We start from the raw sequence: 57,208 nt of genomic DNA on the forward strand, positions 1-57,208 counted from the left end.
GACTGGCGCCCGTCGCCCAGGGTCGGCAGGTTCAATATGCCGCGCCGGATCAGCGCGTCCGGCGGCTGCATGTTGACCACCTCGGCCGAACCCGGCCAGCCGATCGGACCTGCGCCACGAATGACCAGCATGCAGCCTTCGTCGATATCGAGCGCCGGGTCGTTGATGCGGGCGTGGTAGTCGCCCGAGCCGTCAAACACCACGGCGCGGCATTCGAACACGTTTTCATGGCCCGGCCGGCTCAGGTAGCGCGCGCGGAAGTCGGCCGAAATCACGCTGGTCTTCATGATCGCAAAGTCGAACAGGTTGCCCTTCAGGACAAAGAAGCCGGCCTTGGTTCTCAAAGGCGCGTGGTACGGGAAAATGACTTCGCGATCGACGCTGGCGCGCCCTTGCAGGTTGACCGCCATGGTGGCGCCGCTCACGGTCAGGCGGTCGGCGCGCAGTTTGCCGGCCTGTTGCAGCTCCCACATCACGGCGGGCACCCCGCCGGCGCGGTGGAAGCGCTCGCCGAGGAACTTGCCGGCCGGCTGCATGTTGAGCAGCAGCGGCACGTCGTGGCCATATTCCATCCAGGCGCTCGACTCGATGTCGATGCCGGCGTGGCGCGCCATGGCCATAATGTGCGGCTGGGCGTTGGTGGAGCCGCCAATGGCGGCGTTGACCACGATCGCGTCCAGAAAAGCGTCTTTTGTGAGGATGTGCGACGGCCGCACATCCTGGCGCGCCAGTTCGACGATGCGCCGGCCGGTTTCGTACGCCATCTGCCCGCGTTCGCGGTACGGCGCTGGAATGGCCGAGCAGCCGGTGAGCGACATGCCGAGCGCTTCGGCCAGCGCGTTCATGGTCGAGGCCGTGCCCATGGTGTTGCAGTGCCCGGCGGACGGGGCCGACGCCGCCGCGATTTGCAGGAATTTTTCGTTGTCGATGTCGCCGGCGGCAAGGCGACGGCGGCCGTGCCAGATGGCGGTGCCGGACCCGGCCAGTTCGCCCTCGAACCAGCCGTCGAGCATCGGCCCGCCGGAGAGCACGATGGCGGGAATGTCGACCGTCGAGGCGGCCATGATCTGGGCCGGCGTGGTCTTGTCGCAGCCGGTGGTGAGCACGACGGCGTCGATCGGGTAGCCGTGCAGGATTTCGACCAGGCCCAGGTAGGCCAGGTTGCGGTCGATGGAGGCGGTCGGACGGCGGCAGTTTTCAAAAATCGGGTGCAGCGGAAATTCCATGGCAATGCCGCCGGCGTCGCGGATGCCGTCGCGCACGCGCTTGGCCAGTTCCAGGTGGATGCGGTTGCAGGGGCTGATATCGCTGCCGCTCTGGACGATGCCGATGATCGGCCGGCCGGCGCGCAGTTCGTCGGCGGTAATGCCGTAGTTCATGAAGCGCTCAAGGTAGAGCGCGGTCATGTCGATATGGTCGGGATTGTCGAACCAGTCCTGCGAGCGGTAGCGGCGTGGCGGCGTTGGATGGGTGCTCAAGCGGTGTCCTGTAGCGAAAAAGTGTGCTGGGGCAGGCCCGGCGTGTCGGTGCGGAAGGTGAACAGCGCGCCGGCCAGCGGTTCGCGCGCGCGTTCTTCATCGCTCAAGCCTTTCCAGGCGGTGGTCGCAAAAACGGTGCGCAGGTCGGGGCCGCCGAAGGCCAGTTTGGTGATGTTCGAGACCGGGAAGGCGACGGTGCCGGTCAGTTCGCCAGCCGGGTTGTAGCGGTCGATGCGCTCGCCGCGGAACATGGCGAGCCAAATGTTGCCGTGCGCGTCCACGGCCATGCCGTCCGGGTGGCCGGGGGCGGCGCTGGCGATGAACGGGCGCTTGTGCGTGGCGGTGCCGTCGGGCAGCAGGTCGAAGGCGTAGATTTGCTTGCCGAGCGTGTCGGTGTGGTACAGCGTTGTGCCGTCCGGGCTCATGGCCGGGCCGTTGGTGATGATGTAGCCGCTGTCGACGGTGGTGAGACGGCCGCCGGGGTGCAGGCGGTAGAGGGAGCCGGTGGGCGCGGCTTCGCCCACGTCCATCGAGCCGAACCAGAGCGAGCCGTCGGCGCCGACGAAGCCGTCGTTGAAGCGGTTCCCGGGCTGGTCGGACTCCACCGGGCGCAGGAGGGAAAATGCGCCGTTTTCGGGGTTGAACCTGTGCAGGCCATCATCGAGGCCGACGATAAAGCCAGCCCCGTCGTTCCCGCTACCCCCGTCGGCCGCCGGCACGATAAACCCCGGCCTCCCCGGTGCATCCCACGACTGCCGCTGCGTGCCATCCGGCGCGCACCGGTGTACCCGCCGCCCGCGAATATCGACAAAATACACCGCATCGCTGGCCGCGTGCCACAGCGGCCCTTCGCCCAGCTCCGCCCCCACCGGCCACAAGCAAACAGGCTGCGCCATGCTCATGCTCCGTACCAGCCGGCGTCGACAAAATACTCGCGCCCGGTGCAGCGCGCCGCATTATCCGACGCCAGAAACAGCGCCAGCGCCGCCACATCCTGCACTTCCACCCGCTCGCGCAGGCATTGCCCTGCCAAAATCTTGACCTCTTCTTCCGGCGTGTGCCACAGCTGCTCCTGGCGCGGCGTGCGCACCGCCCCCGGAATGATGCAGTTGACCCGAATCCGATCGACGCCCAGATCGCGCGCCAGCCCGCGCGTCATGCCCTCGATGGCGGCCTTCGCCGTCATGTACAGGCTCAGGTTCGGCAAGGCCAGGTGCCAGGAAATCGACCCCATGTTCAGGATCACACCTTCGCCCTTGACCCGCATGCCCTCGGCCGCCGCCTGGGCGCAAAAGAACTGGTGGCGCAGGTTGACCGCCATGCGCTGGTCCCAGTAGGCCGGCGTGACGTCGGCGATGCCATGGCGGTCGTCGTTGGCGGCGTTATTAATCAGTATGTCGACCGTCGAGCCGATGCGCGCAAAGACGGCGGCCAGCGCATCCAGGTCGGTCAGGTCGCACGGCAGGAACACCGGCGCATGCGCGCAACCGGCCAGCGCGGCGGCCAGCGCCAGCGACGCTTCTTCGGCGATGTCGACAAAAAATACGCGCGCGCCCTGGCGTGCGAAGGCACTGACCATCTCGGCGCCGATACCGCTGCCGCCGCCGGTCACCAGCACGACTTTACCGGCCAGATCGGGATAGATCGCGTAAGCTAACTGTCGTGGCGTGCTCATTGGGTCATTCTCAGCAGGCCGCGACGGGCCAGGTTGTCGAACAGGGCGCGCACGCCGAAGGTCCACGGCGCGACTTGATCGCTGCGCTGGACTTCATTGACCAGCGTGCCGAGGGATGGCGTCGAGATGCTGACCCGGTCGCCCAGGTGATGGGTAAAACCGCCGCCGGCCGCATCGCGGTCCTTGATGGGAGAGAACATGGTTCCCAGAAACAGCATGAAGCCATCCGGATATTGATGGTGCTTGCCCCACACCTGGCCGACCAGCTCGAGCGGATCGCGGCTGATTTCGCGCATCCGGCTTGCGCCCGCCAGGCGGAAATCGTCGTCCGCGCCTTCGATCAGCATGCTGACCTCGGCGTTACGGATGGTGTCGATCGTAAAGTGCTGGTCGAACAGGCGGATGAACGGCCCGATCGCGCAGGAGGCGTTGTTGTCCTTGGCTTTACCGAGCAGCAAGGCGCTGCGGCCTTCGATATCGCGCAGGTTGACGTCGTTGCCCAGGCTGGCGCCGCGCACTTCGCCTCGACTGTTGACGGCAAGCACGATCTCCGGCTCGGGGTTGTTCCATTTGGAATCAGGATGCAGGCCGACATCGGCCCCGAAACCCACCGCCGACATCGGCTGCGACTTGGAAAACACTTCCGCGTCCGGGCCGATGCCCACTTCCATATAGGGCGACCAGAGGCCGCGCGCGATCAGGTCTAGCTTGAGTTTATCGGCCGCCGGCGAACCGGGCTCGATGGCCGAGAGGTCGTCGCCGATGCATTCCTGCATCGCGCCGCGCAGTTCGCCGGCCCGGGCCGGGTCGCCCTTGGCCTGTTCTTCGATCACCCGTTCGAGCAGGCTGACGGCAAACGTCACGCCGCAGGCCTTGATCGCTTGCAGGTCGTTGGGGGCCAGCAGGCGCGTGCCCTCGGTTTTTGCGTTGGCCAGCAGCTCGTCCAGCGTGCCCAGCGAATCGCCGGGGGCGTTGCGCGCGATCTCCGGGGCGTCGGCGCGTTCGAGCAGCTCGGCCATGGTGGCGGCGTGCGCGCTGATGTCGATGACGTGGCCGTCGCGCACCACCACCACCGAGGGACCGGCGCCGGCGCGCCAGGCGCGGCCGACCAGCAAGGCCCGTTCTGCATCGACCGGCAACATCGATATGTCTGAATCTGTCATGTCGCTCTTCCCGATTGGACTCGATGCCGGCCGGGGAGCTCCCCTTGCCAAGCATCACGGGATAGATGGTGCACTTAGCGTCAGGTTTTTTCTATTGTGAAATCCACCAAGGGCGATCATGATTATCAGCAGCGCCTGTGCGCCGCTGCGGTGGCGGGTAGCGCCGTCCATGCCTTGCCTAACGCGCAAGGCGCGCCAGTTCGATGGCGTCCAGCTCCCCAAACACTTGCTGCAAGGGGCGCGTTTCGGGCAATACATAGACAACGCCGTTGGTATTCCTGAATGCCGGCGTCACAATATTGTTAAAGAACGCCACCGGCACGTTGATACATCCAAACGACACGCGGTTATCCAGCGAACTCGGCGTGGCCAGGCGTTCCGCGCGGCGCTCTTTCGGATTGCCGGTGATGACCGGGTGCAGGGAAATGGCGGCGGCGTAGTCCACCCAGAGAATATCCTTGCCATGAATATTACGATCGAGCGCCGCAACGAAGCGCCCGGCCGGCGTCGTGCGCTCTTCGGGCAGCATGGACGACAACGGGCGTTCGCCGATGCCGGGGACAGAATCGTCACCGACCGCCGCACCGAGCAACACCGCCGCCGCCCCGCGCAATTCGCCGCCAGAATGAAAAACGAAGGCCCTGGCGTTCTTTTTATCCACAATCATGAATGGCAAATTGCGGTTGTTACCCGAATCAAGGACCCAGTCCGCCATTTGCAACACATCCAACGACGCACGCTCCCCCTTGAAGTCCGCACGTTTTGGTTGATCGACAATGCCAGCCGCGCGCGCCGGATGGACATTGAGGACAAAGCCCAACGCGAACAGGCACAGCCCGCCCGCGATGAGTGAGGCGATTGCATTGCGTTTGTCCGGCAGCGAGGCGCCACATGCCCCGTGCCCGCTGCGCGTTGCGTTGATTGTCATCATGGTTATCGACTTTCCTAGTTGCGGTCTTGTTTTTGCGGTCGATTGAGCGGAACGTCAATCTCTGGCAGTGGCTGCTCGACCGGCGGCGCGACGACAATGGCCGGGGACGGCTGTACCGGCGTCCGGATCGCGAACACTGGCGCCATGCTGTCCGGGGAGGGACGCATGGTGATGGGCGAGCTTGTTGCACCAAGCGGGATGGAGTGCAGTCGTGGCGCGACCACCGACCGGGCGAAAACAGCAGCCTGCGCCACGACGACGAGCGCCGGAACAGTCACTTCCGGCGGCGCAATGACGACCGGCGGCACCACGACAATCGGCGGCACGACGGGTGATGGTGCAACGACCACGGGCGGTATAACAACCGGCACAACGACGGGTGGCGTGACGACCGGAGGCTGAACAACTGGCGGCGCCACGACCGGTGGGGGCACCACGACCGGCGGCGGCACCACGACCGGCGGCGGCACCACGACCGGTGGCGGCACCACGACCGCTGATATATTGGCGGCGGTGCTTACCACCACCGCGCCGCAGCAGGACTGCGGCAGGGCGAAGCTGCTGGCACTGGCGCCACCAAGACTGTAGCCGGCCAGGGTGACTGCCTTGTTGACCCCGACCTCTGCCGTGTCGAACGTGGCGGTGCTGCCTGGACCGGCGACCAGGATCACGCCGTCGGGGGTGCCCTTGAGCCCCGCCACAGTGGTGGCAGTGCTACCGTCGTAGGTCTTGTCGGCGCCGGCGGCAAACACCAGCATTTGCTGGGTCAGCGTGGCGTCGGACAGGGTAAACATGCCCTGATAGTCGGTCGGCGCGGTGTACGAGACCGGGTTGTATTTGATGGTCACTGGCGCATTCGGCCCGGTCACCGCGGAGGGCAAGGTCAGTGGCGCAAAGATTACCGTGCCGGCACCGCTGCCATTGACCCCGGCACTCAATACCAGGCCGGACGCAAGGCCCAGGCTCTGGCCCGCGATGCTGCTGCCCCTGGTCAGCGTAATCGGCGTGGCAATGTTGACGTTATTCCCGGCGCACATCGTGATGTTACCGTCGGTGGTGCTCATGGACGCCACGCTGCTCACAGTGAGGTCGCGCCCCGCCCCCAGCAAGACGCTGCCGTTGACGGTCGTGATGGCGGCATTGACATTGATATCGCGTCCGCAACACGCAACAACATTCCCGTTCGTGGCTGTGATGGCCCGATTGATGTGAATGTCGCGCACCGCGTTCAAGGTCAGCGTGGTCGGACTGGTGCTGGCCACCCAGCTGACTGCCTCGTTGACGTTGATGTCGCCGTTGCCCGCAGTATTCGTATTCAGCTTGCTCAAGGGTGGGGAGCCGGCGACGACGGTATCGGGACCGGCGGCCGTGGTAATGGTGACGCTATTGGTCACCAGCAGGGCCGACAGCGTAGAACCGGAAATATTGTCGGTGGCGCCACTGCCGATCGTGAAATCTTCCGGGTCGATCAGCCAGGTGCCGGCTTGGCCCCGCCCGGCCGGCGCGGCTGTGGTCACCCTGGCGTCCGGCGCAACCGACACCCTGGCGGCGGAGGTTTCGATGAAACCGCCGTCGCCGCCGTCCGGGGCGCTCGCGTCCAGGGTGCCGCCGACGCTCATCGTGCCCGATTGCATATCGCCCATCAGCTTGATGACGCCGCCGTGGTTTTCCACCCGCTGGGCGCGGATCACGCCGGTGTTATTGACGGCGGTATGGAGCAGCTTCCCCGCCGCCTGCGTGGTGAGCAGCACGGCGCCGCCGTTCGCCTGGATCAGGCCGCCGTTTTGCACCAGCGCGTCCACCGCCCCCTGGTTGATGGTCACGCCGAGCAGCCTGTCGCCCAATACGTCGAGCGTCATGCCATTGCCGGCGCCGAGGGCAACCATGCCGCCGCTGGCCGAGATGCGCCCATCGTTGCCCACGCTGGCGCCAAGCAGGGCGACGTAGCCGCCCTCGGCCGCGCTCAGTGCTCCGTCGTTGTGCACGGCGCCATTGCCACTACCGGAAAACCTGTAGTCGCCGGCCATGAAATCGGCATCGGTGATATTGCGGCTCGACGCCACCAGCGAGCCCACGTTCACCGAGGCGCCCTTGCCGAACATGATGCCGTTCGGGTTGACCAAGAATACCTTGCCATTGGCGTTCAAGTTACCAAGAATGCTCGACGCATTCGAACCGGTGACCCGGTTGAGCGCAACCGAGCTGCTGTCCGGCTGCACGAAGCGCACCGTGTCGCCGGCGCCGATATTGAAACTTTGCCAGTTGATCGCCACGTTTGGAGTCGACTGATGGATCGTCAAGCCGGTCGCGCCGGCGCCGCTGCCGATAACGGCGCCGCCGGCGCTGACAACGCCGCCTGCCGGCAGTTGCGCGAATGCGCTCGTGGCAAACGACATTGCCAGCGCCAGCACCGTCATGGCGCCGCTGGCGGTGCAGTGTAAGGCGGCGTCAGCGGGTCCGCTTGCCCGCGTCGCTGTGCCTTTCCCTGCGCCCCTGGCATTTTCGGACACGGCGACAAAGGTCCCGGCCTGGTCGCTCCAGATCGATCGGTAAATGGCGTTCATGGTGATTCCTTTTGCATTAAACGAGAGGATCAGGGCGTATTCGGTCACGCCCGTACTTAAAAATAGCGCACTGCCTGCATCCAGAACCGGCCCGATCTGTCGGGTGCGGAGTTCGCCTTTTCGTTGCCCAGCTTGCCCGCGTAGTAGGCCGTGACCAGGCAATTGCCGCGCTGGGACAAGACAATGCCAAAACCGGCGCCGTTCAAGGTCCGTCTGTTCGGGCCCAAGGTCCACGGCTCCTTGTCGCGCGTCACCGTACCGCTGTCGGCAAAGGCGACCAGTTGCGTTTGCCAGCGCGCTGAGGGCGTCAATGCCGGCAGTTGCATGCGTGCTTCCACGCTCAGCACATGCCCCTGGTCTCCGTACGCCTCGCCTTCCGGATAGGCGCGGACCGCGTTGATGCCGCCCAGTTCCATTTTTTCCGAAACGTCGAGGTTATTGGCGGAAAATTGCCCGTGGATGGAGGCCGACAACGAGAGCGCGTCGGTCACGCGCTGTACGCGCTCGGCGCTGTAACCGAGTTTGTTGTAGCCGCCGTTGCTGCGCGCTGTTGCCGCATCGATCGCCAACATTCCAGGGGTAACGATATCGAGCTCGCCCGCGGACAGAGCGAGCGCATAGCTGTTGGCGCCGCCGCCGCCGAAGCTGTCGCGCGAATCGCCGTACAGACTGGCGATGAACACCCTGGTGTCCTTGTCGCTGGCCGCGCCGGTCAGGCCGACCCGATCGTGGAAGCGCTTGTCCTCGTAGGCCAGCTGGGCATAGTGGCTGCTGTTGCGCGTACGTAGCAGCGGGTAGCTGGCAAAAGCGCTTGCGATGCCGGCGCTCCCGCGGGCGCGCAAGGGGGCAAACTCCTCGCCCAGCTCGTAACGCAGCTTGCTGTACGCGGCCCCTGCCCTTATTTTGCCAAATTGCATCCGATAGGAAGCGCGCGCATAGTTCAGGCCATCGCCCGAGCTCAGTACCCGCAGGCCGAGGATGTCGCCCATGCCCAGCAGTCCATTGACATTGACCGTGGCGCCGACCCGGTACCGGCCGGTATAGCGGTTGCCTGCGTTGTCGGCGTCGATGCTGCCCGAGACGAGCTGGTCAGGCGCGACCTCGACGATCAGGTCGGACGTGCCGGGCGACGCACCCGGCGCCAAGGTTGAGGCGATGTTCACGCCCGGGAGATCGGACAGCAACAGGAGACGGCTCTCGAGCGGCGCCGTGGCGACCACCGCGCCGCTGTCGAGCCCGGCCAGATGGCTGTGGATCAGATTGTCCGACAGCTTGCTTGTGTTGCGTACCTGGATCTGGCCATACCGGCCTTCCAGGACCGCCATGGTCACGATCCCGTTGGTGATGTCCTGCGCCGGCAGGAACGCCTGGGCCAGCAGATAGCCATCGCGGTGGTAGTGCGCGGTGATCGTCGCCGCCATGCGCAGCAGCTCCGGCATGGACAGTTCGCTGCCGGGCCGGAAGCCCGTCAGGGCCAGCAGCCGCGCCTCCGGATAGACGCGCACGCCGCTCAGGCGCAGGCTGTTGACGACGATTTTCAGCGTCTCCGGCGCGGGCGCGCCAGCCTTCTGGCCCGCTTCGATGCGCACCACCGGCGCGTCTTTCGGGACCGCCGGGGGCGGTGGAATTTGCTGCATCTGGCTGCCGGCAGTAGGTATCTGCGCCGAGGCGACTCCTTGGACCAATCCCATGAGCGCCAATGGCAATAATTTTTTGTAAAACATCATCGTCTCCCTTTGAAAACCGATAGCGTGCCTGCCTCTCCCAATCGACTTTCGCCCATGCAAAATAACTTATCCGTGCGGAAACGTACGGAGGCAAACCCCGATCGAAAGACTGTGTGGCCGGAGCGGCAACTGTGTTGTTTCCGGAGCTAATGCGCTGACATGACGGACGGCAGGCAGGTGGGGGGTGCTGCCCGGACCCCGGCTGTGCGGGTGTTGCATATCGATCAGAAAAGGCGTGCGGCGTTTGACAGATGTTTCCTACGAGCATAGTCTTTGTGAGTACCAGCGCCGGCGCGCAGGAACACGCTCGCCATGTCCCGCGTGTTGGGGACGAACACACCAGCAGGGGACCTCGGAAAACCGTAGCGCGCGGCGTAAGTTCCGTTCGAAACGCGCAGTCCGGGAAGCGCAACCGTGCAAAGGTTCGGTCAGCATCGTGGGGCAAAAATTGCGCTGCGCAGTAGCTTGTTCGAAGTCCCCAGCAGTCAATCCACTCCAGAGGCCCGCCTTGAATGACTATTTCCGCTCCAGCCAATCGCGCTTCACCCTCTTGTTTTCCGCCATTTTCGTCGCCTTGCTGGTCATCACGCTGACAGCCATCGCGCTGTTCATCACGCCGGAACTGAAACGCGCCGAAGGCCAACTGATCGGTAACGATGTCAACAACATTGCCATCAAGATCAGCGAGCAGCTCAAGCAGGTCGAAGCGCAGCAGCGTGCCATCACGCAGACGGTGGCCTTGATGGACAGCGCGGCGATCGACACCCTGCTGCCCGGCCTGGTCGATCAGTATGGCGACTTGAACGTATTCGGCGGTGGCATCTGGCCGGTCCCCAAAAAGCGCGATCCGGAAAAGGAAAAATTCAGCACGTTTTACGCGCGCGACGCGGCCGGCAAGCTGCAGGTCAACACCCACTGGAATTCGCCGGAGTCGCTCAAGTATTTCGAGCAGCCGTGGTGGCAGGGCGGCGCCAAGGCGCCCAAAGGCCAGTGCGCCTGGGCCAAGGCCTACAAGGACGACGCCAGCCCGCAGCCGCGCACCAACTGCGCCATGGCCATCTACAAGGGCGATGAGCTGTTCGGCGTCTCGACGGTGGACGTCACGCTGGGCTTTTTCAACCGCCTGGTGGCGGACATGGAAGCGGCCGTGCACGGCCAGATCCTGATCCTGGAACACGACGGCAAGGTGGTCAGCAACAGCAGCTATATCAAGAGCGAGATCGTGCTCAAGAACATCAGCGACCTGGCCGCCACCTCGCCGCTGGCGGCGCAGCTGGTGAAGGTGCTGCCGCAACTGGGCGACAAAGCCGCGCTCGAATCGTCCTACCGCAGCGACGGCACCGACCACACCCTGTTCGTGGCCACCATTCCGGGCAGCCCGTGGCTGCTGGCCACCGGCCTGCCGAATCATCTGCTGAGCCAGCAGAGCAACCGCATCCTGCACACGCTGGGCGTGGTGCAGATTCCGATCGCCATCGCCATGCTGGTGTTGATCGTCCTGGGCATCCGCATGATCATGCGCCGCCTGGCCGTTTTGAAGGACAACATCGACGCCCTCTCGGCCGGCGACGCCGACCTGACGCGCCGCCTGCCGCCCGGCGGCGGCATGGAGTTCGACGCCGTCTCGAGCAGCGTCAACAGCTTTATCGCGCGCCTGCAAAGCATGCTCCAGCAAATCGGCATGAGCACCCAGTCGATCGCACTGGCCTCGCGCGAGATCGCGGCCGGCAACCAGGACCTGTCCGCGCGCACCGAAGCGCAGGCCAGTTCGCTGGAGCAAACCGCCGCCTCGATGGAGGAGCTCACCAGCACCGTCAAGAACAACGAGGACAACGCCAGCCAGGCCAACCGGCTCGCGCGCGAGGCGTCCACCGTGGCCGCGCAGGGCGGCACCATTGTCTCGAGCGTGGTGACGACCATGGGCGCGATCGAACAGTCGTCGCGCAAGATTGTCGACATCATCAGCGTGATCGACGGGATCGCCTTCCAGACCAACATTCTGGCGCTGAACGCGGCCGTCGAGGCGGCGCGCGCCGGCGAGCAGGGACGCGGCTTCGCCGTGGTCGCCGCCGAGGTGCGCAACCTGGCGCAACGCTCGGCTGCGGCCGCCAAGGAAATCAACGCCCTGATCGGCGAGTCGGTGGCCGGGGTCGACAAGGGCGCCGCGCTGGTGGCCGAAGCCGGCGCCACGATGCAGCAGATTGTGGCCAGCACCGACAAGGTGGCCAGCATCATCGGCGCCATCATGGGCGCCAGCGCCGAGCAAAACTTGGGCATCGGCCAGGTCAACCAGGCGATCGCGGAACTGGACGACACCACCCAGCAAAACGCCGCCCTGGTCGAGCAAGCGGCGGCGGCGGCGTTGTCGCTGCAGCAGCAAGCGGCCAACCTGGAACAGATCGTCGGCGGATTCAAGGTGTAAGGCGGGGGCGCGGCGCAGGCAAGTAGTCCTGACGCATCCGGACACGCCCTGCGTCATCGACCGGCGCCTGCGCGCAAGGTTCTAGCCCAAGAGTCGGCGCGACAACGCGGTCAATGCATGACGGAGGAAAGTAGCTATACTAGCTAAAACGAGGTTTGAGAGGCGTATTGTAAACACCTACACTGCAAAAGAGGCAAAGAACCGGCTCGGAGAAGGCGAGGACCGCCCGGAGCGCAACGACCATGAGGTCCTCGATATCGTAAAACACAAACTCTCATGCGAAGTTCTGGTGCGTTTTACCGTGGAAGAAATTAAGAAAAAATCGGTCAGCAACATTGAACGGTGGCGCTCTCAGGGAACATTCGGCCAAGCGTATTCTGATTGGCTGGCAATACTCCTGGACCCAGATGATGACAAGTTGATTTCTGCCATGGTCGGCAGTAGCGATCGAAGCAACCAATTGCGCCAATCGCTCCCCTATGTGGGCATGCTGGACCCGAAAATTGTCAGGAAGGTCAATGAAGAAGTCCGAGGTTGAGCACGTTCTGCGTGTTGCAAGCGAACTTTGCGACGATACTGAATTTATCATCATCGGCAGTCAGTCCTTACACGGCCGTTATCCTGACATAGCCGACTCCATTTTGCCTTGACCCGCATGACCTCGTGGTGGCAAAGCTCGCCGCTGGGCGTGAGAAAGATGCTGTATTCATTCGGGAGTTGTCGGTCGTGACCGTCATGTCGTATGGCCTACGAAAGGCCTTTCCGGGCAAAGCGTTACGGTCGGTCAGATTGCGGAAATCGATAGCGCTGGTTTTGTGACGACGAACAAAAAACCGGGTGGGGAACGGTAGGCCTGCCAGCCGCTGGACTGCCTGCCGACCTGGCAACGGCGTCACCAGGTCGTCGCGTTCGAGGCCGCACAGCGTCAAGATCAACATCCTGTGCGATACGCCGCCGATCAGGCGCAGGATCACATTGAACCGCATCGGCCCCGTCCACAAGGCGCCGACCGCCGTGACGGTCTATTTGTCACCGATGCGGTCGAGCACCTCTCCGATCAGCGCAATGTCACTGGCGGGCGGCTGCGGCGACGAAATCGCCCACCTGATTCACGCATCGGTCAGCGCGCAACAGCCCTCGTGACAGAACCGGGATCGGTAGCGGCCGGGTTGCAGGTTCGCGTACCGTGTCTCAGGCCCGCTTGCGCCGGCTCACCACGCCCAGCACGGCCAGCCCCAGGCCGAACAGCGCCATGCCGCCCGGCTCGGGCACGGCGCTTGCGTCTACATGCAAACCCTGGTCCAGCCCCAGGCCGGCCGCGTCGTACCACTGGCCGCCCTGTTCCAGCGCATAGCCGGCCAAGGGACGGGCGGCCGCGCCGGGCAAGCTGGCCTGGCTGGCGCTGTCCCAGGTCGCGGTAAACACGATCCAGTAGCTGCCCTCGCCGACCGCCCAGTCCAGGCCGGCCAGCCCGCGCCAGCCGGCCTCGCCCACGCCGGTGGCAAAGCTGGCCGAACGCAGCGCGTTGCCCGGAATGAAGCCGCCCTCGCCGTCGGCGCTGTTACTGAACAGGCTGATACCAACCTCGCCCGCATCGGTGCCGAAATAGCCTTCGATGCTATTAATCGTCGTTGCGGCGGACAGCGCAAAGCGGCCCGCATAGCTGTGGCCGCTGTTAAAGGCCCAGCCCGCGCCGATGGCGTTCGACGGCGTGCCGGTGTCGACCACCAGCGCCGCCTGCGCCAGCGCGGGCGCGCAGCCCAGTGTGAAAAGTAAGACAACAGTAAAGCGCAATCGTTCGAACAACATGCTTGTCTCCAGATAGATGCGTGGTGTGATTACTTGAGCTTGCCGGCGCCGGCTTGCGCAGGCACGGCGGCCAAGGTCGAGGTGGCCGTTTGCAGCGCGTACAGGTACGGCGGCGTCCACAGCTTGGCCGCATCGGGCCGCGCCATGCCGCACTGGCCATCGACGGCATTGGTACCGGCGCGGTCGCTGGTGAAGATGTGGCCCGACGAGCGAAAGCCGATGAAGCTCTTGCCCTTGATCGCCTTGCCGCAGAACTCGGAGAGTTTCAGGCCGGTGATGTTGTAGTAGTTATTTTCGATCAGCATGTTGGAACGGTAACGCGCATCGGTGCCGCTTTCGAACTTGACGTCGGTGTCTTTGGTGATCACGTTGCCGGTGACCAGATTGTTGAACATGTGCACCAGCCCGTAACGGTTCAGCGGCAGGCGCGCCGCCACCGAACTCCACCAGTTACCCGCGAAGGTCACGCGCAGGCGGCCCTCGTCGCTCCAGGCGCGCCCGCCGTCGCCATTGCCGACCAGCGTGGTTTTGTGGTGATTGGCGAAATAGCTGTTGGCGATGGTCACGTAATCGCTGCCGCGCACCACATCCAGCGCGCCATCGTGGCGCGTCTTGTAGGCGCCGGTGGCGAGCGACTCGGGAGTGTCGCCATCGCTGATGCTCAGGTGATCGAGAAAGATGTTTTGCCCGCGCGAGACGGTGACGCCGTCGGCGTAGGCATTGTCCTCGTCCTCGGGATTGACGTCCCACGGCGTGTCGATGACCAGGTTGCGCACGATGACGTTGCGGGTCCAGGTCGGATAGTCTTCGCCATCCTTGCCATCCTTGATCCACTTCTTGAAGTCGGCTTCCGGATCGCCCCCTTGCGCCAGCGCCAGCTCGCCGCCGATCAGCAGCGAGGTGCCGGTGATGCGCGCCGGCCGTCCCTGGGCGTCGTTGATGCCCACCAGGGTCGTGTTCGACGGCAAGCTGATCGAGCCGCCGTATTTCTGGTCGGCGTAGCTGGTGTACTCGCGGAACACCGTGTTGTTCTCGCTCCAGCGCAAGTCGATGTGGCCGACCACGCGGATGATTTTCGGTTCGTTGCCGGCTTCCTTGATGGCGGCGACCAGTTGCTGGCCGTTGAACACGGTATAGACGCGATCAAGCCGCGCCGCGCCGCCGCCGCTCAGGACCACCTTGCCCTTGCGCGACCAGGTATGCCAGCCGGTCGCCGGCGCCGCCTGGCGCTCGAAGGTGAGCACGCCACCGGTCGGATCGACGCGGGCGAACTGCCACGCCGGCAGCTTGGGCGCGGCCAGGTAGTTGGCCGGGTCGTGCAAGCCCTTCACCAGCACCGGGGCGGAATAGTTGCGCACGCCGTACAGGGCCGTTTGCAGGGGCGTGCTGGCGCCGACGAAGGTGCTGGCGTCGAGCGCGGCGGCGTGGGCGGTGGAAGCGAACGCCAGCATGATGCTGGCGGCAAGGAAGGACGTTTTCATGGTTGTCTCCAATGAAGAAAATAGAAAGAGGCGCGCGTTCTTTTGGCGAACGCTTTGCGCCGCGCATGACGATCCCTGTCCACGTGCCGGGTCCTTGCCTGCGGCAATGCCAGATCGGCCTGACGATGCGACGCAGGGCGATCGGGTCCGACAACGTGAATTAGGGAAATACAATCAGCATCCGACAGCGATGTCTGAGACAGATACCTCGCGTACCTGTCGCCATTGCGAGGACGGTGGGGAACCGGGTCGCGCAGGTCGGGATCGGCGCCGGCGACCCGAAGCGGGGTCGTCACGGCAGCGATGAAATCATACTACGCTTGATATTCAGATTAAACAATAAGCAAGTTGTACGACGAGGCACGTGCCTCGTCCGGCCACCGCGAGGTGGCTCATGTTCGCCGCGCTATTCCCTGATTTGCAAGTAAGTCTGCGGATAATTCGCCTTCAATTCGCTGTCCCTGGTGCTCCACACCTCATTGAGCGAAAACGCGGTGTTTTGCCAGAACGCGTCGCCGCGCGGCACGGTGCTGTTGGCGACGTTGGCAATCTCGTTGTCGCTGCGCGTCTTGAACGAGGCGCTGCCGAAATTCGATGCTTCCAGCGCCAGCCGGTACTGCCGGTTGGCTTGATAGCGCACGCTTTCGTCGCTGTTCCAGTCCACCACCGCGCTGTAATGGCTGATGATATCCGGCGCATACAACTCGCCCCAGTTGCCGAGGAACTCGACGCGGCGCTTGTCGTCGGCGTTAGCGAAGCGGAAAGCGTGGGTGAGGGCGCCGTCCTTGTGATAGACGACCATCGGGTGGCCGTTCTGGGTCAGTACCTGGCCGATTGCGCGGGTGGTGTATTTTCCGTGGGCGCTGGTGGAAACGTGCGAGATGAAATCTGGCTGCTCGTTCACTTTGCCGGTCCAGACGATCACCGTTTCCACGTCGTGCCTGTGGCCGCCAAGGAAGCTCAGGCCGATGGCCTGGTCCTTTTCGAAATACAGCTCGTAAAAGTGCGCGCAACGTTCGATCTTGTCGGCGCCTTCGACGCTGGACTTGCAGATTTGCCGGTGAACGGTATTGGCGTAGACGGTCCAGTCGGCGTCGCGGCACGCGCCGTACACGCTGCCAGTGGCGTTCTTGCCGGGATTCTGGCGCAGGTTCTCGTTGCGGTGAAACGGCGTGGCCGGATAGCAGCCGTCCGAATCGAAGTCGAAGGTCGGATGAAAATTGCGCACCTGCTTTTCATTGTATTTGGTGATCGCGGCATTCCACTTGGGGAAGTCGTCGGCATGCGCCGTCACAGCGGTCAAGGCGATACAGGACGCCAGCGCGGCTTTGAACCACGCCGGGTTTGACGGTTGAACGGAGTTTGTTTCTCTTTTCATGGAAGCTGCCTTTTGAGAGAGGGCCGATGTCGCGGGAAGGTCGGGCGGGAGCGTTACGCCTGCCGGTGCCAACGATACCGCTCAATTGTGACTTCTCGTTGACCTGCACATGCCATGTGGACCACGGTCTGGGTTGGCGGGGCCTTGCCAGTCCGGTCGTCACATTCGAATAGTGGTATTTTTATCACAAGGGTGGACGGTACACCGTGGTCCGCCGGTACACCTGTCCCGGCCGCAGTGCGCACGAGTTGATGGCGAACTATCCGCAGACTTACCCACAAATCAGGAAATAGAAGCAAGCAGGAGTGCCGGCTCAAAGCCCGTGGCCGGCGTGTCCGAGCTGTACGGCGAGCTTGCCGGCGTGCGCCAGCGCCTCCGGAACGTCATCGACCGACAAATGGGCGCCCTCGCCAGCTTCAGTCCACCTTTTGGCGCGATAGAAATACAGGAACGCCGTCCCTTCAAGGGCCTTGTAGTGCTTGGGAATCATCGACTCCTCGAGCCGGCCGGGCCGCGCCGTCCGCAGGGGGATCACCACGAAGGTCACCGTGTAGGCGGCCAGGTCTTCATCCCGGTTCTTTTTATTGAAGCAGACGTCGACAATGAAGAACGCGGGCGTCTCGCCGGTGGCGCGCAAGACCCGGCCCACCTCGATATCGCCCGCGAACTTGGGCCAGCCCTGCCACGGATTATCGGTAAACTGATCCAGGAAACCGGCGGCCGGCAGCTTGTCGTAGTCGGCGCCGATCAAGCGGCCCAGTTGGCGCGCGTCAGCGTCATCGTCCGCTTCCTTCTTCTCAAGCCAGAGACGGCGCCAGATCCAGAAAAAAGGCAGGGAAAAGGCGATCAGAAGAATCCTCACGGGCGCCTGCCTGGTCATGCCGGCGGCCCCTGACAACGCTAATGCAACGATGGCGCTCCACCACATGGTTTTGGCCTGTCGCCGTTGAGATGCGCGATTGTAGCGTAACGCGATACCCGAGCGGTCAGGATTGTAAAGACAACCTGTACACCGTGGTCTGCCGGTACACCTGCCCGGGCCGCAGTATCACGGCCGAGGCGCACTGGCCGTTCAACTGATCCGGATACGCATGCGCCTCCAGGCAAAACCCGTCATGCCGCGCATACGGCCGCCCCGCCCTGCCCTGCACCCCATCGAGCGAATTGCCGCTATAAAACTGCAAGCCCGGCTCAGTGGTGGACACCTGCAAACGCCGTCCCGATCCGGGATCGACCACGCGCGCCACTTCGCGCAGCGGCCCGGTGCGGCCCATCGCGTGCGGCTTGACGCAGTAACAATGGTCGAAGCCGCCCGCCAGGCGAATCTGCGCATCCGGCCAACCGAGGCGCGGTCCGATCGCGGCCGGCTGGCGGAAGTCGAACGGGGTCCCGGCTACCGCCGCCACGCCCACGGGAATGCCGCCCGGATCGGTCTCCAGGTAAAAATCGGCATTGATCTGCAACATGTGGTCGCCCACGTCGGCGCTGCCGCCATTCAGGTTGAAATACGGATGCGCGGTCAGGTTGACCGGCGTGGGCGCGTCCGCCACGGCTTCGAAGTCGATGGTCAGGCGGCCTTCGTCGTCGAGCCGGTAGTGCACCTGTACGTCGAGCTTGCCGGGAAAGCCGCCATCGCCATCGGGCGAACTGAGGCGCAGCGACACCCCCGCGTCGGACGCGCTCAGGTTCCAGTGCGCCTTGTGAAAGCCGGCGTCGCCGCCGTGCAGATGGTTGCCGCGGTCGTTGACGGTGGCCTGCACCGGTGCGCCGTCGAGCATGAAGCGGCCCTGCGCGATGCGGTTGGCCCAGCGCCCGATGATGGCGCCGAAGTAGGCGCTGTTGTCGGCGTAGCCCGCAAGGTCGCGATAGCCGAGCAGCACGTCGGCCACCTTGCCGTAGCGGTCGGGCGCCCACCACGACACCAGCGCCGCCCCGCGCTCGCTGATCGTCAGGCGCATGTCATTGCCGTTGCGCAGGGTGAACAGCTGGTCGGCGGAGCGTAGCGCAGGTGTGGCAATCAATTGGTTGGTCGTCATTAAGAGTCTGCATGGTGAAATTGAGGAGCCCCCGCCGGCTCGGCCTGGCCTTGCAGGGCCTGGTCCTGGTAGGCGCGCGGGGTGCAGCCAAGCTCGCGCTTGAAGACCGAGTGCATGTACTGGCTCGACGTAAAGCCGCAGCTGAGCGCCACGTTGGCCAGGTTGCAGTCGCCGCGTCCGAGGATGGCGATGGCCGTGTCGAGGCGGAAGCGCAGGATCTCGTCATGCACGCTGCAACCGAGCTCCTGCCTGAAATACGATTCCAGCGACGAGCGCGAAATGCCGACGTAATCGGCCACCTGCCCGGTCTTGATGCCCTGGCAGGCGTACTGGCGGATAAAGTGGCGCGCGCGCATCACGTGCGGGTGCTTGGCCGGTTCGTGCTTGCTCGACGCCAGCACGTTGATGCCGGCCGGCGGCACCAGAATACGCGTCGTCGACAGGCGCGCGCCGTGCAGCATCTGGTCGAGCAGGTGGGCGGCGGCGCGTCCCATTTCTTGCGCGCCCTGGATCACCGAGCTGAGCGGAATGCGGGTGAGCATGCGCGCCAGCGGATCGTTGTCGATGCCGATCAGCGCCACCTGTTCGGGTACTTCGATGCCGGCGATCATGCAGGCCTGCATCAACTGGCGCGCCCGGGCATCGGTGACGGCGATGATGCCGCACGGTTTAGGCAGGCTGTGCAGCCAGTTGATCTGCTGCTGGACCGCTTCGTCCCACGATGGCGCGCTGGTGCCCTGGCCACGGAAGACTTCGGCTTCCATGCGGTCGCGCCGCATCAGGCTGCGGAAGGCGTTTTCGCGTTCCTGGGCCCAGCGGTTTTCCTGGGCTTCCGGCAGGCTGAACAGCGCGAAATGGCGCAGGCCGGCTTCGATCAGGTGTTCGTAGGCCAGTTTGATGAGTTTGAAATTGTCGGTGGCCACGTAAGGCACGCCGGACGGGTAGGCGGCCACGTTTTCGTAGGAGCCGCCCACGGCGACGACGGGAATGCGGCTGCGCGCGAGGGCGGCGGCGACTGCGGGGTCGTCGAAATCGGCGATCACGCCGTCGCCCTGCCAGTCTTCGATGCCGGGCAGGCGCAGGCGGAAGTCCTCTTCGAGGAACAGGTCCCACGAGCTGCGCGTGCTCGACAGATAGGCGGCGATTCCTTCAATTACTTCACGATCGAAAATCTTGTTCGCGTTGAACAGCAGTGCGATTCGATGCGATTTTGGCATCAACATGGTTGATTGTCTCCTTTAGCCTCGCTGGCACGCCTCATTCTTGGGCACGCTTCATTTGTTTATTGTATAACTAAAACAAATTGCTTTAGTATCAACGGACGGGGTGCGGGGCTGCGGCTTATTCTGCAAGCAAGGAGGTGTAAGTTCAATTACGAAAATGACCAAGACGCGGTGCGATTCTGGGGGAGGCCGCGCTTGCGACCACGACCACCCTGAGCGCGCGCCCGGCCATCGGCATCAGGGCCGGCCGGCCAGCGCCAGGTCCGGGTCGCTGTCGAACAGCGCCACCAGCCAGCCGGCAAAGGCGGCCAGCTTGGGCGCGGCCATCCGCCCTTGCGGATACAGCAGCGACACCGGCATGGGCGTGGGCGGCGTGTCCGCCAGCACCTGCACCAGCGTGCCGTCGGCCAGGTGCCGGCGGACCTGATAGGTGGCGACCTGCGTCAGTCCCAGTCCCTGCAAGGCGCAACTGAGGTTGGCATCGGCATCGTTGACCGCGATCGGCCCGCTGATGGCCACCTTGACCACCGCCTCGCCCACCACGAAATCCCAGTCGAACGGGCGCCCTGTGCGCGCCGAAAAATGCACCACGCTGCGGTGCGCGTGCAGCTCGTCAATCGCCTGCGGCACGCCATGGCGCGCAAAGTAGGATGGCGTGGCGCAGGTGACGAAGCGCATCTCGCCGATCTGGCGCCCGATCATCGACGAATCCTGCAACTTGCCGACCCGCACCGCGCAATCGATGCCGTCCTGGATCAGGTCGACCAGGCGGTCGGTGATGCTGATGCTCAGTTCGACCTCGGGACAGGCCTCATGGAAGGCGGCGATGTGCGGCAGGATCAGGTGCCGCGCCAGCGCCGACGGCAGGTCGATCCGCAGCTTGCCCCTGGGCCGGGCCGATTCCGCGCCAAAAAACGGTTGCTCGGCCGCGTCGATGGCGGCCAGGATGTCGATGCAGTGGGCGTAATACTGGGCCCCGTCGGGCGTCAGCGAGAGCTTGCGCGTGGTGCGCTGGAGCAACTGGCGGCCCAAGAACGCTTCCAGGTTCTTCATGGTGGCCGTCAGCGAGGCGCGCGGCAGGTGCAGGCTCTCGGCCGCGCGCGAAAAACTGTTCGCCTCCACGATGCGCACGAACGTTTGCATTGCCTTCACCTTGTCCATGCGTATTCCCCCATCAATTGTTCATGTTTTGTGAAAAGTATAGGCGCATTATGAGCATATAATCTCCCGACCGGTTTTGTCTACAATGGCAGCACTTCAACGCAAGTTGCTATTTTGAGGATGCAAGATGAAACCGAACACCGAATCCACAGGCGATATTTCTTCCGGCATGGTGCTGCTGCTGGCGGTGGCCGCCGGCCTGATCGTGGCCAATCTGTACTACGCGCAAACCCTGGTCGGGCCGATCAGCCGCGCCACCGGCCTGTCCGCCGCTGCCGCCGGGCTGATCGTCACCCTGACCCAGGTCGGCTACACCATCGGCCTGCTGTTCATCGTGCCGCTCGGCGATGTGCTGGAAAACCGGCGCCTGGTGATCGGCGCCCTGCTGCTGACCGCCGTGGCGCTGCTCACGGCGGCGTTCAGCACCAGCGGCTGGGTGTTCCTGGCGGCGGCGCTGGCCATCGGTCTCGGTTCCGTGGCGGCGCAGATACTGGTGCCGATTGCCGCCCACCTGTCGCGCGAAGCGACGCGGGGCAAGGTGGTGGGCCAGGTGGTCAGTGGCTTGCTGATGGGCATCATGCTGGCGCGCCCGGTCGCCAGTTTGGTGGCCGACGCCAGCAACTGGCACGTGGTGTTCGGCGGCGCCGCAGTGCTGATCCTGATACTGGCCGCCGTGCTGCGCGTCAAGCTGCCGCAGCGCATGCCGACCTCCACGCTTGCGTATGGGCGCCTGATCGGCTCGATGTGGACCTTGTTCAAGACTACCCCGGTGCTGCGTCGCCGCGCCGCTTACCAGGCCGGCTTGTTTGGCGCCTTCAGCCTGTTCTGGACGGTCACGCCGATGATGTTGTCCGGGCCGCAGTTCCAGATCTCGCAGACCGGCATCGCGATTTTCGCGCTGGTCGGCATGGCCGGGGCGATCGCCTCGCCGATCGCCGGGCGCCTGGCCGATGCCGGCAAGACCTTGCCGGCCACCGGCGTGGCGCTGTCCCTGGGCGTGGTGGCGTTTGCCCTGCCCTTGATGATTCCCGGTTCGCGCGCGCTGGCGCTGGGCGTGCTGGTGGTGGCCTCGATCATCCTCGACATGGGCGTGGCCGCCAGCCTGGTGCTGGGCCAGCGCGCCATTTTCGGCATGGCGCCGGAAGTGCGCAGCCGCCTGAACTCGGTGTATATCGCGCTGTTTTTTGCCGGTGGCGCGCTCGGCTCAGCGCTCGGCGGGTGGGTGTTCGCCACGTATGGCTGGCATGCGGTGTTGCTGACGGGTATGGCCTTTCCCGCGCTGGGACTGGCGCTGTGGTTGTCGGAACCGCGCCCGGTGGCGGCCGTCGAGGCGAGCCGATAAACAATGGGCGGACATTTTCGCCCATATGCATACCACAAGAGCGGCGCGCAGGCGAGCTAGCGCGATAGACGCAGATCGTGTTGCGTGCGCGCCAGGCGCTTAGGCTATGGGTGTACGCCGCCTCTGTTGTATGCGGCGACAGGCTGGTCCGGTGGCCTCAACACCGGGCACCAGTTTTCCTCCTCCCACCTTCCCCGACGCCGGTTGCGCGCCTATTTGGCGGCCGTCACCACATGGTCGTTGATATACGGCATCGGCACCCAGCGGTAGCCGTCGCCATCGGCACGCAAGCGGCCCACGCCGGGAAACGCCACGTGGTCGCCCGCCACCAAGTATTTCTCCCTGGCCGCTTCAGCGAAGGCGCGCTTGCGCTGCGCCGCCGCCGCATTGGCATCGACATCGAACACGATCGTCACCGACGGGTCCGGCATCTGGACTTCCGCCACGTGCAGCAGGTCGCCCCAGAACACCAGTTTTTCGCCGCCGCTCTCGAGCGCGTAGAAACTGTGGCCCGGCGTGTGGCCGTAGCTCGGGATCGCGCGGATGCCCGGAAATAATTCGGTGGCGCCATCGAAGGTCTTGACCTTGCCGGCGTCCACATACGGTTTCACCTTCATCAGCGCCTGGTCGAACAGCGCCCGCCTGGCCTCGGGCGCCTCGCCGCGCCTGGCGGCGCTCATCCAGTAGTCCAGCTCGCGCTTGTCGAGATGCAAGGTGGCGTTGGGGAAAACCATACGCTTTCCATCCATCAGTCCGCCCGTATGATCGGTGTGGATATGCGTGATCAGGATGTCGGTGATCTGTCCGGGCTGGTAGCCGGCCGCTTCCAGGGTGGCGACCAGCTTGTTCAGGGTCGGGCCGTACAGTTCTCCGCTGCCGGTGTCGACCAGCAGCAGGCGCGCGCCGCTCTCGATCAGGTAGGCGTTGACGGACGCGTCCACATGGGTGCCTTGGAAGGTGGCCGCCAGGCGCGCCGCCACTTGCGCCGGCGCCACGTTGGTCAGGAGCGCGGCGGGCGGAATCGCCAGGGTGCCGTCGGACAAGGCCGTCACGTTCACATTGCCCACCTTGAAATGATGGTAGCCGGGCTGGACCTTGTTGAGGCGGGCGCCTGGCGCGGCCTGGGCGAATGCGGCGGGCGCGGCCGCGCCAAACGTGAGGAAGGCGGCCGCCAGTGCGCCGATCAGGACGGTGTTTTTCATGTTACTTCCTTGAAAGTTGTGAGGCGATCGATTATATTTATTTCACTTTCATTGATACATGGGGTAAAAATACAATGTCTATCTATGCAGCGTTGATAATCGCATGATCGACAACATTCTCGACCTGAGCATTTTTGCGCGCGTGGTGCAGACCGGTAGCATGACCGACGCCGCCGGCGAGCTCGACTTGTCATTGGCGGTGGTGAGCAAGCGCATGGCGGCGCTGGAAGACCGGCTCGGCGTGCGCCTGCTCAACCGCACCACGCGCAAGCAGTCGCTCACGCAGGAAGGGGCGCGCTTTCACCAGCGCTGCATCCGCATCCTGGCCGAGGTCCAGGATGCCGAGGCCGACATGACCGACAGCCGCACCAGCATCGCCGGCCTGTTGCGGGTGGCCGCGCCGCGCGGCTTCGGGCGGCGCTACATGAGCGGCATCGCGGCCGCCTTCCAGCGCCAGCATCCGGCCCTGTGCATCGAGCTGAGCCTGGACGACGCCTACGTCGACATGGTCGAGTCGGCCATCGACGTGGCCCTGCGCTTCGGCAACCTGAACGATTCGAGCATGATCGCGCGCCCGATCGCCACCGGCTACCGCATCATGTGCGCCTCGCCCGGCTACATCGAACGGCACGGCGCCCCGCTCGCGCCCGAGGATCTGGTCCGGCACGCCTGCATCGTGTACCGCGCCGACTCGACCCGGCACTGGGTGTTCGAGCGCGACGGCAAACCGGTCACGGCCGCCATCACGCCAACCTTTTTCTGCAACGATGGCGATGCGGCCCAAGCCATCGCGCGCGAAGGTGGCGGCATTTTCTACAAGGCGCTGTGGGATGTGAGCGAGGATCTCGCCGCCGGTACGCTGGTGCGCGTGCTGCCGCACTACAGCGCGCCGAGCGAGCCGCTGCAGGTGGTGTATCCGCACGCGCTGCATTTGTCGCCCAGGGTGCGCCAGTTCGCCGAGTTCGCCATCGAACGGCTGCGCGCGCAACTGCCGTGAACCAATCCCTGTGAAAGCGCGGTGCGGCCACAGACGCGATCTTGACGAAAAATCAAGGCGCGCGGTTAGAATATTGACTTAACAAGCGGTCCGACACGCTTGACTCTTGACTCTTCCCACACGAGAACCCGCCACATGCCAACGCATCCGATCTTGATCCGCAATCACTTGCAGGCTGGCGACGGCCCGCGCGAAATCCTCCTGGTGCACGAAGGCCGGGTCATGCCGGCCTCGCCCGCGCTGCGATGGGTCGGGGCTTTCAGCGACGACGGCAAGGGCGGCCTGATCGCCCCCGCCAAAGCCATCGGCGGCGGCGCCGGCTACATCGATGCGGGCGGCCGCTGGGTGGTTGCGCCCGAGCTGGAAAATACCCACCCCTTCTCCGATGGCCTGGCGCCGTACCGCAAGGATGGACTGTTGGGTTTCATGCATCCGGACGGCACGACAGCGATCGCGCCGCGCTTGATCGGCGGGCGGCATTTCCATGCCGGCCTGGCGGCGGTGCTGGTCGCGCCCGACACCTTTCGCTACATCGACAAGCGCGGCGAGTTTGCTTTCGACGGCGAGTTTTGCGAGGCCGGTGATTTTTGCGCGAACGGCCTGGCGGTGGCCAGGAGCGGCAAGCGCGACCAGGCCGGCTATCTGGACCAACAGGGCGGCTGGGCGATTGCTCCGCGCTTCGTCAAGGCACTGCGTTTTTGCGCCGGTGGCGCGGCGCCGGTATCGGTCGGAGAAGACCGGTATGGCCTGATCGACGCGCGCGGCGAATGGATCGCACAGCCCGGCTACCGGTTTATTGAAGACTTCAATGCCGACGGCCTGGCATTTTTCGGACAGGGGAAAAGCAGCTGGGATTACGACACCGGCTTTCTGGATGCGCGCGGCGACAAATTTTTCCTGGGTGCGCCCGTCGGAAGCACCAATATGGTCGGCGGCATGCTGCGCGAGAACGACCAGACCTACGTCACGCGCCATGGCGCGGTGCACATTCCCGGCATGGACTGGGGCGGTGAGATCAACGAGCACGGCATCGCCCTCGGTCGCACTGCGCACTACTGCGAGCGCGTCGAGGGCCAGCCCAATCCGCCGGCCACATGGGGCATCTTGGACATCGAAGGCGAATTCGTCGCGGTGCCTGCCAACGCCCTGGAACCGCTGACGGACAAGGACGGCATGTTCGAGGAAGCGGAAGCGGACACGCCGCTGGCCGTTTTCTTCGGCGACGACGACGACCTGCTGATGCTCGGGCGCGACGCCCGCATCGCCTTCCGCCTGCGCCGCGAAGCGTCGGCGCAGGGCCAGTTTGCGGCGCTCTACGACGCCGATGCGCGCCTGCTCTGGACCAGCCCCGCAGGCGAGCCGATCGCACTGCCGGAGCGCTTCTTCGTGGCCCCGCCGCACTCCCTGATGGACAAGCTCCCCTCGCTTGATGCCCTGGTCGACTTCGCCAGGGCGATGCTGCTCGCTACCGAACGCAAGCTGCAACTGCTCGTACGCGAAGGAAAACTCGACGATGAGGACGAGGACCAGGGCGAGGACCAGGACGAGGGCGAAGACGAGGACGAAGACGAAGACGAGGATGAAGATGACGATGAGGACGCCGGTGTCGAAGCGGCGCTCGCCAGCTACCTGGCCACGCGCAGCCGCATTGTCCGCTTCTACCTCAACGAAGAACTGGTCGGCTACTACCCCTTCCTGGCGGAGGAACGCAGGGCGCTTCTGCACCACATCCAGCAGGACTGCGTGGAGCGGCTGAGCGCGCAATTCGGCCCGGTCGATAACAAGCCCGACTTTGCCGGCCAGCCGCACAACACCTGGTACTACGCCTGGCCGATCCGCCTTGACACTGCCCTGCCAGGCACGGACGACGCCCCCGAGGCGAACCGCCTGTGGCTGGCCCTGAACTGGAGCGGCGACACCGGCGACGGCGACGAGTGGGGTGACTTGTGGCTGACCTGCGCGCCGAACCTTGAAACGCTGGAACTGGCGCTGGAAGCGTTCGACAAGCTGCCCGGCGACGAAGACAGCGAGGACGAGAACGAAGACGACGAAGACGAGGGCGAGGACGAGCCGGCCACCATGAGCCATGAGGCCCTGCTGGCCCTGGTGACCGAATCGCCCACCGGCATCAACGAGCTCGCCGACGACCAGATCAGCGCCGAGCTGGCCGACGCCGCCACGAAAGCGCACGCGGCCGCGCTGGAGTACCTGCCCGAACGTTTCCAGACGCCGGAGCGGCTGGAAGCGCTGGTACGCAAAAGTGTCGATTGCGCACGCGCGATTCCCGACGTCTGCATGAGCGCCCAAGGCCTGGCGCTGGCGCGCGCTATACGGCGAGGACGACGCCTGGATCGCGCATGACGCCTATCGCAGCAAACCGCGCACCCGCTGGGACCAGAACGCCCTGTGGAACTACTGGGGCGCCCTGATCGATGCTCCGATGAGCGAACGCGCGCTGCGCGCCGGCGTCAGTTTGTACAAAATCCCGCTCTGGCTGCGCACGCCGGAACTCGAAGCACTGGCATTGCAGCTGGACATCTCGGACATCCGCACCGTACGCAAGCAGGGGATCACTGCCGACATCGCGGCGCGCGCTGTGCGCGAACGCCACTCGGCGCTACTGGAATACATTCCGGCCCACCTGGTCACGCCCGCCTTGTGCCTGGCCTCGGTACAGCATGGCGGCGACACGCTCGCCTTCGTCCCGCCGGCGCTGCGCAGCATCGATGTATGCACGGCGGCGGTCGCGCAGGACGTGGGAGCGATCTATTGGGTGCCGGACGGGATGAAAGAAGACATCTGCACCCGCGTCATCGAGGCCGGCCTGGCAGCGGGCGCCGGGGATGAATGGACACGCAAGCTGCGCGGCCGGCACTATGCGCTGCGGGCCTGGGTGCGGGTCTGGAACGAGGACTACGCCGGCGCGATCGGCGACGCCACCCTGGCGCTGGACTATCTGGAGTTTCCGGTTAACGCGCACTTCCTGCTGGCCTTGTCCTACCGCGCCCTCGGCCGCGCGTTCGACAGTGCGCTGGAAGCGGCGACGGTACTGGCGATCGACAGGGGTTTTGAACCCGACTGGACGGCGGATACGACCTGGCTGGCGCCCGAGGCCAAGGCCACCTTGTCCGCGGCGGACGATGAAGCCTTGCTGCGCGGGCTGCGCACGCACCCGCTGGCGTTGTCGAAAATCGCGCAGCGCCGCATCACGCAGGCGATGGTCGACGTGGCCGTGGCGGCATCGCCGGACGCCCTGGCGTTCGTGCCGAAAAAGCTCATGACGGCGGAACTGCAAGCGCTGGCCACACGCTAGACCGATTTATCCCACCAGAAAGAGCACCATGCGCACCACCATCCTCACTACCCTGATTCTCGCGGCGGCCGTCGCCGCCGGCGTGCCCGCGCACGCGGCGGACCCGGCGCCGGCCCCCAACCTCGACAAGTCGCAGCTGGCGCCGGACGCGCAAGGCCTGGTCGCCACCGACGCCGCGTTCGCCTACGTGCGCGGACGCAGCGCCGCATCGAGCAAGACCATCAGCGAGAAGATCGTCGCTTGCCACGGGGTCTCGCGCGCGCGTTTCGCTGCGACGCTCGACGAATCGATGGTGACCTGCTATTCCCAGATCGCGCCCAAGTACAAACCGCGCATGTCGATCAACGACGCCATGCCGGCCTTCGCCCTGTGCGCGCGCACGACCATGCTGCGCACCTTGAACCTGGACGCGGACACGGTCAACCCGTGCATCGCCGCGGCGCAATAGCCGCGCCGGAAGCGGCTGGCCCAGGACCCGTTGCGCGAACGCTTTGGCGGGGAGATGCCAGCATCAGCAGCCGAAGTCGTCGCGCGCCACCCTGGCGCTCGGGCGATGTTTGCCAGTGCGCGAAGAAATACCTTGCTGAAGTGTCGACAGGGCCGGAAAGCTGATGCGTTTGCAGGCGTTCGCCACCCAGACATCCCCGGTCAGCACATTCACCGCGTAATGACCGTGGGTAAAAGACATGGCGTTCTTGGGGTGGCTGTACACCAGGCCAAAGGTACGATAGCCCGGATACAGGTCGTCGCCGCCACGGAATGGTTCGTCGATCCACCAGGCTGTGTCGGACATGTCCACGCGCTCGTGTTCCAGCACCACCATCAGGACCCGCTTGGCCTGATTCACGGTCAAGCCGGTCGGCCGCACCTTGTTCACGTCGAGCGCCCGCGCAAACGCCGGCCCACAGCACAGCAGCCCGGCAGCAACGATCAAGGTGGAGAGCCCGCTTACGATTCGCATTGCATGCTTTCATATGGTATATTTATCAACACTATTATATGTCACCAATACGATCACACGAAAGCCCATCCAGCATGCATCATGCCCTGACCCGCAGCCTGCTCGCCGCCGCACTGACTACCCTGTTCGCCAGCGCCCAGGCGCAAACGCCGGCCGCCAGCGCGCAGACCCTGGCCGATTTCGCCAAAGCCGCACCGCACCTGGTCGCCGCGCTCGAATGCAAGAAGAAGCTGGTCTATACGGATGCCGTGAAAGTGTTTGTGAAAGACCCCAACAGCTTCGATGACATTGTCCTGCCGGCGCCGCTGACTGTGTTCGGCATCAAGACCACCCTGATCAGCGTGACCGAGGACGACCAGAACGGCGGCGGCGGTTACAACGCCAAATTCGTCGGGATGTCGCAGAAAGACGCCGCCAGGGCAGCCAAGGTGAAGGGGCCGAACTACAAGCGCAACGTCAAAGGCGGCGGGATGATCGAAGTGGGAGCGCCAGGCGACGGCTCGGCCTATATCGCCTGCATCTACGGCGCCGGCGAAGGCTGACGCCGGCCAGGCCTCACTGGCCGCCGAGGATGCGCGCCACCTGCAGGGCCGGCGCGCTGCCGATGTCGAGCACCACGCCGGCTTCATCAAGCTGCAACGGTTCGAGGTCGCGCAGTTGGCTCTCGAGCAGCGCGGGCGGCATGTAGTGATTGGCGCGCTCGCGCATGCGCTCGGCGATCAGTTCGCGCGGCCCGTCCAGGTGGGCGAAGCGCAGCGCCGGATCACCTTCGCGCAGCAGGTCGCGGTAGCGCCGCTTGAGCGCCGAGCACGACAGCACCAGGCCGGCGCCGCGCGCGCGCGCCTCCCGGATCTGCGCTTGCAGGGCAAGCAACCATCCGGCCCGGTCCGCATCGTCGAGCGGCACCCCGGCCGACATCTTGGCCACGTTCGCGGCCGGATGATACTGGTCGCCCTCCACGAACGTCACGTCGAGCTCCTGCGCGAGCGCTTGCCCGACCGTGCTCTTGCCGCAGCCGGACACCCCCATCACCACCCAACGCATCTTGTCATCCTTGCCGACCATGCCGCCTCCAGAAGTTAGCGCTAACATCAGGACTCGAAGTCTAGCGAATCGGGTGGATTTGTAAAGATGTTTTGCGCCCGGCGGGCCTTGCATCGGCCAGCTGTCCACAGTTGTAAACAAATTCTGTGGATAAGTGTGTTAACAAGCCACTCGCGACGTCGTCAAGTCCTTGCTTTTAAAGGAGAAAATGGCACTGCCCGATTTTCGGGCACTGTGGACAGTTGCCATCCGGCCTTAAGTTGCAAACAGAATCTGTGGATAAGTTTGTTAACAAGCCAGCCGCTCGCACGCTAAGTCATTGCTTCTAAACATAAAAATGCACCTGCGTGCTTTTCGGGCAGGTGTCAGGGCGCTGGCGCCAGCGGCGTGACCGGCCCCACTGTCATGCCGCCGGCGCGGATGGCGGCGTCGAGCGCATCGATGCGCTGCTGCATGGCCGGATGCGAGGCCACGTAGTGCGACAGGCCGGTCGGGTCGGCGTCACCCTCTTTCAGGGCCGCAAACAGCTCGGTCGCCCCGCCCGCATGGCCGTAGCGGCAATGCAGGATGCGCAGGGCCGCCGCATCGGCCGCCGCCTCGCGCGTGCGCGAATATGTGGCGTCGCCCAGTTGGCCGACCGGCGCCAGCAAGTCGCTCAGCCCCGAATCGCTGCCGGTCAGCAGCGCCGACACGCCGAACAGCACGATGCCGCGCCCCAGCGCACGTAAATGGTCGCGCTGGGTGATGTGCGACAACTCGTGCGCCAGCACGAAGGCCAGGCCGTTTTCGGACTTCACCTCGTCGAGCAAGCCGGTGAACACGACGATATTGCCGCCCGGCAGAACCGCAGCGTTGGGGGTGTCCGACTTGTACAGGGTGACGTTCGACGGCAAGCGCAGGCCGGCGCAGGCGCGCAGGCTGTCGACCAGCGTCTGCACCTGCACTTGCCGGGGGCGCTCGGCGGGCGCGGTCTCGATCGCCTTGGCCGGCAGCAGCGCGTACAGGCGCGCCTCGCTTTCGTGGTCGAGCCGCTCGACCACCGTATCGACGGCCAGCGCCAGCATCCAGAACAGCAAGGCCGTGCCCGCCACCAGCCACAGCCCGATCACGAAAAAATCCTTCAGCGGATGCTGGTCGGAAATGTTGTCGTTATGTTCGGGCAGCGAAGGCTGGTATTTCATGGCGCTTCTTACTTGGCGAAGTAGATGGCGGTGCCGTAGGCCAGCACTTCCACCGACGTCACGCTGCCGGGGCGCTTGCCGGAAATCGACATCGCTTCCAGGCGCAGGTTGACGATCTCGTGCGCGTTGGGGCAGCTTTCCTTCAGGCGCAGCACGGCTTCGCGGCGGGCGCGGTCGATCAGCGTTTCGTGCGAGGTGACGGCGCCGCCGATGAACGAGCGCAATCCCAGCACGGCCTGCTTGAAGTAATCGATCGAGACCACCACGTTGCCGTACACCAGCTCACTACGTTCGACCGGACGGGCCGGATCGAGCAAGGTCTTGAGCGAGGTCGATGGCAGATGCAGCCAGGTTTTTTCGCGGCTGTGGATCGATGCGTAGTGCTTGGCCTCGGCGGCGCGGCCGAAGAAATAGCCGATCACGACCAACACCAGCCACGATCCGATGACGACTAACTCACCCATCGTCTCAGCCCACGGTGACGGCGGTGCCGTACACATAGATTTCGGCGGCGCCGGCGGCCACGGACGAGGTCGAAAAGCGCACGTTGACGATCGCATTCGCGCCCATCTGCCTGGCTTGGGCCTGCATGCGTTCGATGGCGCTGTCGCGCGATTCGTTGAGCAGCTCCGTGTAACCCTTGAGCTCGCCTCCAACGATATTTTTCAGGCCGGCCATGATGTCGCGCCCGACGTGCTTGGCGCGCACGGTGCTGCCCGAGACCACGCCGTGGCAGGTCATGATGGTTTTGCCCGGAATGGTTTCGATATTCGTCATTAACATGAGTTACTTTCTTTACTACTTTAAATGGACATTAATTATAGTTGCAATCCTGCCAATAAGATAGCTTTTCCACCCAGTCGGCATGCCGGGAGCGCATGCATAGCGGGCGAAAACGCAACAGTATCGATGGGTTGACCCGTGTCTGTGGCGCGCGGCCCGGGCCGCCGCATGCACCGCGCAGTAGGTTTTTCGAGGTCCCCTATTGAGCTTTCGTCACGAACTGCGTACAGTGGAAAGCTTGTTAAATACTCATTGCGCGTCAGACAGCCATCACCTTGATCGACCAACCCTCTTTTTCTGCTCCGGAAAAACCACTTCCTGCCGTCGGCAGCAGAGACGGTGTCAGATATCGTGGCCGACATGGCTTCCATCGACGCCATAGGCGTCACCGCAATTCCCTCATCCCCACGGAGCCTCCAGCATGCGCCAGCAAGACCGCCAGAATCCTCAATTTTTCCCTGTTTCGCGCCTGACGCGCGCCGTCCGCGGGGCGCTGCACGCGAGCGCCTGCGCCGGCCTGCTGGCCCATGGCGCCGCCTCGGCCCAGGCGAGCGAGGCGCCAATGCCGAAGGTAGAAATCACCGGTTCGGCCATCAAGCGCATCGTCACCGAAACCCCGCTGCCGGTGCAGATCGTCACGCGCGAAGAAATCGAGAAGACCGGCGTGACCACCGCCGCCGAACTGATGGCGCGCATCTCGTCGAACGTGGGCGGCCTGACCGATGGCGCCAGCATCAACGTCGGCGGCGACCAGCGCGGCTTCAACAGCGCCAACCTGCGCGGCATCGGCACCTCGTCGACCCTGGTGCTGCTCAACGGCCGGCGCATGGCCAACTTCGCGTCCCCTGGCGACGATTCCGGCGTGGACCTGAACAATATTCCGGCGGCGGCCATCTCGCGCGTCGAAGTGCTGCTCGACGGCGCCTCGGCCCTGTACGGCACCGACGCGGTCGGCGGCGTCATCAACTTCATCACGCGCAAGGATTTCCGTGGCGTCGAGATCAACGCCTACGCGCTCGGCACCAAGGAAGGCGGCGCCGGCAAGCGCGCCGCCACCCTCAGCCTGGGCACCGGCGAACTGGAAAAGGACGGCTACAACGTGTTCGCCGTGCTCGACGTGCAAAGCACCGAGCGCCTGAACACCTCGCAGCGCAGCTTCATCAATGAACTGCGGATCCCGCAGCGCCTCGGCCATTTGCTGTCGAGCTATACCAGCCCGGCGAACATCCGCCTCTCCTCGTCCCAGCGCGACTACCTGCAGGAAACCGGCTTCTTGCTCAACGGCCGGCCGATTACCAACCGCCAGATCAACCTGGCGATCCCCACCTGCGCGGCGCCGGCCAATCTGTACCTGCCGGACGGCACCGGCGGCGTGGATGCCTGCACCTACAACTACATGGGCGACACCGAGCTGTACCCCAAGTCGAACAAGCAGAACCTGCTCAGCCGCGGCGTGTTCAAGCTCGGCGCCGACACCCAGGCCTACGCCGAAATGGCCCTGAGCCGCTCGCGCACCAATTACGTCGGCTCGTCGGCGCGCGTGACCGCCTACATCGATTACCGCAAGATCCCAGCCCTGGCCAATAGCGGCCTGGACCAGCTCGATGACGACAATCCCGGCGAACTCCAGCTGCGCATGCGGCTCAATGAAGCCGGCATGCGCACCAGCGAACTGACCAGCGAAAGCCAGCGCTACGTGGCCGGCGTGACCGGCATCGCGGCCGGCTGGGATTACGACGTGGGCTACAACCACAGCGTGAACACCGTCAAGGATAGGGATACCCACGGTTACGTGCTGCTCGACAAGCTGCTCGCTGGCGTGGCCGACGGCAGGATCAATCCCTTCGGCCCGTCCGGCGCCGAAGGCGTGGCGCTGCTGGGCAGCATCCAGGTCAACGACGTGGTGCGGCGCGCGCGCGGCACCATGGATTCGCTCGACTTCAAGGCCTCGCGTTCCTTGACGACGCTGGCCGGCGGCGACCTGGGCGTGGCGGTGGGCGCCGAAGCGCGCCGCGAGCGCACCGATTTCAATCCGTCGGCCTTGCTCATGAGCGACAACATCAACAACGATTCCGCGCCCGAAGGCGGCAAGGCCACCAGCGACCAGCGCAAGGTGGTCGCGGTGTTCGGCGAAGTGCTGGCGCCCTTCACCAAGGAGTGGCAGGGCCAGTTCTCGGCGCGCTACGACCGTTACCAACGAGTCGGCGGCGCCCTGAGCCCGAAAATCGGCATGGCGTACACCCCGAACAAGGCACTCACCGTGCGCGCCTCGGCCGGCAAGGGCTTCCGCGCGCCGTCGATGTCCGACCTGTACCGCCCGACCGTCTACAGCAGCACCGCCACCCTGCCCGACCCGGTCTACTGCGCCACCGTGGATAACAACTATGCCGATTGCGCCACCAACTGGGATACGCGCCGCTACAGCAATGTCAACCTGAAACCGGAAAGCAGCCGCCAGGTGTCGGCCGGCATCGTGATGGAGCCGGGCAAGCACTGGAACGCCAGCCTGGACTACTGGAAAATCAAGCGTACCGATCTGATCAGCGAAATCGGCGACGACATCATCCTCGGCAACCTGGGCAAGTACGGCGGCCTGGTCCACCGCGATGAAGACGGCGTGATCGAGTACATCGAACTGCACAAGGAAAACCGTGGCGCCCAGATCGCCAGCGGGCTGGACCTGGTGGTCAACCTGCGCAGCGCGACCACCGGCCTGGGCCGCTTTGGCGCGCGCCTGAACGGCACCTATGTGCTCGATTCGAAAATCCAGACCGCCACGGGCGACCCGTACATCAGCAACCTGGGCAAGTTCGTCACCGACAGCGTGGTGCAGCGCTGGCGCCATACGGTCAGCCTGGACTGGGACCAGGGTCCGCTCTCGGCCACCGTGTCCAACAGTTTTTCGGCCGGCTACGACGACCAGAACTCGGCCATCAACGTCGACAACGGCACTGTGGTGGCGGCCAACCGCGTAAAAGCGTATTCGCTGTGGGACATGTCGCTGGCCTATGAGTTTGGCAAGAACCTGAAACTGCGCGCCGGCGTGCAAAACCTGTTCGACAAGGCACCGCCGTACTCGAACCAGGCCAACTTCTTCATCTCCGGCTACGACCCGACCTACACCGACCCGCGCGGACGGCGCTTTTATGGCAGCGTGAACTACGCGTTCCGCTAAGTCAGTACGCCTGTTGTGGATTCCCGCAGCCGGCACGGTGGTGCTGGCTGCGCACCTCGGCCTGTGGCCGGCGCCGATCGACCCGGTCGCTGGGAGGCGCCCACCGCCGCTCGCGGCGGGAACGGCGCGCTAGCGCTTCAGGCCATACCAGCCACACGCCAGCACCGGCATGCCGAGGGTCGCGGCCGACACCGCACCCCACCAGCCATCGCCGAGCAGGGCCGCGACGAGGCCGACGCAGGTGAGCACGCCAAACACGATGGGCCAGCCCCACAGGGCCAGGAACGGCGCTTTCATGGCGCGCTCCCGGCGGCCACGGCGGCGCCCCTGAGCTGCGGGTTGCCGGCGCGCGAGCGCTTGCGCCACAGGTAGAGCCCGCTGCCCAGCACCACGATGGTGGCGATGTCGAGCAAGGCCCACCAGACTTGCATCCAGACCCCGCCATAATCGCCAAAGTGCAATGGCTGGGAAATCAGCAAGCCGGTCAGGTACCACGGCAGGTCGCGGCTGTCGGTCACGCGGCCGGTCACGGCATCGACCAGCACCGGCTTGTACAGGCGCGAGGTCAGCGCTTCCTTGCCGTGCATGAAGATGCCGTAGTGATGGGGACTGGAAAACGCGGTGCCGGGCCAGGCAATGAAGCCGACCTGCATGCCGGGCTCGAGCTTGAGCGCAGCGTCGACCCCCGGCCGCAACGGCCCCAGCGCGGCCGGCGCGGGCAGGTCCTTGTAGGGGGCGATCATGGCGGCCAACTGGTCGTTCTGCCAGTACTTGAGCAGCAGGTCGGCCCAGGTATTGATCATGCCGGTGGCGCCGACCACCAGCGCCCACACCAGGGTGACGATGCCGAGCAGGTTATGCATGTCGAGCCACTTGAGGCGGCTGGCGCGCTCGCGCCGCACGGTGCCAAATTGCAGCTTGCGCATGAAGGGCGCGTACAGCACCACGCCGGACACCGTGGCAATCAGGAACAGAAATCCCATCAACCCCAAAAACAGCATGCCCCACAGCCCGGCGAACAGGTCCGCGTGCAGGCGCAGCATGATGTTCATGAAGGTGCCTTCGAACTTGTTTTCCCGGATCACTTTGCCGGTGCGGGAATCGACCGCGATCGACTTGAAATCCGGGTCGAGCCGGGTCTTGCCCACGGTGAGGTGCCAGATCTTGTCGTCGTCGGCTTCCTGCGACATGTATTGCATCACCATGTCCGGATACAGGGCCAGGCCGGCGCCGATCACGGTGTCGGCACTGGCCTTGGGCGTGCCGGGCGCCATCTCGGGCGCGACGATCTCGTTGCCCAGCAGTTCCCCGATCTGGTGATGGAAGATCAGCGGCAGGCCGGTCAGGCATAACAGCAGCATGAAGATCGTGCAGACCAGGCTGGTCCACTTGTGTATCCAGGCCCATCGGCGGACGGTATTCGGTGTCATGACAGAGGCGCGCCGGGCAGGCTGGCACAGTGGCTAAACGCGAATGATAATGGAGATCATTCTCAATTGCCAGAAACCTGCGCACCTGGCAGTTTATAATGGGAATCGTTTCCACCTGACTTATTGACAACCCGCCATGCATAGCCCTCACTTCGCCCCCACCCCTTTCGCCCTCGCCGCCTTCCTGCTGGCCAGCTTCGCCGCGCAGGCGCAGACCAGCGCCGTCGAGAGCGACGCCGCCATTCCCACCGTCACCGTAACGGCGTCGGCCGACGCGTCGGCTGAAGGCTTGTCGCGGGCGTATGCCGGCGGCCAGGTGGCGCGCGGCGGGCGCATGGGCTTGCTGGGCAATATGGACATCATGAATTCGGCGTTCAGCAGCACCAGCTATACCCAGCAGTTCATCGCCGACCAGCAGGCCCGCAGCGTCGGCGACCTGCTGCAGAGCGACCCGGCGGTGCGCCTGTCTCGCGGCTACGGCAATTTCCAGGAAGTCTATATGATCCGCGGCTTCGCGCTCGATTCGGACGATGTCGGCTACAACGGCCTGTATGGCGTGCTGCCGCGCCAGTATGTCTCGCCCGAACTGCTGGAACGGGTGGAAGTGTTTCGCGGCGCCAGCGCGTTCCTGAACGGCGCCGCGCCGGGCGGCAGCGGCAGCGGCGGCGCCATCAACCTGATGCCCAAGCGCGCCGGCAACAGTCCGCTGACCGAAGTAACAGTCGGCATCGAGAGTGGCGGCCATGCCTACGCCGCAATCGACCTCGGCCGCCGCTTTGGCGACAAGCAACAGTTCGGCATGCGCGTCAATGCCGCCAAACGCGGCGGCGAAACCAGCGTGGCGCGCGAAGAACACGGGGTGAGCATGTTCTCGGTGGGCCTTGATTACCGCGCGCGCGCGCTGCGCCTGTCGGCCGATGCGGGCTACCAGGATTTCGACCTCGACGCGCCGCGTCCGAGCGTCGGCACGGCCGGCATCGCCGCCATTCCCGGCGCGCCCGACGCCAGGCGTAACTTCGGCCAGCCCTGGAGCTTTTCCAGGGAACGCGATGTATTCGGCACGATGCGCGCCGAAGTTGAGCTCGGCAATGAGATGACCGCCTGGGCGGCCGTGGGCACCCGGTCCACCAAGGAATCGAACAGCCTGGGCGAGCCGGCGCTGTCTTCGCTCGACGGCAATGCCAGCGTGTACCGCTTCGACAATGCGCGCAAGCAGGAAATCCGCACCGGCGAACTCGGCTTGCGCGCCAGGGTGCGCACCGGCGCGCTCGCGCACGCGCTGGTGGCCAGTTGGTCGGGACATTGGAACGAGGCGAAAAATGCCTACGCGATCAGTAATTTTGCCGGCGTGCCGACCAACATCTACCACCCGCTCGACGCGGCCGCGCCACTGCCCGATTTCTTCACCGGCGGGGTGATGGGCGACCCGCGCATCACGCAAAAAACCATCCTCACCAGCTACGCCATGGCCGATACCGTTTCCCTGCTCGACGACAATGTGATGATCACCCTCGGCCTGCGCCGCCAGACCATCAAGGATGCCGGTTTCGCCTACGGCAGCGCGCAGCAAACCTCGCAGTACGACGGCAGCGCCAACACCCCGGTGGCCGGCGTGGTGTACAAGGTCAACAAGCGCGTGTCGGTGTATGCGAACTACATCGAAGCCCTGGTCAAGGGACCTGTGGCCAGCGGCAACACCGCGGCCGGGCGCCAGGTGGCCAATCTCGGCGAAGTGTTTTCGCCGTACAAGTCGAAACAGAAGGAAGCCGGCGTCAAGTATGACGGCGGCAAACTCGGCATGAGCGCGGCGGTGTTTACGACCGCCAAACCGTTGCTGGCCATCCAGGGGGATGTGGCCGGCCTGTTCGGCGAACAACGCAACCAAGGCGTGGAATTGTCGCTGTTCGGCGCTCCGCTGCGCGGCGTGCGCCTGCTGGGCGGCCTGACCCTGCTCGATACCGAACAGGGCAACACCAACATCGCCGCCAACAACGGCAAGCACGCCATCGGCGCCCCGAAAACGCAGCTAAATGCCAGCGCGGAATGGGATGTGCCCGGCGTGTCCGGCCTGAGCGTCAATCTGCGCTCGCTGTACACCTCGACCCAATATGCCGACCTGGCCAATAACAAGCAAGTGCCGGCCTGGACCCGCATCGACATCGGTGCGCGTTACCTGACCAGCATCGGCGCGCGCACGCTGACCCTGCGCGCGCGCATCGACAATGCCGCCAACCGCAACTATTGGGCCTCGACCGGCTCCTCGTTCGACGCCGGCTACCTGGTGGCGGCGACCCCGCGCACCGTGGTGTTGTCGGGTAGCCTGGCGTTCTGAGGCACGAGCGCCATGATCCAGGCAATCTATCCGATCGTCAGCCTGTTCCTGCCCGACAGCTTCCTCGAGCGCTCTATCGACGACATCAACGGCACGGCGCCCCTGCCCGAGGCGGGCGGCGGCCTGACGCGGCGCGTGGCGGCGGCGCGGGCAAAACCGATGAAGCTGCTTCAGAGCGACGAGCTGTGTACCCTGCTGCGCCAGCGCGAGGGCGGCGTGCTGGCGCTGGCGCTGGCCTTGTACGTCATCGGCCAGGAAGCGCTGATCCAGGCCGACGCCAGCCCCGGCGACCTGTTCAGGCTGACCCTGGAATACGACTGGGCCGACTGGCACGCGGCCCAGCGCTTCGGGATCGATCCGTGGGTGTGCCTGCTGGAGGCGCAGTCGGGCCTGGCCGGCCTGCGCGAGGCCATGGCCGCGATGGAATCGCTGTGCACGCGGCTCGATGGGGCCGCCACGGCGCAGCCGGCCGCGTATCTGGTTCCGGACCCGCAGGTCGTGCGCTGAGCGCGCCGTGGCGGCGCGAACGCGGCCGGCCAGCCTGTCAGCGAACCCGATCGTCCGGGGTCTGCGCTGGATAAATGACGTACGGATCCGCATCGAGCCGGGAAAATGCCAACGTTTGCCTCCTGAGGCTCACGGGATTGCTGATCAGCTCTGTCCGGCCATCGGCATCGAACGTGATCCTCGTGGCGAACGCGTTCCCGGCGATGATGACCGGCGCAGCCAGGCGTCGTTTACGCTCGAGCACCTCGCCTGTCTTCACGTTTTGAACGTGAAAAATCTTGGGCAGCCTGAAGTAGTCGATAGCGTGCCGCGTCAGGATCCTCTCGACCTTATCGGTGCTGTCGAAAAACAGGGGATCGATGGCGCCCATGTCGAAATGCCAGCCAAGGTCGGCACGCGCGCTAACGCAACAAGAAACGCCATCCAGGCTCGCACCTTCGTAATACGACGTCCACAGGCCATGCCCCCAGACGTCGGCGTTCATGCAGTCGTCCACTTTCAAAGCGAAGTCGGCGCTACTGCCCCAGCCCGCAGGATCGCCCCAGGCCCGGCGCACAAGGTCTTTATGATCGCCGGGCACGATTCCCGCCAATTCCCCGGTCACAATCCACGTCAACAGGTCGATGTTCATGCTCCGCCTTCAACGCAGCCAATCATGCATCGGGGCATTTGCGGTGGGGGTGCCAGTTCCACGCACCGCCGGACTTGACCAGCTTGACCCGCCACGGCGCCATTTTGCCTTCGATGCACTGCGCCTGCGCGCTCAGTTCGCCGTTCGCCTCCCAGCGCTCTTCTGACAGCTCGGCCGCCTTGTAGTCCGGTTTGGTGGGATGCACGAGATAATCGCCCCCGGTCCAGGACTGGCGGCCGTCGAGCGCATACACCGTCCAGGTGGCGCCATCCCTGCCGTTGTCCTGCGACGTGGCCAGGTAGGCGCGCCGGTCGGCCGACAACAGCACGGCGTCGCCGCCGGGGCCGACCTTGCCCGTTGCCTCGTTGACCAGCTTGCCCGTCAACTCGTCGCCATTGTCATGGGCGAGCAGGATGAAGCCCTCCTTGCGCTCGCAAAATGCATAGCGCTCGCCGTCCAGCGGCTCGTCGTAAGGCGGCTTGTCGGTGAATTTCAGCGTCTTGCCGGCCGCCTCGACCTGCAACACATGCTTCGATTGCCGCTTGACCACGCCGGCGGCCATCGCCTTGATGCGCTTCGCTTCCAGGCCGGCCTTGCCGCTGTCGCCACAGTGCAATGCCAGGCTCGCCGCCTGCGTGGTTCCCGCCGCCGCCAGGATGGCCAGCACGGCGCCGCAATGCTGAAGATGCTTGTTCACTCGATTCCCCTTGGTATGGATAGCATGCATTTCCGATCCATAATTATGCAACATCGGCCGCCCGAACCACGCGACGCCGCCGGATTTGTTTCATCGCGGTATGGTAAAGTTCCGTGTCGCCCGGCTTGCGCGGGCGTGACAGTTCCCTGGCCAGATGCACCGATGAACATTCGAACCCGACTTCTTAAACTGGTCCTGGCGATCCTGATCCCCGCCTTTGTGAGCGCGGCCATTGCAGTCTGGTATGTCTACGATCAACAGCGCGAGGAACAGGGGCAACGCTTCGAGGAGGCTGCCCATGTCATGTCTTTGCTCATCGACAAGGAGCTGCAAACGATCGAAGCCACCCTGCGCGCCCTGGCAAGCTCGCCCGCGCTGGACCAGCCGACCCTCGCGCAGTTCTACCAGCAGGCCGCCAGCCTGCCCCTAAAACCGAACTCGACCATTGTAATGTCGGACCTGGCCGGCATCCGGACCATGAACACCCGCGTCCCCTTCGGCGCCGACCTGGCCAAAACCCCGTCTGCGGTGCACGCCTACCGCCAGAAAGCCGGCCCGCGCGAGACCGTCATCACCGACCTGTTCTTCGCGCCGATCGGCAAGCGCCACGATTTCGCGGTCCAGGTTCCCGTGATCCGCCAGGGCCAGGTGCGCCAGTACCTGGCCCTGGGCGTGGGCGTCGACAACCTGCAACCGCTGCTGATGAACACGCAGTTGCCGGCCGGCTGGGTCGGCGTGATCATCGACCGGCGCGGGGCCGTCGTCGCGCGCACCCAGCACGCCGACAAATTCGTCGGCAAGATCGTCCGCGACGCCCTCCTGCGGCGCATCCTGGCCGGAGAAAAGGCCGGGGTCCACACCGGCACCACGCTCGATGGCGTGCGCACGGCCGGGTATTTCTCCCGCAGCGACACGTCCGGCTGGACCGTCGTGCTCAATGTGCCGCTCGAACAGCTCCGGCGGCCGGCGGTCAATGCCGCGATCTTCCTCGCCACCATCCTGGTGCTGGTGCTGGGCGCCGTGCTGGTGCTGGTGCGGCGCTACGCGAAGCGCACCGTGGCGCCGATCGACGCCCTGCGCCTGGCCGCGCAGCGCATGGCGCGCGGTGAAACGGTCACGCATACCCCGTTCGGGCTGGCCGAAACCGATGCGGTCGGTCTTGCGCTGAGCAACGCCAGCGCGGAAATCGCGCGCAATAAAAACGAGCTCGAAGCGCGCGTGCGCGACGCCGTCACCAGCGCCGAGCGCGCCCAGCGCGCCTTGCTGCAGGGCCAGAAGCTCGAAGCGCTGGGGCGCCTGACGGGCGGCATCGCGCATGATTTCAATAACGTGCTGCAAACCTTGTCGGCCGCGGTGCAACTGCTGCAAAAAACCCAGGATCCGGAACGCCTGGCCTGGATCGCGGCCACCTGCCAGAAAGCGATCGACCGCGCCGCCGCCCTGACCGCCCAGATGCGCTCGTTCGGCAGGGTGCAGGAAGTGAACCTGGAACTGGTCGACCTGAAACCGGTCGTGGCCACGGTCAGTCCGCTGCTCAAGAGCGCGCTTCCGGACAGCATCGCGCTCAGCATTGCCATCGACGAGGCGCTGTACCTGGTGCGGATCGATGTGCTGCAATTCGAAATGACCTTGCTCAACTTGCTGATCAACGCCAGGGATGCGATCGGCGCCGGTGGCAAGGTGTGCCTGTCGATCGCCAACGCCGCGCCCGGTGCGCCGCTCGACACGCTCGCCGCCGGCGACTTCGTGCGCGTGAGCGTGGCCGACGATGGCGCCGGCATGAGCGCGGACGTGCTGGCGCGCGCCACCGAGCCGTTCTTCACCACCAAGGGACCCGGCAACGGTTCCGGCCTGGGCTTGTCGCAGGCGTACGGATTCGCCGAGCAGTCGCGCGGCTTGCTGCACATCGACAGCGTGCAGGGCCACGGCACCACGGTGACGATCTGGCTGCCGCGCGCCGACGCGCTGCCCGCGCAAGACGGCGCGCCGCCAGCGGCCATGGCGCAGCGCGGCGCGTCGCCAGCGGCCCAATGCAGCGTGCTGTTCGTCGACGACGACGCCCTGATCCGGGAAATGATGGTGCCCGCGCTCTGCGAGCGTGGTTATCAGGTGCGGGTGGCCGCCAGCGGCGCCGAAGCCCTGGCGGCCCTGGGCGCGGGGACGGCGTTCGACGTCGTCATTTCCGACATCGTCATGCCAGGAGCGATTGACGGCATCGAACTGGCGCGCCAGGTGCGCACGCGCTTTCCGGCCACGGCCGTGGTGCTGGCCACCGGCTACAGCGACAAGCGCATCGACCTTGGCCGCGTGCGCGCGCTGGCCAAGCCCTACAGCGTGGACGACGCGGCGGCGGCGATCGACGCCGCCTGGCGCGAACGGCAGGGCGTTCGATAGCGGGCGCCGGCATCGCGCGATGCGATTGCTATTGATATAATCGCCGTTCGTTTTGCCCACCCTCCCACGAAAGAATTTGCATGCGCATTGAACACCGCAACAATGTCAAGGTATGCGGGCACGGCCCGGCCACGCTGGTGTTTGCGCACGGCTTCGGCTGCGACCAATCCATGTGGCGCTTCCTCGCGCCCGCATTCGAAGAGCGCTATCGCGTGGTCCTGTTCGACTCGGTCGGCAGCGGCGCGTCCGACGCGGCCGCGTACGACCGCGACAAGTACGGCACCTTGCATGGCTATGCCGACGATGTGATCGAGATCGTCGACGCCGTCGCGCAAGGCCCGGTGGTGTTCGTCGGCCATTCGGTCGCGGCCATGGTCGGCGTACTGGCAAGCGTCAAGGCGCCCGCACTGTTCGCCGCCCAGATCATGGTCAGTCCGTCGCCCTCTTACATCAACGATGGCCACTACATCGGCGGCTTCGAGCGCGAAGATATCGACGAACTGCTCCAGACCCTGCAAGACAACTATCTCGGCTGGTCGAGCAATATGGCGCCGGCCATCATGGGCGCGCCGGCGCAGCCCGAACTGAGCCAGGAGCTGACCAACAGCTTCTGCCGCAACGATCCGGAGATCGCCGCCCATTTCGCGCGCGTGACCTTCCTGTCCGACCACCGCGCCGACCTGCCCCGTTCGTCGACGCCGGCGCTGATCCTGCAATGCACCGACGACATGATCGCACCGGTGTCGGTCGGCCAGTACATGCAGCGCACGCTGCCCGCCGCGGTGCTGGCCCTGATCGACAATATCGGCCATTGCCCGCACATGAGCGCACCGTGCGCCAGCACCGATGCGATGCGCTCGTTCCTGGCCGCGCACGGCCTGCCCTGACGGCCATGTCGGAACCGGATTTTCTCTTGCGGCAGGATGCGTTCGCGGACGCGGCCTGCGGCCTGATGATCACCGACACCGGCGGCGCCATCATGCGCACCAACCGCACGCTGCTGGCGTGGCTGGGCTACAGCGACGCCGAGATGACCTCTGGCATGCGCCTGCAAGACTTGCTCAGCATGGGCGGGCGGCTGTTTCACCAGACCCACTGCGCACCGCTGTTGCAGTTGCAAGGATCGGTCAGCGAAGTGCAGGTCGACCTGGTGCGCAAGGACCGCAGCCGGGTCCCCGCCCTGCTCAATATCGCCCGGCGCCGCGCGGGCGATGGTTTTATCGACCAGGTGGCGATGTTCATCGCCAACGACCGCCGGGCCTACGAGCGCGAACTGCTGCGCGCACGCGCCGCGGCCGAAGCGGCGCTGGCGGCCCAGACCGGGGCCGAAGCGAAACTGCGCGAAGCGAATGAACAACTGTCGCTGGCCGACCGGCGCAAGGATGAATTCCTGGCCACCCTGGCCCATGAACTGAGAAACCCGCTCGCGCCCATGCGCAGCGGCGCCGACCTGCTGAAGATGAGCATGGGCCCCGACGCGCCGCACCAGCGCATCGTCGACATGTTCGACCGCCAGTTGCGCCACATGTCGCACCTGGTCGACGACCTGATGGAAGTGGCGCGCATCAGCCAGGGCAAGCTGGTGCTGCGCACCGAACCGGTATGCCTGGGCGACGTGGTGCAGGCGGCGGTAGCCGACATCCAGGCCCAGGTCGACGCCGCCGGCCACGCGCTGACCCTGGCCCTGCCCGAGCGGCCCTTGTTCGTGCAGGGCGACCCGACCCGGCTGGCCCAGATGCTGGTCAACCTGCTGACCAACGCCTGCAAGTACACACCGCATGGGGGACGGATCGCCCTGGCGTTGCGCGAAGACGACGGCGCGGCCGTCATCGCGGTCTCCGACAGCGGGATCGGCATCCCGCCCGAGGCGCTGGAAAGCGTGTTCGGGATGTTTTCGCAGCTCCAACCGGCGCTCAAGCGGGCCGATGGCGGCTTGGGAATCGGCCTGGCGCTGGTCAGGGGCCTGGTGGAACTGCATCAGGGCAGCGTGCGCGCCAGCAGCGCCGGTGCGGGAAAAGGCAGCACGTTCACGGTGCGCCTGCCGCTGTCGCAGCAAGCGGCAGGCGCCGCCGCACGCGGCGCGGCGGCGCCCGCCAGCGGCGCGGCGCTGCAACTGCTGGTGGTGGACGACAACCGCGATGCGGCGCAGATGCTCACGGCCGTGCTCGACCTGAACGGCTACCGCACCGCTGTCGCCCATTGCGGCGAACAGGCCGCCGACTACCTGCAAGCGCATCCGGTGCACGCCTGCATTCTTGATATCGGCCTGCCCGATATCGACGGTTACGAACTGGCGCGCCGCATCCGCGCCATGCCGCTCGAAAAGCAGCCGCTCCTGATCGCCCTGACCGGCTGGGGCCAGCCGTCGGATGTGGAGGCCGCCATCGCCGCCGGATTCGACCATCACCTGTCCAAGCCGGTCGAGTTCGCGGCGGTGCAGCGCCTGCTGGCGGGGCTGGAAGCGTCCTGACATCGCGCCCAGCGGCCGCTTTACTTGCGCTTGGCCGCCACGCCCGCAAAGCGGGTCCACTCGACGTTGCCATCGAAGGACTTGATCTCGTTCCAGCCCGGCTCGAAATCGCCATCCTTCAGTTCCAGCAGTTCGCGTTCGAGCAGTTGGCGCAGGGCGGCCACGTCGCCGATCTTGCTGCCGCTGAAGGGGCGCGTGACCAGCACGTTTTGCACCGCCAGCGCCTGCACGTTGTAGACGCCGATGTTCTTGTAGCTGAACGGGCGCACGCTGTACGGGCTGCTGGTCGGCACGTCGAAGCTGGCCAGGGTCAGGCCGCTGTTTTGCGCCAGGCGGCTGATCTGGCCGTGCGGCCAGCCGGCCACCGAGAAGGCCGCGTAGGCTTCGCCGGAACGCACTTTCTGGAACGCGGCGGCGTCGCTGTCGACGTCGATGTAGCGCATATTGTAGCCAAGTAGCTTGTCGAGCTGGCGCACCATCAGCTGGGCCGAGCCGACCAGCACCACCGGCGCGCCGCGCAATTCCGACATCTTGGTGATGCGCACGGTGCGCGTATCGCCCTTGAGCACGCCGTACTTCTTCGGTCCCTCCAGGGTGAAGCCGTTGGCGGCGGTGACGATGTGCAGGTAGTTGCTGTTGAGCGAAGCGACCACCAGCAGCGCGGCGATGCTGGCGTCGCCTTCCGCCATCTTCTTGAGCGCGTCCATCGGCACGATGCCGACGTCGGCCTTCTTGATCGACAGCGTGGTCAGGTTATCGAGCCCGCCTTCGGTATTGACTTCGCACAGCGGCATGGTGTTTTTCGACACGCGCACCAGGTCGGCGTACAGCTTGGAGTAGCCTTTGCCGGCGGGGCCGGTGGCCACTTTCAGGCCATCGCAGGCGGCCGGCGGCGCGCCGTCGAGGCGGGCCGCGTGGGATGGCGCTGCGCAGAAGGCCAGGGCAAGCGTCAGGGACAAAGGGATCATCTTGGTTTTCATGGTGTTTTCCTTGTTGTTATATGAATGCGCGTCTAGAAATTGAAGTTCTTGTTGGTCTGCTGCTGCGCGTCGGCCGGCTGCACCGGCGTGGCGCTGTGCTCGTGCTGCGTTGCCATCAAGGCGGCCAGGACCAGCAAGACCACCACCACGGTGCCGCCCCAGCGTATGAGTGTCCAGAACATCATCAGCTCCTTGTCTTTTCCATGCTGCCCATCCGGATCGACGCCAGGTCGATCGCCATGCCGTCATCGAAGGACAGCGCCTGTGCGTTGCTGAGTTTTTCGGCTTCCATTTCGAGCTCCGAAAACACCTGGTTGAAGTTATCGCGCACACTGTCGAAGGCTTCGTCGGCCAGCATCTGGTTGAGCAGTTCCTGGCCGCTGGTGGCGTTCAGGTTCTGCAGCGCGGCTTGGCCGGCCTGGCCGAAGCGCCATTCGAATTTCTTGTCTTCGACCACCTCGCCCAGCTGCACCAGGGCCAGTTCGGCATTCTTGTATTTGACCACCAGCAGCACATGCGCGTCCCGCATCGCGTTGACCGCGTTTTCCTGGCGGCTGGCGTCGTAGCCGGGCTTTTGGCGTTTGCGCTCCTCGATCATGTCGGTCATGCTTTTGATCTGCGCCCCGATGCGCACCACCGACTGCTTGAAGGCCACCACGCGCTCGCGCTTTTGCAGCAGGAAGTTCTGCAACTGCTCGATCGGGTTGGCACGCGCTTCGGCCTTGCGCGCCGCCAGCAGGCGGTTTTCCAGCTTTTGCCCGAGCAGCGGCAAGGCCTGGAACAGGCCCACTCCGACGGCGCCGACCAGCATCAGGGCCAGCAGCCCCAGGCCGCCGCTGAGCGCGCCCCAGATGAGCGGCGCCAGCGCGCCCAGCGTGACCACGGCGCTGGCGCCGGCCGCAACGCGCAGCGCCCACACTTGCTGGCGGCCGCTGAGATTGAACGTGAACGTTTCTTTGTTGCCGGGGATGCTCATGCGGACTCCTGGTTGGTTGACGGCGGGTGTCTGCGACGGATCGTCGGGACGAAAAAAAAGCATCCCGAGGGGATGCCTTTTGATATCGATATTGCGCGGGATGTTCAGGGTGCGCGCGCCGGATGGGGGACTATCCGGCGCCGGGCGCGTCCGCGTGGTGCGCGGCTTGGTGTTCTTTGTCGTGTTACCGGTCATGGTGACCGCCTTGATCGTTGTTTTTATGGGTCCCACTCTAGCGCCGAAATATGACGGCTTGATGACAGGAATCCATTGTGCCCGCATGAGGCGGCAGTCAGCGCTGCCGATGCTAGCAGCCTGTCGGACTTGGGGAGTCGAAGCGAAAAAATAGCTGGGCGAGGCCAGATTTTGACGATTTCGCAGTGCCAATAGCGAGCTATTGGCCGAGAAAGCGGCGAAATATGGACCGTTCCAGGTATTTTTGCAGCCGACGATCTCAAGTCCGACAGGCTGCTAGTGCCTTACTCCGCGCACGCGCGCCGAGGGCCAGCAGGCCGACGCCCAGCATCAGCCAGGTTTGCGGTTCCGGTACCGGCGCGATGCTCAAGGTCGTCCTCGGATCCCACAGGTAGATCTTGAAGTACGAGTCGGTGGGATAAGTCACCGCCCGGCCCCAGCTCTGGCCGGTGGTGATGTGCCAGTTTGCGCCACCGAACATCTCAAAGCTTTCGGACGCATAGAAATCGAACGAGAGCGCGCCCGCCGGGTCATAGGAAAACTTCAGCAGGTCGCACTCGCGCGCGCCGCCGCAGGTCGACATGTCGAACCCGTCGTAATCGAACGACGTCACTTCCGAGAGATCGTAGGTACCGTTCGCATTCCGGTCGTCGACCACGAAGCGCCCGCTGACGGTGACGTCCGGCTTCCACCACCAGTTATCCAGGTCGGCAAAGCCGGTGTACGTCCATTCGTATTCCTGTGGCGCAGCCTGCGCCGCCACCGCGCACAGGGCCATGGCTGCCGCCCCGAGCATCTTCTTGAGCATCGTATTTCCCTGCCTTTCAATAGCGTTATCGACAAGGCAATAGCTTATCAAGCATTCCTGCGGCGAAGGTGACACACATACAACATTGGCATAAAAGTACTTCAAGGCCATCTCGAAAAAAGCGGTCGAAATGCGCTCAAGGCGGTGGAGCGGCATGTCGACTTCGTCGCCCTTGCCGATGCTGTGGACGAAGCGGCGCCGCGACCCGGCCGCGAACGCGGCAAACGCCCGGGACGCCTCAGAACTTCAGTTCAGCGATCGCCCGCAGCACGGTATAGGTCGGCGCCGTCACGGTCTTGTTCTGCCACAGTGCCTCGCCGGCATAGCTTGAGCGCTTCAGATCATCTTCATGCAGCAAGTTCGACGCGCTCAGGCGCAGATGCACCTTGGGCGTGAACTTCCACAGCACATAGCCCTCCAGCACGCGCTTGTTCGATTCGCTCGATGTTTCATTGCCCGACAGGCGCACCGTCCCGTTCCTCACATACCCGACCGTCGCCCCCGCCGACACCGGCGCCGCGCTGAAGGTGTAGTCGGCCCCGACATTGACCGACAGCGGCGCCTGGTTGCCGATCCGGTTGTCCGGTCCCGGCACCGCGTCGAGCGCCGACCAGGTGCGCGCGAGCGAGGCGCGCACGTCCAGCGCCGGAGCGCCGGCGACCAGCTGCGGCAGCTTGAATTTGGTCTCGAGCGTGATGCCGCGCGCCAGCGCCCGCCCGCTGTTGAAGGGGCGCGCCACCCAGCGCTCGCCCTCGCGCACGGTGCGGGTCAAGGTCACATCGTCGATGCGGCGCGCGAACAGGCCCACGCCGACCATGCCATCCTGGCTCAGATAGTGTTCGTAGGCCAGGTCGAGCCCCAGCGCGCGCTCGGGCCGCAGATCGGGATTGCCGCTGGTATCGGGCCGGGTCACCGTGTTGAGCACCGACATGCTGCGCCCGGCGATCAGGCTCTCGCTCGACGGCACGCGCCAGGTGCGCGCCAATCCCAGGCGCAGCTGGTCCGATTTGGTGCCAGGCGAGCGCCACACGCTCTGCAGCACCGGACTGAGCATGCCCCTGGCAAAATCGACCTGCTGCCCGAGATTATTGGCACTGTGCAGTTCCACCCGCTCCCAGCGCAGGCCGAGATACAGCGCCACGCGCGCCGTGACGTCCCATTCATCCTGGGCGTACAGCGCATAGCGGCGGCTGTCGACGCGAAAAGCGCTGCCGGCCTGGTCGAGCCGCGAACGCGCATCGATCACGTCGCTGCGATGGTACTGGTCGCGGTCGCGCTGAACCTCGGCGCCGCTCACAAAAGCGTGCTTGTCGCTGTACGCCGTGCGCAGCTTGGCCGAGGCCGTCACGCTGCGGTGATGATTCTCGCGCGCGCTATCCTGGCGGTTGCGCAAGCGCTGCGCGCGGTCGACAAAATCGATGCCGCTCGACGCATCCGAGCGCGCATAGGTCGCGCCCGCTTTCGCCTCCAGCTTGCTGCTCGCGCCAAGCGCCCGCATCCAGGTCAGGTTGTTGCGGATCGTCAGCGACGAACCCTCGCTGGTGTAGTTCTCGTTGGCGAACTGCGTCTCCGGTCCGCGCAAAAAATCGGTGCGCCCGAAACCCGCGCTGTCGTACCTGGTGCCGGACAGATAGCTTTGCAGCGCCAGCGAATCGTCGGCGCCGAATTTTTTGCTGATGCGCGGCGCAAGGTTCCAGTTCCAGCCGCGATCCTCGTTGAACTGCGTCATGTCGCGCAGGATGGCCCCCTCCTCGCCCGCGCCTTCGGTGCGGGTCAGGTAGGTTTCGTCGCCGCTCAGCTGGCGCGCGGCGGCCGTCACCAGCCAGGCCAGCGTGTCGTCCTGTCCGCTCCAGGTGCCGGAGAGCTGCGGCTTGGTGCGGTCGTTGTCGTGATAGATGCCGGCGCGCAGTTGCCGCTGGTTCTTGCCATTGCTGCGCTTGAGGATGATATTGATGGTGCCGGCGATCGCCTGCGTCCCCATCTCGACCGTGGGAACGCCAAGGATCTCGATGCGTTCGACCACGTCCGGAGCGAGGTTGTCGAGCGTGAAGTTGGGCGGGGCCGGCTCGCCGTTGAGCAGGATGCGCACATAGCCGCTGCCCAGGCCGCGCATGCTCACTTCGCCGCCTTTGCGTCCCGGAACGCCATTGACGACAAGTCCGGGCTGGCGCCGCAGCACGTCGAGCACGCTGCCGTCGCCATAGCGCACCAGCTCGGCCGTGCCGACGGTCTGGCGGAACGTGCCCGAGGTGCGCCGCTCATCGGTGCGCGTGGCGGCGATCTCGACCTGCGGCAGCGGGGCCGGCACGCTTGTCACGGGCGCCGGCGTTGCCGGCGGCGCGCTGGGCGGCGCGACCTGCGCGTGGGCCTGGCCGCACAGCGCCATGGCGGCGATCACTGGTGGACTGAGAAACTGGGAAAACTTGGTCAACGTCATGGCAAGGTCGAAGGTAAGAGTGAGCGCGGACCGCGCCGGGATCATCATTCATTTTGCCAACAATGTCAATTTCCAAATTTTGCATGCAATGCAAGTTTGCCGGCGTTGCGGGCCACGCGTGCCAGGGCTGGTCCGCGCAAGCGGGTCGTCTCGCTGCTGCCGGGCTGCGCAAAGTCGGCGCGACGCCCTGGCGCGGTAGAATGGCAAGGACCCGACACGGTCCTTGCGCTCCCCGAGCCCAGCCCGACGATGTCACCACGCTCCACGCGGAGAGACGAGCGCCATGCACATCAGCCAGCATCCGACCCACACCCTCGACTTGCGCGTGCGCGAGCTGCGCCAGCTGTTTAACTCGCTGGACCCGACGCCCTTCCTGAACAAGGATCTCGACCGCGCCTGCGAAGCCTTCATCGAGAACTGGGCGCTGTCTCTGCCGCACGATTGCCACTTGCACCTGACCATCCATATCGACGAACCGGTGGCGCTGGAAGAAGCCGGCGCACTGGTGGGCGACGCCATCCACAACTATTACGGTTACAAGATCGGACTGGTACGCGGCGAGCTCAGCCAACTGCTGCGCGTGGGCCGGCTCAGCCTCGTCGTCGGCCTGGTCTTCGTCGCCGCCTGCCTGCTGCTGGCCGAAGCCATCACCAGCCTGATCCCCGGCCCGACCGCCAAGATCGCCCACGAAAGCCTGACCATCATCGGCTGGGTGGCGATGTGGCGCCCGGTGCAGATTTTCCTGTACGACTGGTGGCCGCTGAAGGGGCGCATCAAGGTCTTCGACAATCTGCGCTTCGCCCGTGTCAGCGTGGTGCCCGCCTGATTGAATAGGCTGTTGCAGATGAGCATCGAAATATGGGTGCGCATGCAACAAGACTTCTGGCAAGCCGGGCAATTTGATTCATAATCGATCATCCAGTGTCCGCCGGTCGCGACAGCAGTGCGGACACGCGTCCCGGTGGACTTGCCACCACGACTTTCGGGTTGTTATGCCGCTATCGTCTCGCCTGCTCCTGTGCCTTGCGCTCACCGTCTGCCTGCCGGGCGCGCCCTTGCAGGCCGCGGCGCCCGCCGGGGCGCTGGCCGGCGCCGAACTCGACGCGATCCGCACCTTGTCGCATAGCTCGACCCTGGACGCCCTGGCGCGGCTGGAGGCGCTGCAGGCGCGCACCGGCAAGGACGCGCCCTACCCGCTGCGGCGCGACCTGCTGCGCACCGAAGTGACGCTGCGCCAAGACGCCGGCCAGCTCGAGCGCGCCTATGCGCTCGAGCGCCAGGCGCTGCTGCTGGCGATCGACAACAACGATCCCGTGTTCGCGGCGCTGGCCAGGCTGGGCGCGGTGCACCAGTTACTCGACCAGAACCGCACGCACGAAGCGCAGCAAGCCCTGGCGAAAGTCCGGGCCGGCCTGCCGGAACATCCGCCGCCGATGCTGCGCATTGCCCTGGGCAGGGCCGAGGGCGACGCCTTCAATGCCAAAGGCCAGTTCGACAAAGCGCTGGCGTCCTATTTGCAGGCGCTCACCTTGCAGCAGGACGATCCGAAGGCCGGTGATAGCCGCGCCCAGCTGCTGGCGCGCATCGCGCGCGTCTACATCAACATCGACAATCCGGCCAAGGCGATCGAGACCATCGGCCAGGCGCTGCGCGAGCCCGGTCTGCCGGCGCGCACCGTGGGGCGGCTCCAGTTCACGGACGCCATCGCCCTGCTCAAGCAACAGCGTGACAAGGAAGGCATCGCCGCCTTCAACAACGCCCTCGCCAGCGCCACGCGCGGCGGCCAGGCCGGGCTCGAAGCCGAGGTGCGCGCCAACATCGCCGACTATTTCCTGCGCCAGCACGACTACCCGCGCGCCGAACAAGAGGCGCGGCTCGCCTTGAGCGCATCGGAGCGGGTCAAGGACGAGAACATGGTTCTCATGGCCAAAGCCAAGCTCGGCTTCGCGCTGATGGGCCAGAAACGCTTCGCCGAAGCACTTCCCTACATCGATGCGGTGATCGCCCACATGGAGCAGGCCGGCGCCATCGCCGACGTGGCCGCCATGCTCGACGAAAAGGGCCGCATGCAGGAACAGGCCGGCTTATACAAGGACGCCCTGGCGACGGTGCGCAAGCAGCAGGCCGCGCAGCACAGCGGCGAGCGCGCCGCGCGCGACCGGGCCGTTGCCGCCTTGCAGGAAGAATACGAGGCCGGCCAGCGCACCCGCCAGATCGATCTGCTGCGCCGCGAAAACCAGGTCAAGGACGCCGACCTGCGCAGCCGCAACCTGCTGCAACTGCTGACCACGGTCGGCGCCCTGCTGATGGTCGCCGCCGGCGCTGTCGTGTTGGTGCTGTACCGGCGCTCGGCCGGCGCCAACGTGCGCCTGAACCAACTCAACTCCCAGCTCAGCTATCACTCGCGGCACGACGCCCTGACCGGCCTGTACAACCGGCGCTCGTTCCTGGAAAAGATGGCTGTGCGCGGCAAGCGCGAGCGCCCCGGCGACGATCCGCGCAGCGTCGACTGCATTGTGCTGATGGACATCGACCACTTCAAGCAAATCAACGACCGCTGGGGGCACGGCGTGGGCGACGCGGTGCTGGTCGAGGTGGCGCGGCGCCTGAGCGCGGCGATGCGCGATTCCGACATGGTGGTGCGCTGGGGCGGCGAGGAATTCCTCATTTACGCCCCGGCGGCCGACCCGGCGCACGTGGCCGACATTGTCGCGCGCGTGCTGCACGGCACCGGCGCCACGCCAGTCGAGGCCGGCGCGGGCAACGTGCCGGTGACGCTCAGCGCCGGCGTGGTCACGCTGCCCCTGCCCGGCGCCGGAGCGGATGACGGCGACTGGGAACCCGGCATCCGCCTGGCGGACTGGGCGTTATATCACGGCAAAAAGAACGGGCGCAACCAGGCGCATATCGTCACCGGCTTGCTGGCGCCGCTCGCGTCGGTGCTGGCGGCGCTCGACGGCGCGCACGCCGACGCGTCCGGCCTGATCGAGATGGCCTGCGTGCACGGCCCGCAGCGCAGCAAGTGAACCCGCTGGCCGGGTTAAGAAACGAAACGCGACAGCAGCCGGATATACGCACTCTGGTAGCCGTTCGAATTCTCGGTCACTTCCCATGAGTTGAGCGGCCAGGAATCGTTGAAGTCCACATACGACTTCTGCGGCGGCTGCCCGGTCGGCGGCGTGGGCGACTGCGTGCCGCACAGCGGATGCACCGCGGGGCAACCGTTTTCCCAGTGATAGCCGGGATTGGGGCCGCCCACCAGGAAGCCCGGCGGCGGGCCGTACGTGGAGTCCTTGACGCTGTCCCATTTGACCGAACCGTGCGCGAACCAGGTGTGATAAAACTGATCGACCGAATTGGTGGCGCCGAGCGCGCCCATGTTCGATAGATAGACTTTACCGAGCGGATTGACCCCGTGCAGGTAATGCAGATAATGCGCCGCCGCGTTCAGGTTGGCGGCGGCGCTGCGCGTGCCCAGGCCGTACTGCGCCAGCGCCGCGAAGTTATTTCCCTCGTGCGACTTGATGGCATTGCTGCCCCAGGTGTACACCTGCAAATGGGCCAGGTACGGGTCGGTCCGGGCGCTCATCGCGCCCCAGTGGTCGGTGCCGTCCATGCCGCTGACGTAGGCCGCGCGCAAGGCGGCGGCGGTGGCCGGCGTGGCGCCAGGCAAGCTGGCGTGGTGCATCAGGGCCTGCTGCAGCGCCGCTTCGAACGGCGACACATAGTTCCAGTACTCGAACAGATGGGTATTGCGGTACTGCGCATCGACAAAGCTGTTGTAGAGCGCCTTGCCGGTCAGCTGGTACAGGTAGATGGCGGCGGCGATCTTGTGGCCGAGTCGGCCGTAGTCGTCGGTTTCCTGCTGTCCGGCGCCCAATCCCTGCGAGTTGTAGGCCGCGTCATTGTTTTTGAACAGGACGTTCGGATTGGCGACGGCCCAGTTCCAGGCGCGCTCGGCGCGTACTCTCAGCGCATTGCCGTAACTGGCCAGGCCGGCGCGCGCGCCGAACACCCTGGCCCCGAGCGCAAAGGCGCCGGCCGAGGCCAGCGTGGCCGAGGTATTGGGCGGCCCGTACAGGGTCTGGCCGGTGGCCGCCGAGGGAGGACTGGCGTGGGCCAGGCCGGCAATCGAGAGCATGGCGCCGCTCGGCTCCTGCATTTTGATCAGCCAGTCCATGCCCCACTTGATTTCGTCGAGCAGGTCCGGATGCTGGTTGCCCGATTCGGGAATATTGGCGTCCTTGCCCCAGATGCCGGGACGGTCGGCAAAGGCGTGCAGCAGGTCGATCAGGTAACCGGCGTGCCAGCGCGTGTACTTGTTGAAGTCGCCCGCGTCATACCAGCCGCCCGAGACATCGCGCTCGGTCGAGGCGTCGCCGGGCGCGCTGAACAGGCGCGCTTGCCGGTCTTGCAATGGCCCCAGGTGCGACGCCGCGTCGGCCCAGCCGGCGCCGGCCAGTTGCGCGGTCTTGGCGATGCCGGCGCGCTGATAATAGAAATAGCGCACCGCCGCGCGCAGCACGCTCTTGTAGACGTCGGCGCCGATCCGGAATGGCGCCGAGCTGGCATGGCCCTGGGCATCGCGGATGACGTACTGGCCGGGCGCGACCACGGCGCTGAAGTCGACGTGCCAGGCCTGGTCGCCCGAGCTGGCGTCGGTCGCGCCATCGTGCCAGGCGACGGGCGCGGCGCGATAGACCACGGCGTTGGTGGCGGCATTGACCACGTCATACAGCGCGCCGGGCGCGAACGAATCGGCGGCATCGAAGCCGGTCTGCGGGTTGCGTATCACGGCGACCTTGTCGAAGCCGGGCAGGTAGCCGAACTGGTCGACGACAATCGCCGGTCCCAGCGTCATGCTTGAGCTTTGCGCGGCCTGGACCTGGGCCGAGCTGGATGACTGCGTGCCGGCGCCCTCCTCCGGCGGCGCTGCCATGGGTAGCGCGCCGGGCGCTGGCGCGGACGAGGATGCGCCGCCGCAGCCGAGCAGGCTCATTGGCAACAGGCTCGCACCGGTCGCCAGCAGGAAGGTACGGCGTTTGTTGGGTTTGTTGGGTTTGTTGGGTTTGTTGGGTTTGTTGGAACCGGGTTTGGTGTCGCCGCTGCTCATGGTTAACTCTTCTCTGGTTTGCCGGGACAACGACAGGCGGCGCCACCCGGCGGATGGATGAATTCGGCAGGCGGCGGGGGTGCCCGGATGCTGGCGCACGGTGTCTCCTGCGAGGATCGGTCGTTCGCGGCCATGATCGCCACGTCAATTTTGTATTTATGACACGATTCTGGTGGCGCCAACCGCCTCTGTCAATGCCTTGCGGATGGGTGATGCTGTTTAGTCCGGCGCGCTAAACACGCTGGGCCGGGCGAGCGGCGCAGGCGCCCGCGCGCTTGGTATGATGGGGGAATGTCTCCTCATCGCATCGCTGCCCTGCTGGCCATGTGCCTCTTGCTGGCAAGCGGGTGCGTGGGCGCCGTCACCCAGGAGGACGTGGTGGCGGGCGCCGCCAGGCTGTATCGCGCCCGGCTGGACGTGCTGGCGCAGGCCGGCATGCTCGACCGCGATCCCTCATTCCTGGCGCGGGTCGGACGCATCGCGCAACGCTTGAGCGACCAGGCCCGGCGCGACAATCCGGCCGCGCCAGTGTGGTCCTGGGAGATTCACACCAGCGGCGATCCCGATGACAACGCCTTCTGCATGGCCGGCGGCAAACTCCTGGTCAGCCAGGCGTATATCGAGCAATTGGCGCTGACCGATGCGGAACTGGCGATGGTGCTCAGTCATGAGATGCAGCACGCTATTTTGCTGCATCACTTAAAGGAATTCGACGAAGCCGTGCGGCGCGATCCACGCTGGCTGGCGCGGCCGTTTTCCGAGCTTGAAGATGCGCTCGACAATGACGCGCGCCTGATGGGGCAGCTGGCGGCGCTCAACCGGGAACAGGAAGTGGAGGCGGACCGCGAGGGTCTGGCGATGGCCTGGCGCGCAGGCTGGCGCGCGAACGAACTGGCCGCCTACTTCAGAAAACTCGAGCAGGCCGCTACCATGAGCCACATCGGCAACGCGACTCACCCGGCACCGTTGGCCCGATGGCGCGCCGCGCGCCGAAAAGCTGCGCAACTCGAAAGCGGCCGCGCTGGCACGCTGAAAAAAGCGGATTATCCATACTGACAGGTGATCGGCCGGGCTGGGCGCCGGCGCGGCAGAAACCGACGCCCAATGCGCGGCCCTGTTTGCTCAAGATCCGCACTGGAAACCCACGCAGTGCTATTGCTGCTGCTCGTGCCTTGCCAACGATACCCTGATC

General features: G+C 65.2%; 49 protein-coding genes (1 of these 49 running past the window's edge). 18 read left to right on the forward strand and 31 right to left on the reverse strand.

The genetic code is table 11. The features are described from left to right. The 7 genes from F2P46_RS09950 to F2P46_RS09980 form a co-directional block, all read right to left on the reverse strand. A protein-coding gene (locus F2P46_RS09950; RefSeq protein WP_166888277.1) for an IlvD/Edd family dehydratase crosses the window boundary here: on the reverse strand, window positions 1-1,478 show its 5' portion. It extends 307 nt beyond the left edge of the window; the window shows 1,478 of its 1,785 coding nt (coding positions 1-1,478); the start codon lies at window positions 1,476-1,478; its stop codon lies off the left edge, out of view. Then, on the reverse strand, window positions 1,475-2,380 hold the full coding sequence (locus F2P46_RS09955) for an SMP-30/gluconolactonase/LRE family protein (RefSeq protein WP_166888279.1): 906 nt from the start codon (window positions 2,378-2,380) through the stop codon (window positions 1,475-1,477). The genes F2P46_RS09950 and F2P46_RS09955 overlap by 4 nt, the downstream gene beginning before the upstream one ends. Then, window positions 2,377-3,153 carry an SDR family oxidoreductase gene (locus F2P46_RS09960; RefSeq protein ID WP_166888280.1) on the reverse strand — a complete coding sequence of 259 codons (777 nt, stop codon included), beginning with the start codon at window positions 3,151-3,153 and terminating at the stop codon, window positions 2,377-2,379. Before F2P46_RS09960 ends, F2P46_RS09955 begins: the two co-directional genes overlap by 4 nt. Beyond that, the gene (locus F2P46_RS09965) at window positions 3,150-4,316 is read right to left on the reverse strand and encodes a fumarylacetoacetate hydrolase family protein (RefSeq protein WP_166888282.1); all 1,167 of its coding nucleotides are present in this window, start codon (window positions 4,314-4,316) and stop codon (window positions 3,150-3,152) included. The genes F2P46_RS09960 and F2P46_RS09965 overlap by 4 nt, the downstream gene beginning before the upstream one ends. Before the next feature lie 178 nt (window positions 4,317-4,494). Further along, a complete protein-coding gene (locus tag F2P46_RS09970; RefSeq protein ID WP_229509198.1) occupies window positions 4,495-5,247 on the reverse strand; it encodes a hypothetical protein in 753 nt (250 codons plus the stop codon). 14 nt (window positions 5,248-5,261) lie between these two features. Next, on the reverse strand, window positions 5,262-7,811 hold the full coding sequence (locus tag F2P46_RS09975) for a filamentous hemagglutinin N-terminal domain-containing protein (protein WP_166888285.1): 2,550 nt from the start codon (window positions 7,809-7,811) through the stop codon (window positions 5,262-5,264). Between the two features lie 56 nt (window positions 7,812-7,867). Further along, window positions 7,868-9,448, reverse strand: a complete 1,581-nt coding sequence (locus F2P46_RS09980; protein WP_229509199.1) for a ShlB/FhaC/HecB family hemolysin secretion/activation protein — start codon at window positions 9,446-9,448, stop codon at window positions 7,868-7,870. Window positions 9,449-10,046: 598 nt separating this feature from the next. Here F2P46_RS09980 and F2P46_RS09985 point away from each other — a divergent pair. Beyond that, window positions 10,047-11,960: a methyl-accepting chemotaxis protein gene (locus F2P46_RS09985; protein WP_208296566.1), complete on the forward strand. Its 1,914-nt coding sequence runs from the start codon at window positions 10,047-10,049 to the stop codon at window positions 11,958-11,960. 289 nt (window positions 11,961-12,249) lie between these two features. Beyond that, a complete protein-coding gene (locus F2P46_RS09990) occupies window positions 12,250-12,498 on the forward strand; it encodes a hypothetical protein (RefSeq protein WP_166888289.1) in 249 nt (82 codons plus the stop codon). 67 nt (window positions 12,499-12,565) lie between these two features. Here F2P46_RS09990 and F2P46_RS09995 read toward each other — a convergent pair whose 3' ends face one another. Then, window positions 12,566-12,946, reverse strand: a complete 381-nt coding sequence (locus F2P46_RS09995) for a hypothetical protein (RefSeq protein ID WP_229509200.1) — start codon at window positions 12,944-12,946, stop codon at window positions 12,566-12,568. Between F2P46_RS09995 and F2P46_RS37600 the strand changes: the two genes are divergently transcribed. Then, window positions 12,936-13,103, forward strand: a complete 168-nt coding sequence (locus F2P46_RS37600) for a hypothetical protein (RefSeq protein WP_166888061.1) — start codon at window positions 12,936-12,938, stop codon at window positions 13,101-13,103. The genes F2P46_RS09995 and F2P46_RS37600 overlap by 11 nt on opposite strands. Window positions 13,104-13,151: 48 nt before the next feature. On the opposite strand, the gene F2P46_RS10005 is transcribed toward F2P46_RS37600, so the two are convergent. The 7 genes from F2P46_RS10005 to F2P46_RS10035 form a co-directional block, all read right to left on the reverse strand. After that, the gene (locus F2P46_RS10005) at window positions 13,152-13,769 is read right to left on the reverse strand and encodes a PEP-CTERM sorting domain-containing protein (RefSeq protein WP_166888291.1); all 618 of its coding nucleotides are present in this window, start codon (window positions 13,767-13,769) and stop codon (window positions 13,152-13,154) included. A 29-nt stretch (window positions 13,770-13,798) separates the two neighbouring features. Next, window positions 13,799-15,250 carry a pectate lyase precursor gene (locus F2P46_RS10010; protein WP_166888293.1) on the reverse strand — a complete coding sequence of 484 codons (1,452 nt, stop codon included), beginning with the start codon at window positions 15,248-15,250 and terminating at the stop codon, window positions 13,799-13,801. Between the two features lie 406 nt (window positions 15,251-15,656). Beyond that, window positions 15,657-16,628: an NPP1 family protein gene (locus F2P46_RS10015; protein WP_166888295.1), complete on the reverse strand. Its 972-nt coding sequence runs from the start codon at window positions 16,626-16,628 to the stop codon at window positions 15,657-15,659. Window positions 16,629-16,941: 313 nt separating this feature from the next. Further along, on the reverse strand, window positions 16,942-17,556 hold the full coding sequence (locus F2P46_RS10020; RefSeq protein ID WP_166888298.1) for a hypothetical protein: 615 nt from the start codon (window positions 17,554-17,556) through the stop codon (window positions 16,942-16,944). A 58-nt stretch (window positions 17,557-17,614) separates the two neighbouring features. Continuing rightward, complete coding sequence (locus F2P46_RS10025) at window positions 17,615-18,664, reverse strand: aldose epimerase family protein (RefSeq protein WP_166888301.1); 1,050 nt, start codon at window positions 18,662-18,664, stop codon at window positions 17,615-17,617. Continuing rightward, entirely contained in the window at window positions 18,664-19,887 is a 1,224-nt protein-coding gene (locus F2P46_RS10030) for a DNA-binding transcriptional regulator (RefSeq protein ID WP_166888304.1), read from the reverse strand. Before F2P46_RS10030 ends, F2P46_RS10025 begins: the two co-directional genes overlap by 1 nt. Window positions 19,888-20,124: 237 nt before the next feature. Continuing rightward, window positions 20,125-21,048 carry a LysR family transcriptional regulator gene (locus tag F2P46_RS10035; protein ID WP_166888306.1) on the reverse strand — a complete coding sequence of 308 codons (924 nt, stop codon included), beginning with the start codon at window positions 21,046-21,048 and terminating at the stop codon, window positions 20,125-20,127. Between the two features lie 127 nt (window positions 21,049-21,175). On the opposite strand from F2P46_RS10035, the gene F2P46_RS10040 reads away from it, so the two are divergent. Further along, the gene (locus tag F2P46_RS10040) at window positions 21,176-22,390 is read left to right on the forward strand and encodes an MFS transporter (protein WP_229509201.1); all 1,215 of its coding nucleotides are present in this window, start codon (window positions 21,176-21,178) and stop codon (window positions 22,388-22,390) included. 212 nt (window positions 22,391-22,602) lie between these two features. Here the strand turns inward: F2P46_RS10040 and F2P46_RS10045 are convergent, their stop codons facing one another. After that, window positions 22,603-23,592, reverse strand: coding sequence for an MBL fold metallo-hydrolase (locus F2P46_RS10045; protein WP_166888309.1), 990 nt, complete (start codon window positions 23,590-23,592; stop codon window positions 22,603-22,605). Between the two features lie 103 nt (window positions 23,593-23,695). Between F2P46_RS10045 and F2P46_RS10050 the strand changes: the two genes are divergently transcribed. The 4 genes from F2P46_RS10050 (at window position 23,696) to F2P46_RS10065 (ending at window position 28,350) form a co-directional block, all read left to right on the forward strand. Then, the gene (locus F2P46_RS10050; RefSeq protein WP_166888312.1) at window positions 23,696-24,589 is read left to right on the forward strand and encodes a LysR family transcriptional regulator; all 894 of its coding nucleotides are present in this window, start codon (window positions 23,696-23,698) and stop codon (window positions 24,587-24,589) included. Window positions 24,590-24,724: 135 nt separating this feature from the next. Beyond that, window positions 24,725-26,950, forward strand: a complete 2,226-nt coding sequence (locus tag F2P46_RS10055; RefSeq protein WP_166888315.1) for a WG repeat-containing protein — start codon at window positions 24,725-24,727, stop codon at window positions 26,948-26,950. A 79-nt stretch (window positions 26,951-27,029) separates the two neighbouring features. After that, window positions 27,030-27,902 (forward strand): hypothetical protein, encoded by an 873-nt coding sequence (locus F2P46_RS10060; protein WP_166888318.1) that lies wholly within the window; start codon window positions 27,030-27,032, stop codon window positions 27,900-27,902. A gap of 28 nt (window positions 27,903-27,930) precedes the next feature. Further along, window positions 27,931-28,350 carry a hypothetical protein gene (locus F2P46_RS10065; RefSeq protein WP_166888320.1) on the forward strand — a complete coding sequence of 140 codons (420 nt, stop codon included), beginning with the start codon at window positions 27,931-27,933 and terminating at the stop codon, window positions 28,348-28,350. A 63-nt stretch (window positions 28,351-28,413) separates the two neighbouring features. On the opposite strand, the gene F2P46_RS10070 is transcribed toward F2P46_RS10065, so the two are convergent. After that, a complete protein-coding gene (locus F2P46_RS10070) occupies window positions 28,414-28,863 on the reverse strand; it encodes a hypothetical protein (protein ID WP_166888323.1) in 450 nt (149 codons plus the stop codon). A 74-nt stretch (window positions 28,864-28,937) separates the two neighbouring features. Here F2P46_RS10070 and F2P46_RS10075 point away from each other — a divergent pair, with 74 nt between their 5' ends. After that, a complete protein-coding gene (locus F2P46_RS10075; protein ID WP_166888327.1) occupies window positions 28,938-29,405 on the forward strand; it encodes a hypothetical protein in 468 nt (155 codons plus the stop codon). Between the two features lie 13 nt (window positions 29,406-29,418). Here F2P46_RS10075 and F2P46_RS10080 read toward each other — a convergent pair whose 3' ends face one another. The 4 genes from F2P46_RS10080 to F2P46_RS10095 form a co-directional block, all read right to left on the reverse strand. Next, window positions 29,419-29,892: a gluconokinase gene (locus F2P46_RS10080; protein WP_166888480.1), complete on the reverse strand. Its 474-nt coding sequence runs from the start codon at window positions 29,890-29,892 to the stop codon at window positions 29,419-29,421. Window positions 29,893-30,272: 380 nt separating this feature from the next. Further along, window positions 30,273-31,088 carry a M48 family metallopeptidase gene (locus F2P46_RS10085; protein WP_166888330.1) on the reverse strand — a complete coding sequence of 272 codons (816 nt, stop codon included), beginning with the start codon at window positions 31,086-31,088 and terminating at the stop codon, window positions 30,273-30,275. 8 nt (window positions 31,089-31,096) lie between these two features. After that, window positions 31,097-31,552 (reverse strand): YbjQ family protein, encoded by a 456-nt coding sequence (locus tag F2P46_RS10090; RefSeq protein WP_166888332.1) that lies wholly within the window; start codon window positions 31,550-31,552, stop codon window positions 31,097-31,099. A 4-nt stretch (window positions 31,553-31,556) separates the two neighbouring features. Then, window positions 31,557-31,871 (reverse strand): YbjQ family protein, encoded by a 315-nt coding sequence (locus tag F2P46_RS10095; protein WP_166888335.1) that lies wholly within the window; start codon window positions 31,869-31,871, stop codon window positions 31,557-31,559. Window positions 31,872-32,292: 421 nt separating this feature from the next. Here F2P46_RS10095 and F2P46_RS10100 point away from each other — a divergent pair, with 421 nt between their 5' ends. Continuing rightward, on the forward strand, window positions 32,293-35,046 hold the full coding sequence (locus F2P46_RS10100) for a TonB-dependent receptor (protein ID WP_166888337.1): 2,754 nt from the start codon (window positions 32,293-32,295) through the stop codon (window positions 35,044-35,046). 129 nt (window positions 35,047-35,175) lie between these two features. On the opposite strand, the gene F2P46_RS10105 is transcribed toward F2P46_RS10100, so the two are convergent. Beyond that, window positions 35,176-35,343 (reverse strand): hypothetical protein, encoded by a 168-nt coding sequence (locus tag F2P46_RS10105; RefSeq protein WP_166888340.1) that lies wholly within the window; start codon window positions 35,341-35,343, stop codon window positions 35,176-35,178. Next, the gene (locus F2P46_RS10110; RefSeq protein ID WP_166888343.1) at window positions 35,340-36,476 is read right to left on the reverse strand and encodes a PepSY-associated TM helix domain-containing protein; all 1,137 of its coding nucleotides are present in this window, start codon (window positions 36,474-36,476) and stop codon (window positions 35,340-35,342) included. Before F2P46_RS10110 ends, F2P46_RS10105 begins: the two co-directional genes overlap by 4 nt. Window positions 36,477-36,612: 136 nt before the next feature. Between F2P46_RS10110 and F2P46_RS10115 the strand changes: the two genes are divergently transcribed. Both F2P46_RS10115 and F2P46_RS10120 read left to right on the forward strand, forming a co-directional pair. Next, window positions 36,613-38,808: a TonB-dependent siderophore receptor gene (locus F2P46_RS10115; RefSeq protein WP_166888346.1), complete on the forward strand. Its 2,196-nt coding sequence runs from the start codon at window positions 36,613-36,615 to the stop codon at window positions 38,806-38,808. 12 nt (window positions 38,809-38,820) lie between these two features. Further along, a complete protein-coding gene (locus F2P46_RS10120; RefSeq protein WP_166888349.1) occupies window positions 38,821-39,315 on the forward strand; it encodes a contact-dependent growth inhibition system immunity protein in 495 nt (164 codons plus the stop codon). 37 nt (window positions 39,316-39,352) lie between these two features. On the opposite strand, the gene F2P46_RS10125 is transcribed toward F2P46_RS10120, so the two are convergent. Next, window positions 39,353-39,946 carry a hypothetical protein gene (locus tag F2P46_RS10125; RefSeq protein WP_166888352.1) on the reverse strand — a complete coding sequence of 198 codons (594 nt, stop codon included), beginning with the start codon at window positions 39,944-39,946 and terminating at the stop codon, window positions 39,353-39,355. 22 nt (window positions 39,947-39,968) lie between these two features. Further along, a complete protein-coding gene (locus tag F2P46_RS10130; protein WP_166888355.1) occupies window positions 39,969-40,643 on the reverse strand; it encodes a hypothetical protein in 675 nt (224 codons plus the stop codon). 162 nt (window positions 40,644-40,805) lie between these two features. Here F2P46_RS10130 and F2P46_RS10135 point away from each other — a divergent pair, with 162 nt between their 5' ends. The 3 genes from F2P46_RS10135 to F2P46_RS10145 all read left to right on the forward strand — a co-directional run bounded on the left by F2P46_RS10135 (window position 40,806) and on the right by F2P46_RS10145 (window position 45,507). Then, window positions 40,806-43,037: a response regulator gene (locus F2P46_RS10135; RefSeq protein ID WP_166888358.1), complete on the forward strand. Its 2,232-nt coding sequence runs from the start codon at window positions 40,806-40,808 to the stop codon at window positions 43,035-43,037. A gap of 80 nt (window positions 43,038-43,117) precedes the next feature. Further along, complete coding sequence (locus F2P46_RS10140) at window positions 43,118-43,924, forward strand: alpha/beta fold hydrolase (RefSeq protein ID WP_166888361.1); 807 nt, start codon at window positions 43,118-43,120, stop codon at window positions 43,922-43,924. After that, complete coding sequence (locus tag F2P46_RS10145; protein WP_368737905.1) at window positions 43,870-45,507, forward strand: ATP-binding protein; 1,638 nt, start codon at window positions 43,870-43,872, stop codon at window positions 45,505-45,507. The genes F2P46_RS10140 and F2P46_RS10145 overlap by 55 nt, the downstream gene beginning before the upstream one ends. 20 nt (window positions 45,508-45,527) lie before the next feature. On the opposite strand, the gene F2P46_RS10150 is transcribed toward F2P46_RS10145, so the two are convergent. The 5 genes from F2P46_RS10150 to F2P46_RS10170 all read right to left on the reverse strand — a co-directional run bounded on the left by F2P46_RS10150 (window position 45,528) and on the right by F2P46_RS10170 (window position 50,903). Further along, on the reverse strand, window positions 45,528-46,487 hold the full coding sequence (locus F2P46_RS10150) for a hypothetical protein (protein ID WP_166888364.1): 960 nt from the start codon (window positions 46,485-46,487) through the stop codon (window positions 45,528-45,530). Between the two features lie 32 nt (window positions 46,488-46,519). After that, a complete protein-coding gene (locus F2P46_RS10155; protein ID WP_166888367.1) occupies window positions 46,520-46,669 on the reverse strand; it encodes a hypothetical protein in 150 nt (49 codons plus the stop codon). Window positions 46,670-46,671: 2 nt separating this feature from the next. Beyond that, the gene (locus F2P46_RS10160; RefSeq protein WP_166888370.1) at window positions 46,672-47,463 is read right to left on the reverse strand and encodes a hypothetical protein; all 792 of its coding nucleotides are present in this window, start codon (window positions 47,461-47,463) and stop codon (window positions 46,672-46,674) included. A 454-nt stretch (window positions 47,464-47,917) separates the two neighbouring features. Further along, the gene (locus F2P46_RS10165) at window positions 47,918-48,466 is read right to left on the reverse strand and encodes a PEP-CTERM sorting domain-containing protein (protein ID WP_166888373.1); all 549 of its coding nucleotides are present in this window, start codon (window positions 48,464-48,466) and stop codon (window positions 47,918-47,920) included. 238 nt (window positions 48,467-48,704) lie between these two features. Continuing rightward, the gene (locus F2P46_RS10170) at window positions 48,705-50,903 is read right to left on the reverse strand and encodes a TonB-dependent receptor (protein ID WP_166888376.1); all 2,199 of its coding nucleotides are present in this window, start codon (window positions 50,901-50,903) and stop codon (window positions 48,705-48,707) included. Between the two features lie 283 nt (window positions 50,904-51,186). On the opposite strand from F2P46_RS10170, the gene F2P46_RS10175 reads away from it, so the two are divergent. Further along, a complete protein-coding gene (locus F2P46_RS10175; RefSeq protein WP_166888379.1) occupies window positions 51,187-51,729 on the forward strand; it encodes a hypothetical protein in 543 nt (180 codons plus the stop codon). 166 nt (window positions 51,730-51,895) lie between these two features. Continuing rightward, entirely contained in the window at window positions 51,896-53,929 is a 2,034-nt protein-coding gene (locus tag F2P46_RS10180) for a diguanylate cyclase (protein WP_166888382.1), read from the forward strand. A 14-nt stretch (window positions 53,930-53,943) separates the two neighbouring features. On the opposite strand, the gene F2P46_RS10185 is transcribed toward F2P46_RS10180, so the two are convergent. Then, entirely contained in the window at window positions 53,944-56,016 is a 2,073-nt protein-coding gene (locus F2P46_RS10185; RefSeq protein WP_208296567.1) for a glycoside hydrolase family 9 protein, read from the reverse strand. Between the two features lie 291 nt (window positions 56,017-56,307). Between F2P46_RS10185 and F2P46_RS10190 the strand changes: the two genes are divergently transcribed. After that, on the forward strand, window positions 56,308-57,072 hold the full coding sequence (locus F2P46_RS10190) for a M48 family metalloprotease (RefSeq protein WP_166888385.1): 765 nt from the start codon (window positions 56,308-56,310) through the stop codon (window positions 57,070-57,072). Window positions 57,073-57,208 lie beyond the last annotated feature (136 nt).

The organism is Massilia sp. CCM 8734 (genome assembly GCF_011682155.1).
Taxonomy (GTDB): Bacteria; Pseudomonadota; Gammaproteobacteria; order Burkholderiales; family Burkholderiaceae_D; genus Telluria_A; species Telluria_A rubra.

Excerpts from the sequence above, each read along its gene's own strand:
- F2P46_RS09955 (WP_166888279.1), bottom strand. The coding sequence starts at position 2,380 with ATGAGCATGGCGCAGCCTGTTTGCTTGTGGCCGGTGGGGGCGGAGCTG.
- F2P46_RS09960 (WP_166888280.1), bottom strand. The coding sequence starts at position 3,153 with ATGAGCACGCCACGACAGTTAGCTTACGCGATCTATCCCGATCTGGCC.
- F2P46_RS09965 (WP_166888282.1), bottom strand. The coding sequence starts at position 4,316 with ATGACAGATTCAGACATATCGATGTTGCCGGTCGATGCAGAACGGGCC.
- F2P46_RS09970 (WP_229509198.1), bottom strand. The coding sequence starts at position 5,247 with ATGATGACAATCAACGCAACGCGCAGCGGGCACGGGGCATGTGGCGCC.
- F2P46_RS09975 (WP_166888285.1), bottom strand. The coding sequence starts at position 7,811 with ATGAACGCCATTTACCGATCGATCTGGAGCGACCAGGCCGGGACCTTT.
- F2P46_RS09980 (WP_229509199.1), bottom strand. The coding sequence starts at position 9,448 with ATGCAGCAAATTCCACCGCCCCCGGCGGTCCCGAAAGACGCGCCGGTG.
- F2P46_RS09995 (WP_229509200.1), bottom strand. The coding sequence starts at position 12,946 with ATGCGGTTCAATGTGATCCTGCGCCTGATCGGCGGCGTATCGCACAGG.
- F2P46_RS10005 (WP_166888291.1), bottom strand. The coding sequence starts at position 13,769 with ATGTTGTTCGAACGATTGCGCTTTACTGTTGTCTTACTTTTCACACTG.
- F2P46_RS10010 (WP_166888293.1), bottom strand. The coding sequence starts at position 15,250 with ATGAAAACGTCCTTCCTTGCCGCCAGCATCATGCTGGCGTTCGCTTCC.
- F2P46_RS10015 (WP_166888295.1), bottom strand. The coding sequence starts at position 16,628 with ATGAAAAGAGAAACAAACTCCGTTCAACCGTCAAACCCGGCGTGGTTC.
- F2P46_RS10020 (WP_166888298.1), bottom strand. The coding sequence starts at position 17,556 with ATGTGGTGGAGCGCCATCGTTGCATTAGCGTTGTCAGGGGCCGCCGGC.
- F2P46_RS10025 (WP_166888301.1), bottom strand. The coding sequence starts at position 18,664 with ATGACGACCAACCAATTGATTGCCACACCTGCGCTACGCTCCGCCGAC.
- F2P46_RS10030 (WP_166888304.1), bottom strand. The coding sequence starts at position 19,887 with ATGTTGATGCCAAAATCGCATCGAATCGCACTGCTGTTCAACGCGAAC.
- F2P46_RS10035 (WP_166888306.1), bottom strand. The coding sequence starts at position 21,048 with ATGGACAAGGTGAAGGCAATGCAAACGTTCGTGCGCATCGTGGAGGCG.
- F2P46_RS10040 (WP_229509201.1), top strand. The coding sequence starts at position 21,176 with ATGAAACCGAACACCGAATCCACAGGCGATATTTCTTCCGGCATGGTG.
- F2P46_RS10045 (WP_166888309.1), bottom strand. The coding sequence starts at position 23,592 with ATGAAAAACACCGTCCTGATCGGCGCACTGGCGGCCGCCTTCCTCACG.
- F2P46_RS10050 (WP_166888312.1), top strand. The coding sequence starts at position 23,696 with ATGATCGACAACATTCTCGACCTGAGCATTTTTGCGCGCGTGGTGCAG.
- F2P46_RS10055 (WP_166888315.1), top strand. The coding sequence starts at position 24,725 with ATGCCAACGCATCCGATCTTGATCCGCAATCACTTGCAGGCTGGCGAC.
- F2P46_RS10060 (WP_166888318.1), top strand. The coding sequence starts at position 27,030 with ATGAGCGAACGCGCGCTGCGCGCCGGCGTCAGTTTGTACAAAATCCCG.
- F2P46_RS10065 (WP_166888320.1), top strand. The coding sequence starts at position 27,931 with ATGCGCACCACCATCCTCACTACCCTGATTCTCGCGGCGGCCGTCGCC.
- F2P46_RS10070 (WP_166888323.1), bottom strand. The coding sequence starts at position 28,863 with ATGCGAATCGTAAGCGGGCTCTCCACCTTGATCGTTGCTGCCGGGCTG.
- F2P46_RS10075 (WP_166888327.1), top strand. The coding sequence starts at position 28,938 with ATGCATCATGCCCTGACCCGCAGCCTGCTCGCCGCCGCACTGACTACC.
- F2P46_RS10080 (WP_166888480.1), bottom strand. The coding sequence starts at position 29,892 with ATGGGGGTGTCCGGCTGCGGCAAGAGCACGGTCGGGCAAGCGCTCGCG.
- F2P46_RS10085 (WP_166888330.1), bottom strand. The coding sequence starts at position 31,088 with ATGAAATACCAGCCTTCGCTGCCCGAACATAACGACAACATTTCCGAC.
- F2P46_RS10090 (WP_166888332.1), bottom strand. The coding sequence starts at position 31,552 with ATGGGTGAGTTAGTCGTCATCGGATCGTGGCTGGTGTTGGTCGTGATC.
- F2P46_RS10095 (WP_166888335.1), bottom strand. The coding sequence starts at position 31,871 with ATGTTAATGACGAATATCGAAACCATTCCGGGCAAAACCATCATGACC.
- F2P46_RS10100 (WP_166888337.1), top strand. The coding sequence starts at position 32,293 with ATGCGCCAGCAAGACCGCCAGAATCCTCAATTTTTCCCTGTTTCGCGC.
- F2P46_RS10105 (WP_166888340.1), bottom strand. The coding sequence starts at position 35,343 with ATGAAAGCGCCGTTCCTGGCCCTGTGGGGCTGGCCCATCGTGTTTGGC.
- F2P46_RS10110 (WP_166888343.1), bottom strand. The coding sequence starts at position 36,476 with ATGACACCGAATACCGTCCGCCGATGGGCCTGGATACACAAGTGGACC.
- F2P46_RS10115 (WP_166888346.1), top strand. The coding sequence starts at position 36,613 with ATGCATAGCCCTCACTTCGCCCCCACCCCTTTCGCCCTCGCCGCCTTC.
- F2P46_RS10120 (WP_166888349.1), top strand. The coding sequence starts at position 38,821 with ATGATCCAGGCAATCTATCCGATCGTCAGCCTGTTCCTGCCCGACAGC.
- F2P46_RS10125 (WP_166888352.1), bottom strand. The coding sequence starts at position 39,946 with ATGAACATCGACCTGTTGACGTGGATTGTGACCGGGGAATTGGCGGGA.
- F2P46_RS10135 (WP_166888358.1), top strand. The coding sequence starts at position 40,806 with ATGAACATTCGAACCCGACTTCTTAAACTGGTCCTGGCGATCCTGATC.
- F2P46_RS10140 (WP_166888361.1), top strand. The coding sequence starts at position 43,118 with ATGCGCATTGAACACCGCAACAATGTCAAGGTATGCGGGCACGGCCCG.
- F2P46_RS10150 (WP_166888364.1), bottom strand. The coding sequence starts at position 46,487 with ATGAAAACCAAGATGATCCCTTTGTCCCTGACGCTTGCCCTGGCCTTC.
- F2P46_RS10155 (WP_166888367.1), bottom strand. The coding sequence starts at position 46,669 with ATGTTCTGGACACTCATACGCTGGGGCGGCACCGTGGTGGTGGTCTTG.
- F2P46_RS10160 (WP_166888370.1), bottom strand. The coding sequence starts at position 47,463 with ATGAGCATCCCCGGCAACAAAGAAACGTTCACGTTCAATCTCAGCGGC.
- F2P46_RS10165 (WP_166888373.1), bottom strand. The coding sequence starts at position 48,466 with ATGCTCAAGAAGATGCTCGGGGCGGCAGCCATGGCCCTGTGCGCGGTG.
- F2P46_RS10170 (WP_166888376.1), bottom strand. The coding sequence starts at position 50,903 with ATGACGTTGACCAAGTTTTCCCAGTTTCTCAGTCCACCAGTGATCGCC.
- F2P46_RS10175 (WP_166888379.1), top strand. The coding sequence starts at position 51,187 with ATGCACATCAGCCAGCATCCGACCCACACCCTCGACTTGCGCGTGCGC.
- F2P46_RS10180 (WP_166888382.1), top strand. The coding sequence starts at position 51,896 with ATGCCGCTATCGTCTCGCCTGCTCCTGTGCCTTGCGCTCACCGTCTGC.
- F2P46_RS10185 (WP_208296567.1), bottom strand. The coding sequence starts at position 56,016 with ATGAGCAGCGGCGACACCAAACCCGGTTCCAACAAACCCAACAAACCC.
- F2P46_RS10190 (WP_166888385.1), top strand. The coding sequence starts at position 56,308 with ATGTCTCCTCATCGCATCGCTGCCCTGCTGGCCATGTGCCTCTTGCTG.